Source organism: Shinella lacus, assembly GCF_010994755.1.
GTDB lineage: Bacteria > Pseudomonadota > Alphaproteobacteria > Rhizobiales > Rhizobiaceae > Shinella > Shinella lacus.
The window spans coordinates 57,672-113,953 of record NZ_WHSB02000011.1 but is presented as its reverse complement, the minus strand read 5'-3'; the positions used below and the strand labels follow the sequence as shown (position 1 = coordinate 113,953).

General features: G+C 64.3%; 51 protein-coding genes (2 of these 51 cut by a window edge). 27 read left to right on the top strand and 24 right to left on the bottom strand.

What is annotated here, in order from left to right; translation table 11 throughout:
* Nucleotides 1–824 carry the 5' portion of a Gfo/Idh/MocA family protein gene (locus tag GB927_RS24530; RefSeq protein ID WP_256119853.1) on the bottom strand. The gene continues 178 nt to the left of window position 1, outside the view, so the window shows 824 of its 1,002 coding nt (coding positions 1–824); the start codon lies at nucleotides 822–824; its stop codon lies beyond the left edge, outside the window.
* Nucleotides 821–1,867 (bottom strand): LacI family DNA-binding transcriptional regulator, encoded by a 1,047-nt coding sequence (locus GB927_RS24525; RefSeq protein WP_256119852.1) that lies wholly within the window; start codon nucleotides 1,865–1,867, stop codon nucleotides 821–823. Before GB927_RS24525 ends, GB927_RS24530 begins: the two co-directional genes overlap by 4 nt.
* 366 nt (nucleotides 1,868–2,233) lie before the next feature.
* Here GB927_RS24525 and GB927_RS24520 point away from each other — a divergent pair, with 366 nt between their 5' ends.
* The 3 genes from GB927_RS24520 to GB927_RS24510 all read left to right on the top strand — a co-directional run bounded on the left by GB927_RS24520 (nucleotide 2,234) and on the right by GB927_RS24510 (nucleotide 5,192).
* Nucleotides 2,234–3,400 (top strand): dihydrodipicolinate synthase family protein, encoded by a 1,167-nt coding sequence (locus tag GB927_RS24520; protein WP_256119851.1) that lies wholly within the window; start codon nucleotides 2,234–2,236, stop codon nucleotides 3,398–3,400.
* 94 nt (nucleotides 3,401–3,494) lie between these two features.
* Complete coding sequence (gene ung, locus GB927_RS24515) at nucleotides 3,495–4,184, top strand: uracil-DNA glycosylase (RefSeq protein ID WP_256119850.1); 690 nt, start codon at nucleotides 3,495–3,497, stop codon at nucleotides 4,182–4,184.
* Between the two features lie 33 nt (nucleotides 4,185–4,217).
* Entirely contained in the window at nucleotides 4,218–5,192 is a 975-nt protein-coding gene (locus tag GB927_RS24510) for a squalene cyclase (RefSeq protein WP_256119849.1), read from the top strand.
* Between the two features lie 21 nt (nucleotides 5,193–5,213).
* On the opposite strand, the gene GB927_RS24505 is transcribed toward GB927_RS24510, so the two are convergent.
* The 6 genes from GB927_RS24505 to GB927_RS24480 all read right to left on the bottom strand — a co-directional run bounded on the left by GB927_RS24505 (nucleotide 5,214) and on the right by GB927_RS24480 (nucleotide 11,023).
* Nucleotides 5,214–6,164 carry a nucleoside hydrolase gene (locus GB927_RS24505; RefSeq protein WP_256119848.1) on the bottom strand — a complete coding sequence of 317 codons (951 nt, stop codon included), beginning with the start codon at nucleotides 6,162–6,164 and terminating at the stop codon, nucleotides 5,214–5,216.
* Nucleotides 6,165–6,204: 40 nt separating this feature from the next.
* Nucleotides 6,205–7,440, bottom strand: coding sequence for an NAD(P)/FAD-dependent oxidoreductase (locus tag GB927_RS24500; protein ID WP_256119847.1), 1,236 nt, complete (start codon nucleotides 7,438–7,440; stop codon nucleotides 6,205–6,207).
* Between the two features lie 118 nt (nucleotides 7,441–7,558).
* Nucleotides 7,559–8,401 carry a metal ABC transporter permease gene (locus GB927_RS24495; protein WP_256119846.1) on the bottom strand — a complete coding sequence of 281 codons (843 nt, stop codon included), beginning with the start codon at nucleotides 8,399–8,401 and terminating at the stop codon, nucleotides 7,559–7,561.
* Nucleotides 8,398–9,270, bottom strand: coding sequence for a metal ABC transporter permease (locus GB927_RS24490; protein ID WP_369431715.1), 873 nt, complete (start codon nucleotides 9,268–9,270; stop codon nucleotides 8,398–8,400). The genes GB927_RS24495 and GB927_RS24490 overlap by 4 nt, the downstream gene beginning before the upstream one ends.
* Complete coding sequence (locus tag GB927_RS24485) at nucleotides 9,267–10,136, bottom strand: manganese/iron ABC transporter ATP-binding protein (RefSeq protein WP_305112426.1); 870 nt, start codon at nucleotides 10,134–10,136, stop codon at nucleotides 9,267–9,269. Before GB927_RS24485 ends, GB927_RS24490 begins: the two co-directional genes overlap by 4 nt.
* Entirely contained in the window at nucleotides 10,133–11,023 is an 891-nt protein-coding gene (locus tag GB927_RS24480; protein WP_256119845.1) for a metal ABC transporter substrate-binding protein, read from the bottom strand. Before GB927_RS24480 ends, GB927_RS24485 begins: the two co-directional genes overlap by 4 nt.
* A 210-nt stretch (nucleotides 11,024–11,233) precedes the next feature.
* Here GB927_RS24480 and GB927_RS24475 point away from each other — a divergent pair, with 210 nt between their 5' ends.
* A complete protein-coding gene (locus GB927_RS24475; RefSeq protein ID WP_256119844.1) occupies nucleotides 11,234–11,950 on the top strand; it encodes a hypothetical protein in 717 nt (238 codons plus the stop codon).
* A gap of 203 nt (nucleotides 11,951–12,153) precedes the next feature.
* Here GB927_RS24475 and lysS read toward each other — a convergent pair whose 3' ends face one another.
* From lysS to GB927_RS24445, 6 genes are all read right to left on the bottom strand, one after another.
* Nucleotides 12,154–13,647 (bottom strand): lysine--tRNA ligase, encoded by a 1,494-nt coding sequence (gene lysS, locus GB927_RS24470; protein WP_256119843.1) that lies wholly within the window; start codon nucleotides 13,645–13,647, stop codon nucleotides 12,154–12,156.
* Nucleotides 13,648–13,658: 11 nt separating this feature from the next.
* Nucleotides 13,659–15,128: a glutamate--tRNA ligase gene (gene gltX / locus GB927_RS24465; RefSeq protein ID WP_256119842.1), complete on the bottom strand. Its 1,470-nt coding sequence runs from the start codon at nucleotides 15,126–15,128 to the stop codon at nucleotides 13,659–13,661.
* Between the two features lie 131 nt (nucleotides 15,129–15,259).
* Nucleotides 15,260–17,032 carry an SLC13 family permease gene (locus GB927_RS24460; protein WP_256119841.1) on the bottom strand — a complete coding sequence of 591 codons (1,773 nt, stop codon included), beginning with the start codon at nucleotides 17,030–17,032 and terminating at the stop codon, nucleotides 15,260–15,262.
* 302 nt (nucleotides 17,033–17,334) lie between these two features.
* Nucleotides 17,335–18,087: a TerC family protein gene (locus GB927_RS24455; RefSeq protein WP_256119840.1), complete on the bottom strand. Its 753-nt coding sequence runs from the start codon at nucleotides 18,085–18,087 to the stop codon at nucleotides 17,335–17,337.
* Between the two features lie 98 nt (nucleotides 18,088–18,185).
* Nucleotides 18,186–19,040, bottom strand: a complete 855-nt coding sequence (locus GB927_RS24450; protein WP_256119926.1) for an AraC family transcriptional regulator — start codon at nucleotides 19,038–19,040, stop codon at nucleotides 18,186–18,188.
* Nucleotides 19,041–19,113: 73 nt separating this feature from the next.
* The gene (locus tag GB927_RS24445; RefSeq protein ID WP_256119839.1) at nucleotides 19,114–19,773 is read right to left on the bottom strand and encodes a TetR/AcrR family transcriptional regulator; all 660 of its coding nucleotides are present in this window, start codon (nucleotides 19,771–19,773) and stop codon (nucleotides 19,114–19,116) included.
* A 147-nt stretch (nucleotides 19,774–19,920) separates the two neighbouring features.
* Here GB927_RS24445 and GB927_RS24440 point away from each other — a divergent pair, with 147 nt between their 5' ends.
* Together GB927_RS24440 and GB927_RS24435 are read left to right on the top strand one after the other, a co-directional pair.
* Nucleotides 19,921–21,123, top strand: coding sequence for an HlyD family secretion protein (locus GB927_RS24440; RefSeq protein ID WP_256119838.1), 1,203 nt, complete (start codon nucleotides 19,921–19,923; stop codon nucleotides 21,121–21,123).
* A gap of 27 nt (nucleotides 21,124–21,150) precedes the next feature.
* The gene (locus tag GB927_RS24435) at nucleotides 21,151–22,746 is read left to right on the top strand and encodes a DHA2 family efflux MFS transporter permease subunit (protein WP_256119837.1); all 1,596 of its coding nucleotides are present in this window, start codon (nucleotides 21,151–21,153) and stop codon (nucleotides 22,744–22,746) included.
* A gap of 147 nt (nucleotides 22,747–22,893) precedes the next feature.
* On the opposite strand, the gene GB927_RS24430 is transcribed toward GB927_RS24435, so the two are convergent.
* Nucleotides 22,894–23,778: a PhzF family phenazine biosynthesis protein gene (locus tag GB927_RS24430; RefSeq protein WP_256119836.1), complete on the bottom strand. Its 885-nt coding sequence runs from the start codon at nucleotides 23,776–23,778 to the stop codon at nucleotides 22,894–22,896.
* A gap of 129 nt (nucleotides 23,779–23,907) precedes the next feature.
* On the opposite strand from GB927_RS24430, the gene GB927_RS24425 reads away from it, so the two are divergent.
* The 5 genes from GB927_RS24425 to GB927_RS24405 all read left to right on the top strand — a co-directional run bounded on the left by GB927_RS24425 (nucleotide 23,908) and on the right by GB927_RS24405 (nucleotide 30,798).
* Nucleotides 23,908–25,020 (top strand): metallophosphoesterase, encoded by a 1,113-nt coding sequence (locus tag GB927_RS24425; protein ID WP_439655527.1) that lies wholly within the window; start codon nucleotides 23,908–23,910, stop codon nucleotides 25,018–25,020.
* A gap of 89 nt (nucleotides 25,021–25,109) precedes the next feature.
* On the top strand, nucleotides 25,110–26,153 hold the full coding sequence (locus tag GB927_RS24420; protein WP_256119835.1) for a LacI family DNA-binding transcriptional regulator: 1,044 nt from the start codon (nucleotides 25,110–25,112) through the stop codon (nucleotides 26,151–26,153).
* Nucleotides 26,154–26,164: 11 nt separating this feature from the next.
* The gene (xylB, locus tag GB927_RS24415) at nucleotides 26,165–27,619 is read left to right on the top strand and encodes a xylulokinase (RefSeq protein WP_256119834.1); all 1,455 of its coding nucleotides are present in this window, start codon (nucleotides 26,165–26,167) and stop codon (nucleotides 27,617–27,619) included.
* A 28-nt stretch (nucleotides 27,620–27,647) separates the two neighbouring features.
* Nucleotides 27,648–28,958 (top strand): xylose isomerase, encoded by a 1,311-nt coding sequence (gene xylA, locus GB927_RS24410; RefSeq protein ID WP_256119833.1) that lies wholly within the window; start codon nucleotides 27,648–27,650, stop codon nucleotides 28,956–28,958.
* Between the two features lie 331 nt (nucleotides 28,959–29,289).
* The gene (locus GB927_RS24405; protein WP_256119832.1) at nucleotides 29,290–30,798 is read left to right on the top strand and encodes a methyl-accepting chemotaxis protein; all 1,509 of its coding nucleotides are present in this window, start codon (nucleotides 29,290–29,292) and stop codon (nucleotides 30,796–30,798) included.
* A gap of 49 nt (nucleotides 30,799–30,847) precedes the next feature.
* Here GB927_RS24405 and GB927_RS24400 read toward each other — a convergent pair whose 3' ends face one another.
* Complete coding sequence (locus GB927_RS24400) at nucleotides 30,848–31,879, bottom strand: LacI family DNA-binding transcriptional regulator (protein ID WP_256119831.1); 1,032 nt, start codon at nucleotides 31,877–31,879, stop codon at nucleotides 30,848–30,850.
* 167 nt (nucleotides 31,880–32,046) lie between these two features.
* Between GB927_RS24400 and GB927_RS24395 the strand changes: the two genes are divergently transcribed.
* The 5 genes from GB927_RS24395 to GB927_RS24375 all read left to right on the top strand — a co-directional run bounded on the left by GB927_RS24395 (nucleotide 32,047) and on the right by GB927_RS24375 (nucleotide 38,237).
* The gene (locus tag GB927_RS24395) at nucleotides 32,047–33,573 is read left to right on the top strand and encodes a sugar ABC transporter ATP-binding protein (protein WP_256119830.1); all 1,527 of its coding nucleotides are present in this window, start codon (nucleotides 32,047–32,049) and stop codon (nucleotides 33,571–33,573) included.
* 47 nt (nucleotides 33,574–33,620) lie between these two features.
* Entirely contained in the window at nucleotides 33,621–34,631 is a 1,011-nt protein-coding gene (locus tag GB927_RS24390) for an ABC transporter permease (RefSeq protein ID WP_256119829.1), read from the top strand.
* Between the two features lie 64 nt (nucleotides 34,632–34,695).
* Complete coding sequence (locus tag GB927_RS24385) at nucleotides 34,696–35,649, top strand: substrate-binding domain-containing protein (RefSeq protein WP_256119828.1); 954 nt, start codon at nucleotides 34,696–34,698, stop codon at nucleotides 35,647–35,649.
* Between the two features lie 338 nt (nucleotides 35,650–35,987).
* Entirely contained in the window at nucleotides 35,988–37,040 is a 1,053-nt protein-coding gene (locus tag GB927_RS24380; protein ID WP_256119827.1) for a sugar phosphate isomerase/epimerase family protein, read from the top strand.
* Nucleotides 37,041–37,052: 12 nt separating this feature from the next.
* The gene (locus tag GB927_RS24375; RefSeq protein ID WP_256119826.1) at nucleotides 37,053–38,237 is read left to right on the top strand and encodes a Gfo/Idh/MocA family protein; all 1,185 of its coding nucleotides are present in this window, start codon (nucleotides 37,053–37,055) and stop codon (nucleotides 38,235–38,237) included.
* A 45-nt stretch (nucleotides 38,238–38,282) separates the two neighbouring features.
* Here the strand turns inward: GB927_RS24375 and GB927_RS24370 are convergent, their stop codons facing one another.
* On the bottom strand, nucleotides 38,283–39,188 hold the full coding sequence (locus tag GB927_RS24370) for a cyclic di-GMP phosphodiesterase (protein WP_256119825.1): 906 nt from the start codon (nucleotides 39,186–39,188) through the stop codon (nucleotides 38,283–38,285).
* A 215-nt stretch (nucleotides 39,189–39,403) separates the two neighbouring features.
* Here GB927_RS24370 and GB927_RS24365 point away from each other — a divergent pair, with 215 nt between their 5' ends.
* Both GB927_RS24365 and GB927_RS24360 read left to right on the top strand, forming a co-directional pair.
* On the top strand, nucleotides 39,404–40,780 hold the full coding sequence (locus tag GB927_RS24365) for a GH1 family beta-glucosidase (RefSeq protein WP_256119824.1): 1,377 nt from the start codon (nucleotides 39,404–39,406) through the stop codon (nucleotides 40,778–40,780).
* Between the two features lie 85 nt (nucleotides 40,781–40,865).
* Nucleotides 40,866–43,061: a putative bifunctional diguanylate cyclase/phosphodiesterase gene (locus GB927_RS24360; RefSeq protein ID WP_256119823.1), complete on the top strand. Its 2,196-nt coding sequence runs from the start codon at nucleotides 40,866–40,868 to the stop codon at nucleotides 43,059–43,061.
* On the opposite strand, the gene trhO is transcribed toward GB927_RS24360, so the two are convergent.
* Entirely contained in the window at nucleotides 43,062–44,000 is a 939-nt protein-coding gene (trhO, locus tag GB927_RS24355) for an oxygen-dependent tRNA uridine(34) hydroxylase TrhO (RefSeq protein ID WP_256119822.1), read from the bottom strand.
* Nucleotides 44,001–44,056: 56 nt separating this feature from the next.
* Entirely contained in the window at nucleotides 44,057–44,542 is a 486-nt protein-coding gene (locus GB927_RS24350) for a CYTH domain-containing protein (RefSeq protein ID WP_256119821.1), read from the bottom strand.
* A gap of 154 nt (nucleotides 44,543–44,696) precedes the next feature.
* Between GB927_RS24350 and GB927_RS24345 the strand changes: the two genes are divergently transcribed.
* The 4 genes from GB927_RS24345 (at nucleotide 44,697) to GB927_RS24330 (ending at nucleotide 47,149) form a co-directional block, all read left to right on the top strand.
* Nucleotides 44,697–45,335 (top strand): 2-dehydro-3-deoxy-phosphogluconate aldolase, encoded by a 639-nt coding sequence (locus GB927_RS24345; RefSeq protein WP_256119820.1) that lies wholly within the window; start codon nucleotides 44,697–44,699, stop codon nucleotides 45,333–45,335.
* A 131-nt stretch (nucleotides 45,336–45,466) separates the two neighbouring features.
* Nucleotides 45,467–46,159: a tellurite resistance TerB family protein gene (locus GB927_RS24340; protein ID WP_256119819.1), complete on the top strand. Its 693-nt coding sequence runs from the start codon at nucleotides 45,467–45,469 to the stop codon at nucleotides 46,157–46,159.
* Between the two features lie 100 nt (nucleotides 46,160–46,259).
* Entirely contained in the window at nucleotides 46,260–46,940 is a 681-nt protein-coding gene (locus GB927_RS24335; RefSeq protein ID WP_256119818.1) for a GNAT family N-acetyltransferase, read from the top strand.
* Nucleotides 46,937–47,149 (top strand): hypothetical protein, encoded by a 213-nt coding sequence (locus GB927_RS24330; protein WP_256119817.1) that lies wholly within the window; start codon nucleotides 46,937–46,939, stop codon nucleotides 47,147–47,149. Before GB927_RS24335 ends, GB927_RS24330 begins: the two co-directional genes overlap by 4 nt.
* Here GB927_RS24330 and GB927_RS24325 read toward each other — a convergent pair.
* The 3 genes from GB927_RS24325 to GB927_RS24315 form a co-directional block, all read right to left on the bottom strand.
* Nucleotides 47,146–48,153, bottom strand: a complete 1,008-nt coding sequence (locus tag GB927_RS24325) for a nickel/cobalt transporter (protein ID WP_256119816.1) — start codon at nucleotides 48,151–48,153, stop codon at nucleotides 47,146–47,148. The two genes, GB927_RS24330 and GB927_RS24325, sit on opposite strands and share 4 nt — an antisense overlap.
* Nucleotides 48,147–48,788, bottom strand: a complete 642-nt coding sequence (locus GB927_RS24320) for a DUF1007 family protein (RefSeq protein ID WP_256119815.1) — start codon at nucleotides 48,786–48,788, stop codon at nucleotides 48,147–48,149. The genes GB927_RS24325 and GB927_RS24320 overlap by 7 nt, the downstream gene beginning before the upstream one ends.
* 75 nt (nucleotides 48,789–48,863) lie before the next feature.
* Nucleotides 48,864–49,769: a LysR family transcriptional regulator gene (locus GB927_RS24315; protein ID WP_256119814.1), complete on the bottom strand. Its 906-nt coding sequence runs from the start codon at nucleotides 49,767–49,769 to the stop codon at nucleotides 48,864–48,866.
* Between the two features lie 557 nt (nucleotides 49,770–50,326).
* Between GB927_RS24315 and odc2 the strand changes: the two genes are divergently transcribed.
* The 4 genes from odc2 to GB927_RS24295 all read left to right on the top strand — a co-directional run bounded on the left by odc2 (nucleotide 50,327) and on the right by GB927_RS24295 (nucleotide 54,098).
* Entirely contained in the window at nucleotides 50,327–51,460 is a 1,134-nt protein-coding gene (gene odc2, locus GB927_RS24310) for an ornithine/lysine decarboxylase (protein WP_256119813.1), read from the top strand.
* Nucleotides 51,461–51,553: 93 nt separating this feature from the next.
* Complete coding sequence (locus GB927_RS24305) at nucleotides 51,554–52,144, top strand: GNAT family N-acetyltransferase (protein WP_256119812.1); 591 nt, start codon at nucleotides 51,554–51,556, stop codon at nucleotides 52,142–52,144.
* 158 nt (nucleotides 52,145–52,302) lie between these two features.
* Entirely contained in the window at nucleotides 52,303–52,980 is a 678-nt protein-coding gene (locus GB927_RS24300; protein WP_256119811.1) for an OmpW/AlkL family protein, read from the top strand.
* A 101-nt stretch (nucleotides 52,981–53,081) separates the two neighbouring features.
* Entirely contained in the window at nucleotides 53,082–54,098 is a 1,017-nt protein-coding gene (locus GB927_RS24295; RefSeq protein ID WP_256119810.1) for a serine hydrolase domain-containing protein, read from the top strand.
* On the opposite strand, the gene GB927_RS24290 is transcribed toward GB927_RS24295, so the two are convergent.
* A complete protein-coding gene (locus GB927_RS24290; protein ID WP_256119809.1) occupies nucleotides 54,099–54,734 on the bottom strand; it encodes a LysE family translocator in 636 nt (211 codons plus the stop codon). It lies immediately after the preceding gene.
* A gap of 238 nt (nucleotides 54,735–54,972) precedes the next feature.
* On the opposite strand from GB927_RS24290, the gene GB927_RS24285 reads away from it, so the two are divergent.
* Nucleotides 54,973–55,419: a glyoxalase superfamily protein gene (locus GB927_RS24285; RefSeq protein WP_256119808.1), complete on the top strand. Its 447-nt coding sequence runs from the start codon at nucleotides 54,973–54,975 to the stop codon at nucleotides 55,417–55,419.
* 4 nt (nucleotides 55,420–55,423) lie between these two features.
* Here the strand turns inward: GB927_RS24285 and GB927_RS24280 are convergent, their stop codons facing one another.
* Nucleotides 55,424–56,282: the 3' portion of a porin family protein gene (locus GB927_RS24280; RefSeq protein ID WP_256119807.1), read on the bottom strand. It continues 308 nt past the right edge of the window; only the last 859 of its 1,167 coding nucleotides appear in the window; the start codon falls outside the window, past its right edge — the gene reads right to left on this strand; the stop codon is at nucleotides 55,424–55,426.

Sequence of the window (56,282 nt, the reverse complement as noted above, 5' to 3'; positions counted from 1 at the left end):
AATTCCTGCTCGCCGCTCGCGTCGCGCAGCGTCACGGTGCCGGCGGCGCGCTGCGTCATGACATTGCGGCCGATCAGCGAGCCGTCCGTGCCGTGCACTTCCAGGCCGGTTTCGGCGAATTTGGTGGTGAAGCCGTCATGGAACTGGGCGATCACGCCGTTCCGGAAGCGCAGCACGCCCATCACGGCATCCTCCAGCCCCGCCTTTCCCATGCCGCCGGCCTGTGCGAAGGCGATCGCCTCCGCCGGATCGTCATCGAGCACGAAGCGCAGCGTGTCTGTGTCGTGCACGGTGATATCGAGGATGACGCCGCCGCCGGCTTCCGGGCGATCGAGCCGCCAGCCCTGCAGGTGGGGCGGCAGATAAACGGCGTGGAAGACGCGTGCCGAGAGCGGCGTGCCGATGCGGCCGGCCTTGATCGCCTCGCGCATTGCCCCGTGCGTCGCGGCATTGCGCAGGTGGTGGTTGGTCGCCATCACGACGCCGGCGTCCCTAGCGGCTTGGACCATCGCCCGGGCATCATCAAGCGACATGGCGAGCGGCTTTTCGCAGAGAATGTGTTTGCCCGCCTTGGCTGCGGCCAGCGCCTGGTCACGGTGCAGTTCATTGGTCGTCGAGATGTAGACGGCGTCGATGTCGGGATCGTCGACGATTTCGGCGAGCGTCGTCACCGACTTCGCAATACCCTGCTCGGCGGCATAGGCCTTGCCGCGCTCGGCGTTCGTGCTCATCACGGAGACGATTTCGCCCCCCGTCGCGCGGATTGCGCCGATCACCCATTCCTTGGCGATCGTGCTCGCCCCGATCAAACCCCACCGTGTCATGCCGAAATCCTCCTCGTTTTATCCTTCAGCCCGGCGCCGCAGCTCTGGCGCACCACGAGGCGCACGGAGCTGACGATTGTCTCGGGCTCCACCCGGCCCGCATTGACCTGTTTCAAAAGCATCTGTGCCGCGCGCCGACCCATGCCCTGCGGATCGACGGAAACCGTCGTCAGCGCCGGCACGGCGGTCTCGGCCTCGATCACGTCGTCGAAGCCGACCACGCCGAAATCGCGGCCGGGCTCCTTGCCGGCAGTACGCAGGCCGTCGCAGACGCCGAAGGCGGCCGCGTCATTGAAGCAGAGTGCGGCCGTCGGCGGCTCGGGCAGCGAGAGTGCGCGCTCGATGGCGGCGACCCCGCCGGCACGCGATGCCGTCGAGCCGATGACGCAGCTGTCGGGCGCGCCGAGGCCGGCTTCCGCCAGTGCATCACGCCAGCCCTGCACACGCTCCGCAAAGACCGTGGTGTTGGCGATGCCGCCCAGGAAGGCGATGCGGCGATGGCCGAGGTCGATCAGGTGCCGGACGGCATCCTTCGCGCCGGCATAATTGTCGGAAAACAGCGTCGAGACCTTCGCGCCGACCACGTTGCGCACCACGGCGACGACCGGGATGCCGCTTGCTGCCAGCGGCTTCAGGTCGGACGCTTCCGTGCCGCGTGCGGGAGAGATGATCAGCCCGGCAATGCCATGTTCGCGCATCGAGGCGATGACCTCGCGCTGGCGATCGACGCTTTCGGCGGAATTCGACAGGAACTGCACGTAGCCGGCCGACTGCATGACCATGTCCATGCCCACCGCAAGCTCGGCGAAGAAGGAGTTGGTGAGGTCGTTGACGATGATGCCGATGATGCGCGAGGAGGCGGATTGACGAAGGTTCGCAGCGCCACGATTGTAGACATAACCGAGTTCGCGGATGGTGGCGTTGACCTTGGCGCGGGTCGTCTCGTTAACGAGCGGGCTCGACTGGAGGACGAGCGAGACGGTCGATTTCGACACGCCGGCGGCGCGCGCAATATCGACCACGGTCACCCGGCTCTTGTTCACGATCATCCTCCCAACGCGCGGCGTCTTTCGCCTGCTTGTTGATGTCAAATAATTGGATCGTTCCAAATTTGTCAAGAGGTTTTTGTGACGAATAGCGGTAGAAGCCTTTGCGGCCTCTCGACCACGCCTGTGCCCTCTCCACCCGTCATGGTCGGGCTTGACCCGACCATCCATGCTGCACGCGCAACGCCCGGGCTTGTGGATCCTAGGCTCAAGGCCGAGGATGACGACCGAGGGTGGGGCGATGGCTTCCCGCATAACTTCGGTTGCTGCGCGCATGTCGATCGGGGCGGCGTGTTTTCAAAAATCACCTTGAAACTTGGAACGATCTAAATTATTGCCCTGGAAAACCCCTGGGAGGATTTCATGTCAATCAGCCTTACCCTGCCGCAGCCGGATGGTGGCCTTGCCCGTTACGATCTCGTCGGCACGCCGCTTGTCCGGCCGTCCGCGGTGCCACGCTTCAACCGCATCGCCTATGCGGCGGCGCATGTGGTCTCCGATCCGCGCCGCGACACACGGCCGTGGGAGGCGCCGGCGGTGGACTGGGACGCGACCCTGGCCTTCCGGCATCATCTCTGGTCGCTCGGCTTCCGCATCGCCGAGGCGATGGATACGGCGCAGCGCGGCATGGGGCTCGACTGGGCGGGCGCGCAGGAACTGATCAGCCGTTCGCTCGCCGAGGCGCGCACGGTGCCGGGCGCCGATCTCGCCTGCGGTGCCGGCACGGACCATCTCAACCCGGCCGATGCCCGCTCGCTGGACGATGTTATCCGGGCCTATGAGGAGCAGGTCGGCTTCGTCGAAAAACATGGCGGCCGGGCGATCATGATGGCGAGCCGCGCGCTTGCCCGCCTTGCCAAATCGCCGGACGATTACCGCAAGGTCTACGGCCACATCCTCGGCCAGGCGAAGGACAAGGTCGTGCTGCACTGGCTCGGCGACATGTTCGATCCGCAGTTGAAGGGCTATTGGGGCTCGGACAGCTTCGAGCCGGCGCTGGATGCCGTGCTCTCGATCATCGAGGAGAACCGCGACAAGGTCGAGGGCATCAAGATTTCGCTGCTCGAAAACGCCAAGGAAGTCGCGATGCGCGATCGTCTGCCGGAGGGCGTGTTGTGCTTTACCGGTGATGATTTCAATTATGCCGAACTGATCGAGGGCGATGGCCGCAAATACAGCCATGCGCTGCTCGGCATTTTCGATGCGGTGGCGCCGCAGGCCTCCAAGGCGCTCGCTTCGCTTGCCGCCGGCGATGTCGAGACGTTCCGCGCCGTCATCGAGCCGACGGTGCCGCTGTCACGCAAGATTTTCGAGGCGCCGACGCAATATTACAAGGCGGGCGTCGTGTTCCTTGCCTGGCTGAACGGTCACCAGGACCATTTCACCATGCCGGCCGGCATGCAGTCCGCTCGCGGTGTCACGCATTATGCAGACGTCTTCCGCCTTGCCGACCAGGCGAATGTGCTCGACAAGCCGGAACTGGCGGCCGCGCGCATGAAAAGCCTGATGACGGTGCTGGGCGTCGCCTGAGATTAGCTGTGGATGACCGGCCCTTTGGCCGGTGCTCCCGGCCATCCGGCGTTAAACTCCGCTTCCTTTCGCAAGTGCTGGACGGGAGCGGACGATGACGGATGTGAAGATCGGCGAGAGCTGGAAGACGCCGCTTTCGGCGGAATTCTCCAGCCCCTACATGGCCGACCTCAAGAAATTCCTGCTGGAGCAGAAGCAGGAGGGGCGGCGCATCTTCCCGAGGGGTGTCGAGTATTTTCGCGCACTCGACCTGACGCCGCTCGACGAGGTGCGCGTCGTCATTCTCGGGCAGGACCCCTATCACGGCGAGGGGCAGGCGCATGGCCTGTGCTTTTCCGTGCAGCCGGGCGTGCGCATCCCGCCGTCGCTGGTCAATATCTACAAGGAAATGCAGACGGACCTTGGCATCGCGCCGGTGCGCCATGGTTTTCTGGAACATTGGGCCAAGCAGGGCGTATTGCTGCTCAACAGCGTCCTGACGGTGGAGATGGGCCGTGCGGCCTCGCATCAGGGGCGCGGCTGGGAGCGGTTTACCGATGCCGTCATCCGTGCCGTCAACGAGCAGGAAAAGCCCGTCGTCTTCATTCTCTGGGGCTCCTATGCCCAGAAGAAGGCGGCCTTCGTCGATCGCAGCCGCCATCTCGTGCTGCGCTCCGCCCATCCGTCGCCGCTCTCGGCGCATAACGGGTTCCTGGGTTCCAAGCCGTTTTCGCAGGCGAATGCGTTTCTGGAAGAACACGGCCGAGAGCCGATCGACTGGCAGCTTCCAGCGACGCCGGAATAGAAATTGCCATGCGGGGCTGCTAGACTTCGCCCCATGGCTCCCTCCGGTTCGGTCATCGACTGGCTTCTCGCTTCGGATCCCGCGATCCGCTGGCAGGTGCTACGCGATCTCCTGGATGCGCCGGAAGCGGCATGGCAGGCCGAGCGCGCCAAGGTGGAAACCGAGGGCTGGGGCGCAGAACTTCTCTCCCATCAGGATGCGGACGGGCAATGGGCCGGCGGCGCCTTCATGCCGGCTGATTATTCGGAAGAGAAATGGCGCGAACTCGGCCAGGCCTGGACCGCCACCTGCTTTTCGCTCCAGCAGCTTCACGATTTTGGCCTTGATCCCACATCGGACCGCGCGCGGCGTACGGTCGACCTCATCGGCCGGAATTCCCGCTGGGATCATGACGGCCAGCCTTACTGGGACGGTGAGGTGGAGGAGTGCATCAACGGGCGCACGGTGATCGCCGGGGCCTATTTCGGCGTCGATGTCTCGCCGATCGTCACGCGCCTGCTTAGCGAACGGCAGGCGGACGGCGGCTGGAACTGCGAGCGCTGCAACGGCTCGCACCGCTCGTCCTTCCATTCGACGATCAATGTGCTGGAAGGCCTTCTCGCCTATGAGCAGGCGGTGGGCGCCACGGCTGAAACGCGGGCGGCACGGGCGGCGGGTGAGGACTATCTGCTGGAACGCGGCCTGTTTCGCCGCCTGAGCACCGGCGCGCCGGCCGACGAACGCTACCTGAAATTCCTGCACCCGAACCGCTGGCGCTACGACTTTTTGCGCGGCCTCGAATATTTTCGCGCAGCGTCTCTCGCGACCGGCGCGGCGCCCGATCCCCGCCTCGGCGAGGCCATCGACCATCTGCGCGCCCGCCAATCGCAGGATGGCACCTGGCCGCTCGACTGGCAGCTCAAGGGGCCGGTCTGGTTCGAGATGGAGGCGGTGGGAGAACCCTCGCGCTGGGTCACGCTTCGGGCCTTGCGCGTCCTCAAATGGTGGGATGAATACGCCGGCCGGTGACGGGTACCGGCCGGCGGTTTTTCAGCGAACGAGCGTCTCGTCGAGCAGCGCCATCACCTTTTCCGCATCGATGCCGATGCAGGCGTGCTGGCTGGGCAGGTCGTCCCAGTTGCCGGGCGGGAAGCTGCGGGCGTCGGGCTTCTGGATCGTCTGGCCATCGGCGATGCCGCCGGCGACGACGCGGATCGCGCCCGAGCGGGTGGTGAAGAGGTCGGGTGCGATGAGGTAGATGCAGGCGCAGCTGTCATGCACCACCATGCCCTCGTCCTTCACATGCTGGCCATAGAAGTCGATGTAGAACTGCGAGATGTCGGAAAGCAGTTTCAGGTGCTTGCCGTTCTGCGCGGTCAGTTCGGCGAGGCGCTTGCGCGTCATCACGGTCTTCATCGTCACGTCGAGGCCGACGACGACCACTTTCCACGGCGCCATCATCACCGCATCGGCGGCTTCCGGGTCGCCGTGGATGTTCGCCTCGGCGGCGGGTGTGATGTTGCCGGGCACATCGAAGGCGCCGCCCATGATGATGACCTGTTTGACGAGGCCTGCAATCGCCGGGTCTTCCTTCAGCGCATAGGCGAGGTTCGACATGCGGCCGACGGCGATCAGCGTCACCTCGCCGGGATTTGCCCGGACGGTCTCGATGATGAAGCGGGACGCCGAACGCGGGTCGAGCGGCAGGTCGATCGTTTCCGGCACGTCGATATTGCCGAGCCCGTCATGGCCGTGGATCATCACCGGCCAGTCGATCGGGTTGCGCATCGGGTTGTAGGTCTTGCCGTCACCCTTGGCCACCGGTGCCTCGATGCCCCATTCGCGCTTCAGGAACAGCGCATTGCGTGTCGTCGTCTCAATTGCGGCATTGCCGAAGACGGTGGTGATGCCGATCAGGTCGATCTCGGGGTGATTGTGCAGGAACAGCAACGCCATCGCGTCATCGACGCCGGGATCCGTATCGAAAATAACCTTATGCATGGTCGGTCTCTTGTTTGTTGTTGTTATGGAGATCGCGCGCCTACTGGAAACGGGCGATGGAGAAGGGGGTGAGCGCCGCGTCGCCTTCGCCGGCGAGCAGGCGCGCGACATGGCGGCCGGTCGTTGCCGAAAGCGTCAGGCCGAGATGGCCGTGGCCGAAGGCAAAGGCGATGCGCGGGTCGCCGGGATGCAGGCTGATCACGGGCAGCGTGTCCGGCGTCGAGGGACGGCGGCCCATCCATTCCGTGCCGCCCTCTTCCTGGAGATCCGGCACGTAGCGGCGCATTTTCTTGCGCATGGCGGCGGTGCGCTTGTAGTTGGCGGGGGCCTCCGGCGAGGCGAGTTCCACCGCGCCGCCGATGCGCAGCGCATTCTCGAAGGGGGTGGCGACGAAGCCGTGCTCGGAGAAGAAGACCGGCATTTCCAGCGTGGTCGAAGGGTTCATGAAGGTGGTGTTGTAGCCGCGCTCGGTTTCGAGCAGCACCGTCAGGCCGAGATCGGCGACGAAGCGGCGCGACCAGACGCCGGCGGTGATGGCGAGGCGATCGAAGGTGAACTCCCGTCCGCCTTCCGTGCGCACGATGACGCCATTTTCCGCGCGCGCAACCGAGGACACCGTGGCATCGAGCAGCGTCGCCCGCTCGCGCAGCACCGCCTGGAGGCGGCGCAGGAAGGTCAGCGGATAGTCGAAGGTCTTGTAGCCATCGCTGAAGATTGCGCCGGCGAAGGCGCCCTGCAAGGCGGGCACGCGGCGGCGGGCTTCTTCAGTCGTCAGCTTCTCGACGTTGCAGCCGATCAGCCGGGCATTTTCCGCCTCATGGGCAAAGGTCTTGTCGCGGGCAGCAGTGCTGTCGAAGACGGTGAGAGCGCCGGTGTCGCGCAGATGGCCGCTGATGCCGGCCATGGTGCCGAGGCGCACATGGTCCGCTTCCGCGGTCTTCATGAGGGAGAGCATGGCGGCGCGGCTGGCGGCGACCTTGTCCGCGCTTGCCGAGAGCAGGAAGCGGATGAGCCAGGGGGCGAGTGCCGGCAGGTCCTGCCAGCGCACGGTGAGTGGCCCCTGCGGATCGAGCAGCCATTTCGGCACGGACAGCAGCATGCCGGGCCGGGCGAGCGGATCGATCTCCGGTACGGCCAGGATGCCGGCATTGCCGACGGAAGCCGGCAGGCCGCCGGCGTCCCGCTCCAGGATGGTGACGCTGTGGCCCTGCTCCAGCAGATTGAGCGCTGTGGCGCAGCCCATGAGGCCGCTGCCGACGATACCGATATGCGCCATGCCGTCCCGTTGCTTGTTCTATCTTTCGTTGCGACCGGCCGCGAAGCACCGCCTGTCGATCGCGCGGGACGATAAACGCAAACCGGACGTCTGTCGACAGACCCGCGCCCGCGCCGGATCAGGCCTCCTGCGCGGGCTTTCGGCTTTGCAGCACATTCCACAGGAAGGCGAAGACGAAGAGGATGGTCATCAAAAGCACGATGGTCGGGGCCGGTGCGCTGTCGATGATGAAGCTCAGCCAGATGCCGAAGAAGGTGGCGCCAAGCGCAACGCTGACCGCGACCATCAGCATGCTTGGGAAGCGCCGGGTGACGAGGGCGGCGATGGCGCCGGGGGCCACCAGCATGGCGATCGCCAGGATGATGCCGACCGCTTTCAGCGCGCCGACGACGACGAGCGACAGCACGGCGAGCAGGCCGTAGTGCAGCAGGTTGACGGGCAGGCCGATGGCGGACGCGTGCTGCCGGTCGAAGGCATGCACCAGCAGGTCCTTGCGGAAGAGCAGGATGAAAGCCGTGGATGCGACGGCGATCGCTGCCGTCTCGACGAGATCGGACACGGCGATGCCGAGCATGTCGCCGAACAGGATATGGTCGAGATGGATATCCGGCTGGATCTTGACGTAGAGCACCAGGCCGAGCGCGAACATGCCGGAGAAGACGATGCCGAGGATCGTGTCTTCCTTCACCCGGCTGTTGTCCTTGAGGTAGCCGGCAGCGAGCGCGCAGAACAGGCCGGCGACGAAGGCGCCGGCCGCAAAGGGCAGGCCGACGACATAGGCGATGACGACGCCCGGCAGCACCGCATGGGAGACCGCGTCGCCCATCAGCGACCAGCCCTTCAGCACGAGGTAGCAGGAGAGCAGCGCCATCGGCACGGCGATCATCAGCGTCACCAGGAAGGCGTTCTGCATGAAGGCGAGCTGGAAGGGCATGATCGCGAGTTCGAGCGTCTCGTTCATGGCTGTGCGCCTTCTGCGGGTTCAAGCGCCAGCCGGCCCTTGCGGCGTGCGGCGAGGAGGCCGTGTTTGGGGGCGAAGAGGAAGGCGAGCAGGAAGATCACCGTCTGCAGCACGACGATGATGCCGCCCGTTGCGCCATCGAGGAAGTAGGAGATATAGGCGCCGACGAAGCTGGTGCCGCCGCCAAGGGCGGCTGCGATGACGATCAGGCGCTGGAAGCGGTCGGTCAGCAGATAGGCGGTGGCGCCCGGCGTCACCACCATGGCGATGACGAGGAAGGCGCCGACCGTCTGCATGGCGGCGACCGTGGAGGCGCTGAGCAGGGTGAAGAACAGGATTTTCAGGCCCGTCGGGTTGAGGCCGATCGAGCGGGCATGGCTCTCGTCGAAGAAGGTGACCATCAGATCCTTCCACTTCAAGAGCAGGATGAGCAGCGTGACGGCGCCGATGATGGCGAGCTGGATCGTATCCTCCGGGCTGACGGCGAGGATATTGCCGAGCACGATGGTCTGGATGTTCACCGGCGTCGGCGAGAGCGAGACCATGAAGAGGCCGAGGCCGAAGAAGGAGGAGAAGATCATGCCAATGATCGCGTCTTCCTTCAGCTTGGTCTTGCGGTTGAGGAAGAGCATGGCGGCGGCGGCGAGCCCGCCGGAAAGGAAGGCGCCGGCCGCGAAGGGCAGGCCCAGCATATAGGCGCCGGCAACGCCGGGCACGATCGAGTGCGAGAGGGCATCGCCGATCAGCGACCAGCCCTTCAGCATCAGATAGGCGGAGAGAAAGCCGCAAATACAGCCGACCAGCGCGCTGACCCACATGGCGTTGACCATGTAGCCATAGCCGAAGGGTTCGAGCAAAAAGTCGATCACGGCGTCTTCTCCGTGTCGCGCTCGCTGTAGATGACGAAGGGGCGTTCGTCGTCGGTAATGACCTTGACCGAACGCTTGTCCTCGTCGTCGTGCAGATCATGCCCACCGAGGATGAAGTGGCGCAACACGCCGCCGAAGGCGCGTTCCAGGTTGGCTTCGGTGAAGGTCTCCTTCGTCGGGCCGGAGGCGATGACCGTGCCCTTGACGAAGACGGTGCGGTCGCAGAAATCCGGCACGCTGCCGAGGTTGTGGGTGGAGACCAGCATGACGCGGCCTTCGTCGCGCAGCTTGCCGAGCAGTTCGACGATCTGTTCTTCCGTGTTCACGTCGACGCCGGTGAAGGGCTCGTCGAGCAGGATCACCTGGCCTTCCTGCGCGAGGGCCCGGGCGAGGAAGACGCGTTTGCGCTGGCCGCCGGAGAGTTCGCCGATCTGGCGCTTGCGGAACGCGGCCATGTTGACGCGCGTCAGCGCCTCGTCGACCAGGTCGTGGTCGTGCTTGGTGGGGATGCGCAGCCAGTTCATGTGGCCGTAGCGGCCCATCATCACCACGTCCTCGACCAGTACCGGGAAGGTCCAGTCGACCTCCTCGGCCTGCGGCACATAGGCGACGAGGTTCTTCTTAAGCGCTTCCTTCACGGAAAGGCCGAGGATCGTCACCTTGCCGGCGGCGACCGGCACGAAGCCCATGATCGCCTTGAAGAGCGTGGATTTGCCCGCACCATTGACGCCGACAAGCGCCGTGATCGTGCCCTTCGGCACGGAGAAGCTCGCATGGCGCAGCGCCGTCATGCCGTTGCGATAGGTGACGGTGACGTCCTCGGCGACGATACCGTCCACCCTCTTCGGCTTGCTGCCCATCATCATTGCGAAAGGCCTTTCACGATGGTTTCGGAGGTCACGCGCAGCAGGTCGAGATAGGTCGGCACGGGGCCGTCCGCCTCGCTCAGCGAGTCGACATAGAGGATGCCGCCATAGGTGGCGCCGGTCTCGGCGGCGACCTGCTTGGCGGGGTCGGCCGACACTGTGCTTTCGGAGAAGACGACGTGGATATCGTGCTCGCGTACCGCGTCGATCACCGCCTTAACCTGCTTCGGCGTGCCCTGCTGGTCGGCATTGATCGGCCAGAGGAAGAGCTCCTTCAGGCCGAAATCGCGGGTGAGGTAGCTGAAGGCGCCTTCGCTGGTGACGAGCCAGCGCTTGTCTTCCGGCAGCGCATCGATCTTCGCCTTCATCTCCGCGCCGAGCGCCGTGATCTTCTCGCTATAGGCCTTCGCATTGGCGTCGTAGGTCGCGGCATTGGCGGGGTCGAGGGCGACCAGCGCTTTGCGGATATTCTCGACATAGATCAGCGCATTGCTGGGCGACATCCAGGCATGCGGGTTCGGCTTGCCCTCATAGGGGCCTTCCACGATGCTCATCGGCTCGATGCCCTCGCTGACCGTGACGTTCGGCACGTCGCCGAGATTGGCAAGGAATTTCTGGAACCAGAGTTCGAGGTTGAGGCCGTTCCACAGCACCAGCTTGGCATCTTGCGCCTTCAGGATGTCGCGCGGCGTGGATTGGTAATTGTGGATCTCCGCGCCCGGCTTGGTGATCGATTCCACCACGGCGGCGTCGCCCGCCACGTTCGAGGCGATGTCGGCGATGATGGTGAAGGTCGTCACGACCTTCGGCTTTTCCTGGGCGATGGCGGGTGCGGCTGAGAGAAGCGGCAGGCTGAGAAGAAGGGCATGAAACGAACGGCGGAGCATAGGCTCTCCTGATCTGCTTTTGCGAATGAGTTGCATTAAACTATAGGGCGCTTTTGACGCCTGTCAACGCAATTGCAAATCATTCGCAAAAACGTGCCGAAATCGCACGCATCGCGTTTAAACTTCCGAAACGCCCCGTGGGTAGAGTGCACGGAGTTCGCGCGCTCTCGGCGCGTCCGTGTTCTGCGTTCAAAGAGAAGTTTGTCGCCCGTGAAGCTCCTTCCGACCTCGTTCCGCTTGTCGCGGAAGCTTCTGATCATCGTCGCCGGTGTCGTCGTGCTGACGGGCGCGTCGGGTGCTGCCGCGATTTTCGTCGGGCGCGATGCGCTGCTCGGCCCGCCGGCAGAGCAGGTTTCCGGCGTCGCCTGCACGACCATCACCACCGTGCGGCTCGACCGCAACGGGCAGCACTGGCTGCGCAAATATGTGCGCTCCGACGCCAAGGACGGGGCGGTTCGCATCAAGACGGCGTTGCGCGTCGCCGGTGCCGTGTCCAATCACGAGGAGGCCGACCTCTACCAGGTCATCCTGCTCGATGCGGCAGGTCCCGTGAACCGCGCCGACATGCGCGGCCGCGCCATCGGCGCCGAGGTGCTTTTTGCCCGCGACCCGTCTTCAATCCCCGGCATGACGGCGCCGTTCGTCGCGCGCTACACGGACGGCACGCCCGCCGGCAACGGCGAATTCTACGGCGAGCGCAAGGAGCTGTCGCTGGACGAGATCAAGACCATCGTCACGGCGATGGACGAGCGGGCCGACTGCGTCGATCCGAATGCGGTGGCGGAAGAGGGCGGTGGCCACGGCGAGGCGAAAGCCGAAGGCGGCCACGAGGCGCCGGCCGAAGGCCATGCTGCGGAAGGCGAGGGCGGTGGCGAGCATGCTGCCGCTGAAGAAGGCTCGCATGAGGTCGCCGCGAGCGAACACTGACGCCCGGGTTCTCGGAGCCCGTAGCGACACCCCCTCTGCCCTGCCGGGCATCTCCCACTCAAGGGGGAGATCGGCAAGAAGCAAGAATTCCACTTATTTCACAGCATCAGAGATGGGCAAAAGGCTGCTCCATCCAATCTCCCCCCTTGAGGGGGAGATGCCCGGCAGGGCAGAGGGGGGTGCCTCGCCCTCAGGGAATGGCTTCAGTCAGCCTTCGCCCGGCGGGCCGGGAAGAGGATGACGTCGCGGATCGACGGGGCGTTGGTTAAGAGCATGATCAGGCGGTCGACGCCGATGCCGAGGCCGCCGGCGGGCGGCATGCCTTGGTCGATGGCGTCGAGGAACTCGTCGTCGAGCTGCTTCGACTTTTCGCCGCGCGCATGCGCCTGTTCGAGCTGTTCGACCATGCGGGCGCGCTGCTCTTCCGGGTCGTTCAGCTCGGAGAAGGCGTTGCCGAGTTCCCAGGTGTTGCAATAGGTCTCGAAACGCTCGACGAGACGCGGCTCACCCGGCACTTCCTTGGCGAAGGGCGAGATGTCCTTCGGGAAATGGGTGACGTGCGAGGGCTGGATCAGCGTCGGCTCGACCTTCTCCTCGAAGATGAAGGCGAGGCATTCGCCCCAGGTCCAGTCCTTCTCCACTTCGAAGCCGGCAGCCTTGGCGGCAGCGCGCGCTTCCTCGTCCGTCTTGATGGCGAGGAAGTCGATGCCGGTCGCTTCCTTGACGGAATCGGGCATCGGCACGCGCTTGAACGGACCCTTGAAGGAGAGTTCCTTGTCGCCATAGGCGAATTCCGTCGAGCCGTGGATCTTGACCGCCAGCTCGGCGAAGAGGCGCTCCACGAGGTCCATGATGTCCTCGTAGTCGGCATAGGCCCAGTAGCATTCCATCATCGTGAATTCGGGATTGTGCCGCGTCGACACGCCCTCATTGCGGAAGTTTCGGTTGATCTCGAACACCTTGTCGGTCAGGCCCGAGACCAGCGTGCGCTTCAGGAACAGTTCCGGCGCGATGCGCAGGAACATGTCGAGCTTCAGCGTGTTGTGGTGCGTCTTGAAGGGCTCGGCCGTCGCACCGCCATAGACGGAGTGCAGCATCGGCGTCTCGACTTCCATGAAGCCGTCGTTTTCCATGAAGCGGCGGATGCCCGAGACGATCTTCGAACGCTGCTGGAAACGCAGCTTCGATTCCTCGTTGGTCATGATGTCGAGGTGGCGCTTGCGATAGCGGATTTCGACATCCGCCACGCCATGCCACTTTTCCGGCATCGGCAGCAGGGTCTTCGTCAGCATGACGATCTGCTGTGCGTTGATCGTCAGCTCGCCGCGCTTGGTGCGGCGCACGACGCCGGTCACGCCGATGATGTCGCCGATGTCGATCATCGGCAGCAGGGCGCGCGCCTCTTCCGGCGTGGTGTCCTTGTGGCTGAAGATCTGAATCTTGCCCGAGGCGTCATGGATATCCATGAACATGCCGGAATTGCGCGAGGAATAGACGCGGCCGGCAACCGTCACGACGTCGCCGCTCTCGGTGTCGAGTTCCAGCGTTTCGTACTTTGCCGCAAGCTCGGCATTGGTCATCGTCCGATGGAAATGCGCCGGATAGACGTCGCCGATGGTCTGGCGCAATTGGTCGAGCTTCTGGCGGCGGACTTCCGTCGGATCCGAGGAAAGGGTGGTTTCTGTCTTCTCGTTCATTCTTCTTGTCCTTACTTTCCGCTACCGACCATCGACGCGACGACCTGCGACGCAATCTTCAGGCGCTGGCGCACGACCGAGCGGCCGAGGATCGCCATCGAGTCGAACAGCGGCAGCGAGCGCGACGAGCCGGAGACGGCGACGAAGAGCGGGGCCACGACGACCTTCAGCTTCTTTCCGAGCCGGTCGGCACTGGCACGCAGTTCCGCCTCGATGCTCTCGACGGTCCATTCCGGCATCTTTTCGAGGTCCGGCTGGACCTGGTTCAGCACGTCCAGGATTTCTTCCGGCGTGGATTTCACCTTGGCGAAGGCGTCAGGCGTCAAGCCGAGATCCGACTTCAGCAGGAAGCCGGTGAGATCCGGCAGTTCGCCGAGCTTGGAGATGCGCGACTGCGAGAGCTTGAGGCCCTGGCGGATGCGGTCGTTTTCCATCGCCCAATTCAGCACGCGCGCCGTGAATTCCTCTTCCGTGAGCTGCTCGCGCAGCCAGCGGCCGTTCAGCCAGTCGAGCTTCTGGATGTCGAAGATCGCGCCGGCCTTGGAGAGGTTTTCCGGATCGAATTTTTCGGCAAGCTGCTCCATGGTCAGGAGCTCTTCGCCCTCGGCGATCTGGATGAAGAACAGGCCCAAAAAGTTCATCAGCGCTTCCGGCAGGTAGCCGAGCGCGGAATAGTAGGAGATCGAGGTCGGGTTCTTGCGCTTGGACAGCTTCGACTTGTCGTGATTGCGCATCAGCGACAGGTGCATGAAGACCGGCGGTTCGAGGCCGAGATATTGATAGATGAGGATGTGCTTCGGCACGGAGGCGAGCCACTCCTCGCCGCGCGCGACATGGGTGATCTTCATCAGGTGGTCGTCGACCACATTCGCCATGTGGTAGGTCGGCATGCCGTCGGCCTTCAGCAGGACCTGCATGTCGACGGCATCCCACGGGATTTCGACCGGGCCATAGACGCCGTCGACGAACTTGCAGGAACCCTCGGTCGGGATCTTCATGCGCACGACATGCGGCTCGCCGGCATCGACGCGGCGCATGACTTCTTCCGCGGAAATATGCAGGCAGAGGCCGTCATATTTCGGTGGCTTGCCGGCAGCGCGCTGGGCTTCACGCATTTCGGCCAGCCGCTCGGGCGTGCAGAAACACTTGAAGCCGTGGCCGCTCTCAACGATCTTGTCGACGTAAGGACGGTACATGTCCTTGCGGTCGGACTGGCGGTAGGGACCGTAGGGGCCGCCGATATCCGGGCCTTCCGACCATTCCAGCCCGCACCATTTCAGCGCGTCCAGCACCTTCTGCTCGAATTCCGGCGTCGAGCGCGTGGCGTCCGTATCCTCGATGCGCAGGATGAAGGTACCGTTGTGCTTCTTCGCGAAGAGATAGTTGAAGAGCGCGATATAGGCAGTGCCGACATGCGGCTCGCCGGTCGGGGAGGGTGCGATGCGTACGCGAACGCCGGAGGCGGTTCCGGAAGTGCTCATGATATGGCCCGTCTTGACTTATGGGAGGGAGAGCCCGGTTTTGTGCCGTTTTAAACGGCGGAAAGAGGCTTTCCGTTGGGCTGGGTTGAGACCATATTCAGCCCGGCGCGTCAAGAAAAACTCCGACGGGACTACTTGACCGGCCAGACGGCGAGCAGCGTCGGCACGCTGACGATGACGATGAGGAAGGAAAGCGGCAGGCCGACGCGTGGATAATCGGCGAACTTGTAGCCGCCCGGCCCCATGACCAGCGTGTTGCACTGGTGGCCGACGGGGGTGAGGAAGTCGCAGCCCGCGCCGATCGCCACCGCCATCAGGAAGGCCTCGGGCCGATACCCGAGCGCACCGGCGAAACTGGCGGCGATCGGCGCCATGACCAGCACGGTCGCGGCATTGTTGAGGAAGGGCGTCACCGCCATGGCCGTGAGCAGGATCAGCGTCAGCGCGCCGAAGGGCGGCAGGTGCACGGCAACATCGCCGAGCCAGCCGGCGATGAGTTCGCTGGCGCCTGTCGTGCGCAGGCTGTCGGAGACGGGGATGAGGGCGGCGAGCATGACGAGAATCGGCCCGTCGAGTGCGGTATAGGCCTCGCGCAGCGGCACAGCCTTGAACAGCACCATGGCAACGGCAGCGGCGAAGAAGCCGGTGGCGACCGGGACGAGGCCGAGCGCGGTGGAGGCCATGGCGGCGACCAGGATCAGCACGGGGATGATCGCCCGGCGGGGTGCGCCCAACAGGATTTCGCGCTGGGCAAGCGGAAGCAGGCCGAGTTCCGGCAGCAGTGTCGGAAGCGTGCGGTTGTTGCCCTGGAGCACGATCATGTCGCCGGGGCGAAGCCGCACTTCGGAGAGTTTTTCGCGCAGGCGCTGGCCCTGCCGGCTGACCGCGAGCAGGTTGATACCGTAGGAATGGAACAGCGCGATGCTGCGCGCCGAAATGTCGATGAGGCGGCTGTCATTGCCGACGACGGCCTCGATGGCGCTGATCTCGCCCTCTTCGCCCCGTCCGGCGCGGATCGGTTTGCCGGAGAGCGTCAGACCCGTGGCGGAAACCACCTTGTCAAGCGCGCCGGCCGTGCCTTCCATCAAGATCGTGTCGCCGACGGCAAGCCGCACGTCCGGCAATGGCGCCAGGTGGACATGGCCGCGGATGATCGCGGTGGCAATCACTTCGCCGTCACCGTTCTTCAATATTTCATTCAGAGACTTGCCGACCGAGGGCGAGCCTTCTTCCACCGTGGCGTCGGAGGAATAGGCGGCCGCCTCCAGAGATTCTTCGATGCTGGCGCTGGTGTTTTCCCGCTCCGGCACGATGCGGTTGAAGAACAGCATGAAGAGCACGCCGCAGACCGTCAACGTCGCGCCGACGGGCGTGAAATCGAACATGGTAAAGCTCTCGCCGGTGATTTCCTGGCGCAGACGCGAGACGACGATGTTCGGCGAAGTACCGATCTGGGTCATCAGGCCGCCGAGCAACGCGGCAAAGGCCATGGGCATCAGGAACTTCGAGGCCGGTGTGCGGGATTTCTTGGCGAACTGGAAGGCGAGCGGCATCATGATGGCGAGCGCGCCGATATTCTTGATGAAGGCCGACAGCACCGCGACCGAGACGAGGAGCAGCGCAAGCTGGGCGCGCCGTTCGGTGAGGTTCGGAAAGAAGCGCTTGACCGCGACATTGACGATACCGGAGCGCGCGACGGCAGCACTCACCATCAGCGCGCTGCCGACGATGATAACGATATCGTCGCTGAAGCCGGAAAAAGCCTTGTCGAAGGGCACGATGCCGAGCGCCAAAGCAAGCAGCAGCGAACAGCAGGCGACGAGATCGTAACGAAACCGCCCCCAAATGAACGCCGCCATCATCAGGCCGATGACGACGAAGGCGAAGGTCTGCTCAATTGTCATACTGTTAATGGCCCGTGCGGCAGGACGATGCTCGACATGAATTCGGTCAGGGCCTTTTCGGTTCCACCATTAAACGACGAAAACCATTCATCAATTTTAGTGGAACAATGCCGCCGATCAAACGCTTTTCCAGGAGAAGGCGGGCCGTGTCAACCGGACGCGGCGGGGATGGAGAACACGGGGATTTTTCCGGTTTCTTCCCGTGGCCAACGAAACGGCAGACGAGCTCCCAACCCGTCCGTCCCGTCTTCGATACAATTCAACAAAGAACCGGCGGGATGATTGTCCCGCCGGTTTTGTCTTCAGTGGGTGGTGGTGCCCTGTTTCTTCTGGCGCGCGCGCCGCGAAACCATGTTCAGGATCTCGACGAGGGCCGAGAAGGTCATGGCGGCGTAGACGTAGCCCTTCGGTACGTGGAAGCCCATGCCTTCGGCAATCAGCGTCGTGCCGATCATCAGGAGGAAAGCGAGCGCCAGCATGACGATAGTCGGGTTCTTCTCGATGAAGTTGGCGAGCGGGTTGGCGGCCAGCAGCATGACCGCGACGGCGACGACGACGGCAACCACCATGATCGGCAGATGCGGCGTCATGCCGACGGCGGTGATGATGCTGTCGACCGAGAAAACGAGGTCGAGCAGCAGAATCTGGCCGATCGCCGCTGAAAACGACGAGGTGACCGTGCCGCCAACCATGTCTTCCTTGTGGTCGACGGGGTCGACATTGTGGTGGATCTCCTTCGTCGCCTTCCAGACGAGGAAGAGGCCACCGGCAATCAGGATCATGTCCTTCCACGAGAATCCGTGGCCGAAGGCCTCGAAGACCGGGGTGGTGAGCTGGACGATCCAGGCGATGGTGCCGAGCAGCCCGAGACGCATGATCAGTGCGAGCCCGATGCCGATGCGCCGCGCCTGAACCCGATGTTCAGGCGGCAGCTTGTTCGTCAGGATCGAGATGAAGATAAGGTTGTCGATGCCGAGAACGACTTCCATCACAATCAGCGTGATGAGCGCAATCCAGGCGGCCGGGTCTTGCATGAGTGCAAGAATACTGTCCATCCGGTCTTCCTCTCCATGAATACGTTTTGAGAATGGCCTCCCGTATTTATGCAGATTTCAACCGCTGGCAAGCAGGCCGGCCGCGCTCTGTGCGGATTTCACGGATTCGTCATCCGATCGGCGAGCGGAAGCCAGATTTCCACCCGTCCGAGCCCGGTTTCCGGGTCGAAATCCTCGCCGTAGAATTCGAGCACGTCCGGAAACGCGCCCACCGTGCGGCCGGAAGCCGGCAGCCAGGTGCGGAAGGCGGCGTCGACCGTCGCCGGAATGCCGTTGACATGGCCCTGGTGCAGGAAGATCGCCCAGGCCTGCGCCGGTAGCGTGACCGTCTCGAATTCCGCCGGCAGGTCGTCGCCCGTAGAGACGCGCGCACCAGCGAGGTAGCGGAAGCCGGCCTTGCCATCTCCCAGCATGGTGCAGAGCCCATACGCGGTCTTGTCGACCTGGCCGGGTATGTGGCCGAAATAGTCGTTGAACTTCTGCCAGAGGGCCGGAATGCCGGCGGCCTTGCCGGGCGCGAAATCGGCGGCGAGGCCGGTGATGGTGAAGGCATCCAGCGTTTCGATGCGCGGGGTGGGAAGGTCGGTCTTTTCGATGGCGGACATGCGGATGGGCTCCTGAAGCGTGAGGCCGGCGAGGTCGCCCTTCGCACGCAGGGCTTCCGGCGTCAGGCCGAATTCCTCGCGAAAGGCGCGGGTGAATGCCTCATGGGAGCCGTAGCCGGCATCGAGCGCCACCGCCAGGATATCCTCCGCACCCGCGGCAAGCTGCCGGGCCGCCTCCGAAAGGCGGCGGGCGCGCAGATAGCGGTTGAGGTTCTGGCCGGTCATCTCGCCGAAGCGCCGCGACAGGTGGTGGCGCGACATGCCGGCCATCGCGGCGATTTCGGAGAGCGCGATGGCGCGGCCGAAATGGCTTTCGATGAACCAGATGGCCTTGGCAACGGGATGCATGGACGTGTCGCTCCTCATGGACAGCCATCTTATGGCGTCCCCCGGGGCTCGTCACTTGATCGCGGTTGCGCTTTTAGGCCTTCGCGCCGTAGGCGGCGAGGAAAACCCGGATGGCCGAGGCGACGTTCTTCTCGATTGTGGCCCGCGGCGGCACGTCTTCCATGGAGCCGAAGATGCGCGGCTTGAAGAGGCCGACGGTGGTGAGCTCGATGAACTGCTTGGCGGCCTGCGCGGTGTCGTCCGATACGACGATGCCGGCGGCGACCTGCCGGTCGAGATAATCCTGCAGCACGGAGACCGGATTGATCGCCGAGGCGGAAAAGAAGCGGCTACAGAGTTTCGGCAGGCGATGGTTGGCCGCGATCACCATGCGCATGGCGCGGATCGTCTGGTCCGCCGTCATATGGGTGGCGAAGAGCATGCCGAAATCGTGCAGCGCCTTGTCGAGCGGCTGGTCGCTGTCCAGCGCATGGCGCACGGTTTCCGTGAGCTTGCGGCGCTCGCGCTCGATCATGTCGCCGAACAGGTCTTCCTTGTTCTCGAAATAGACGTAGATCGTGCCCTTCGAGACGCCGGCCGCGCGCGTGATGTCGTTCATGCTGGCGGCTTCGAAACCCTGTTCCATGAACACGCGTTTCGCCCCGTCGAGGATCTGCTCGCGCTTGGCGGGGTCCTCGCCGGCGACGCGGCGGCCCGTCTGCGGGGCGGCCAGTTTTTCTTCCGTCGTCTGCATCTCCGTTTTCCGTGCTCGCAACCTGGTGTAAACTATTTCGAACCGCGTGGTTCGATTTCCTCTTGATATGCGCGAGAAAGAAGACTATGTCAAATCGAACCGAACGGTTCAGTTCGGAATTTTTATCCCAGAGATGGTGGCACGTCCATGTCGACTACCCATGGCGCCGGCACGGCGAAGGTTCGTCCGGTCAATGATGATTTCCAGGCCGAAACCGCAGAGGCGCGGCCGGTGACGACGGCCGAAGCGGCGCCTGCCGCCACCGTTGCCCAGCCCGAGAAGAAAAAGAGTAGCCGCCGTTTCGTGCTGCCGCTCCTCGGCCTCGTGCTCGTCGCCGCCGGTAGCTGGTACGGTCACGAATGGTGGACGAACGGCCGCTTCATGATCTCGACGGACGACGCCTATATCGAGGGCGACATCGCCTCCATTTCCCCGAAGGTCTCCGGTTATGTCGAGGTCGTGAACGTCGTCGCCAACCAGGCCGTCAAGGCCGGCGACCCGCTGGTGACGCTCGACAACGGCGACTATCGCCTTGCCAAGGAGCAGGCCGAAGCCCAGATCGCGACGCAGAAGCTGGCGCTCGACCGCATCGACGCGCAGATCGAGGGCGCCAAGGCGAGCCTTGCCCAGGCGGAGGCCCAGAAGACGGCCTACCAGGCAGCGCTCAGCGGTGCCGAAGTCGCCGAAAATCGCGCCAAGGAGCTGAACGCAAAGGCGGTCGGCACCACCGCCTCGCTCGACAGCGCCACCGTCGCGCTCGACCAGGCGAAGGCCAATCTCGTCGGCGCGGATGCCAATATCGTTGCCGCGAAAGCGAGCATCGCCGTGCTCCAGGCGCAGCGCAACGAATCCGAAAGCGAAGTCCGCTCGCTGGAACTCGCCCGCGACAAGGCGGAGCGCGACCTCGGCTTCACCGTGCTCAAGGCGCCCTATGACGGCGTCGTCGGCAATATCGCGGTTCAGGTGGGCGATCTCGTTTCGGCCGGCCAGCGGCTTGCAGCACTCGTTCCGGTGCGCGACCTCTATGTCGAGGCGAATTTCAAGGAAACGCAGATCGCCCATCTCGTGCCGGGCTCCAAGGTGCACCTGCATGTCGACGCCTATGAGGACGACGACATTCTCGGCACCGTGGATTCGATTGCACCGGCCTCCGGCTCCGTCTTCTCGCTGCTGCCGGCGGAAAACGCCACGGGCAACTTCACCAAGGTCACGCAGCGCGTGCCCGTCCGCATCGCCATCCCCAAGGAGGCGCTGGACACGGGCAAGCTCAGGGCGGGCCTGAGCGTGGTCGTCGACGTCGACAGCCGCACGGCGCCGACTTCGACGGCGGTCGCCGCGAAGGCCGAATAGGCTTCATCCAGCAAAGGAGCGCGGGCCATGGCCGCGACCGCTCAACCGACAGCCGGTGCGATTGCGGCGGCGCCCGCCCAATCCGACAAGGTTCCCGTCCGCCGCGTCATCGCGTTCTTCGCGATGGTCTTCGGCATGTTCATGTCGATCCTCGACATCCAGATCGTCTCCGCCTCGCTTGCCGAAATCCAGGCGGGCCTGAGCGCGGGCACGGATGAGATCGGCTGGGTGCAGACCTCCTACCTGATCGCGGAGGTCATCATGATCCCGCTGTCGGGCACGCTCGCGCGCATCGTCTCGACCCGCGTGCTGTTTGCCGTGTCTGCCGCAGGCTTCACCGCCGCAAGCGCGCTCGCCGCCACCGCGACGAACATCGACCAGATGATCGTCTACCGCGCCATCCAGGGTTTCATCGGCGGCGGCATGATCCCCTCGGTCTTCGCGGCCGCCTTCACGATCTTCCCGCCGTCCAAGCGCTCCGTCGTCTCGCCGATGATCGGCCTCGTCGCAACGCTCGCGCCGACGATCGGCCCGACGGTCGGCGGTTATCTCAGCCACGCCTTTTCCTGGCACTGGCTGTTCCTCGTCAACATCGTTCCCGGCATCATCGTGACGATCGTGACCTGGAATTTCATCGATTTCGACAAGCCGCAGCTTTCGCTGATGAAGAAGTTCGACTGGTTCGGCCTTGCCGCCATGGCCGTCTTCCTCGGCGCGCTGGAATATGTGCTCGAAGAGGGCAATGCCAACGACTGGTTCAACGACGAGCACATCGTGCTGGGCGCCGTCGCCTCGGTGATCGGGGGGCTGATCTTCTTCTATCGGGTCTTCTCGGTCGAGTTCCCGGTGGTGGACCTGCGTGCCTTTTCCAACCGAAATTTCGCCTTCGGCTCGCTCTTTTCCTTCGTCATGGGCATCGGCCTTTACGGGCTCACCTATATCTATCCGCTCTATCTCGGGCGCATCCGCGGCTATGATTCGCTGATGATCGGCGAGACCATGTTCGTCAGCGGCCTCACCATGTTCTTCACCGCGCCCATTGCCGGGGCGCTGTCGAGCCGCATGGACCCGCGGTTCATGATGATGATCGGTTTCGCGAGCTTCTCCTACGGCACCTGGATCATGAGCAGCCTCACGGTGGACTGGGATTTCTACGAGTTGCTCGTGCCGCAGATCCTGCGTGGTTTCGGCCTGATGATCTGCATGGTGCCGATCAACAATGTGGCGCTCGGCACGCTGTCGCCGGACAAGGTTCGCGGCGCCTCCGGCGTGTTCAACCTGACGCGCAACCTCGGCGGTGCCGTGGGGCTCGCGATCATCAACACGATCCTCACCCAGCGCCAGCAGGAGCATTATGCCCGGCTCTCCGAGCATGTGCAGTGGGGCAATCCGGAAGCCATGGACCAGATGCGCAACATGGCGGCGACCTATACGTCACACGGCCTCGATGGCGCGACCATCGCCATCCAGAAGATGGCCGGCCTCGTGCAGCGGCAGGCAACAATCCTGTCCTTCGCGGATGTCTTCGTCCTGCTGACGGTGCTGTTCGGCTCCCTCGTGTTTTGCGCCTTCATCATCAAGAAACCCCAGGCCGTCGGCGGCGGCGGTGGTGGCGGGCACTGAGCCTCGGACCAATCGACATTCAGCCCATGCCGGCCTGCAAACAGCGATTTTCCGCGCTTCCGGTGCTCACGTACTGAAAGTACGCTGCGCTCCGGGTCACGGAAACTCACCATTTTCGGCACGGCCTGGGCTGAATGTCGATTGGTCCTAAACGCTCAGCGTCCCGCTCATCACCGGCACACAGGCGCCGCCGATGCGGACGGTGTGTCGGTCGACGACCTCGACGGACAGCAGGCTCGGCCGCTGCATGTCGATGCCCTGCGCCACCTGGAAACGCCGCGGCATGCCGCCCTCCAGGCTGGCGATCAGCGCGCAGGCTGCCGCCGTGGCACTTCCCGTTGCGGGGTCCTCCGGCAGGCCGTCGAAGGGCGCGAACATGCGGGCGGTGAAATCCACCGTGCCGTCGTCTTCCCGCCGTTCCCGGCAGTAAAGATAGATGGCATCGGCACCATCCGCCGGCAGGATGGCGGAAAAGGCCGAGAGGTCCGGCTTGGCGCGCTGCAGGGCCTCGCGCGTGGCGATTTCGACGACGATGAACGGCAGGCCGACCGAGGCGATGCAGGGCTGGTGCAGGCCGAGCGCGATATCCGCCTCCGAGAGCGACAGGCAGGCGGCAACGCTTTCGGGCGCGATGCTGCGCCCAACGGACAGCGGCTGCGGCGCGGTCAATTGAACCTGGTCGACCTCGCCGTCTTCGCGCAGGATCTGCGCCCGCACGAGCCCCGCCGCCTCCTCGAAGACGAATTCCTCCACCGGTCCGGCCTCTTCCATTGCCGCCAGCACATAGGCGGTGCCGACATTGGGATGGCCGGCGAAGGGCACCTCGACGGTCGGCGTGAAGATGCGCACATGCGCCGTATGCCGGCCGTCTTTCGGGCGCAGCACGAAGCTCGTCTCGGAATAGTTGAACTCCCGGGCGACCATCTGCATCTCTTCGCCGGTCAGGCCATCGGCATCGAGCACGACGGCGAGCGGATTGCCGCCGAACCGGGTCCGGGTGAACACATCGACCGTGTGAAAACGCAGCTTCATCATCCGCCTCCCTGAAAGCTTGGTGGTAACAAGTCGGAAGGCATCGCTCAAGGCTACATCGTTCGGCCTCTGTACGCCGGCGCCATCCTGCCTCAAAATGCGGGGGATCAGTTTGCGCCGGAGATCCGCATGCCCTTCCAGCCCACCCGCCGCCATCTCCTGACCGGGGCCGCCGGCCTCGGCCTGTCCTTCGCCTTGCCCCGCATGCCTCTTCTTGCGCAAACCCCGCGGCCGGCGACGGATGCGACCTTTCTCTTCTCCTGCGATGTGCATGCCTGCCTCGTCTCGGCCGACAGCCTCAGCCCCAATTGTGCGGATGAGGGCAAGACGGATGCGGCGCTGCTCCGGCATGTCGCGGCGGTGAACGCCGTCGGCGGTCTCGTCTGGCCGGCGGAGATCGACGGCAAGCCGTCCGGTCTTGCGAGCGCCGGCACGCGCATCGCCACGCCGCTCGGCCTCGTGCTCGGCGGCGACATGACGGATGACGGCGGCGGGCAGGTGAAGGTGCCGGGCGAGGGGCGCCAGCTCCAGCAATTCGCCAGCCGCTACCAGCAGGGCACCGGCCCGGACCGGGTGCACTATCCCGTCTATAACGGCCTCGGCAATCACGATCTCGACCAGGATGGCGCGCCGCCGCATCTTGACTGGTATCGCCGCGAACTGCGCGACTATGTCGAGCTGAACCATCGCTCGACCGTGTTCTACAAGGCGCCGGTGCCCGTGACGAACTACGATATCGATTCCGACAACTATTCCTGGGATTGGGGCGGGCTGCATCTTGTGCAGCTCCAGCGTTTCGGCGGGGACGACACGAAGGGCGCGATCAGCGGCCTGCCCTGGCTCCAGCAGGACCTCTCCACCTATGCCGCGGATGGCCGGCCGGTCGTGCTCTTCCAGCATTACGGCTGGGATCAGTTTTCCACCGAGCATTGGGACCCGGCGGCAAAGACCTTCGATCCGCATGGCGCCGGCCCGGCGCACTGGTGGAGCGACGAGGAGCGCGCCGGTCTCATCGCCACGCTGAAAAACCACAATGTCGTCGGCATCTTCCACGGTCATGAACATCCGACGCCGATGATCTACAACCGCGAGGGCTATGACATCTTCAAGCCCATCGCGACCTTCCTCGGCGGCTTCGCGCTCGTCCGCATCACCGACACCGTCATGGATGTCGCGCTCGCCCATGCGGGACAGAGTCCGGGCGATGTCGTCTTCACCCACGCGTTCAGCAAGCGCCTCTAAAGTGAAAAATGCGCTCGAATCCACCGCGTGAAAATTTCTGATTTACGTACATCAAAAATTCCTCTAAAGGGTCTCGGCACGGAGGAGAGATGAGACCCACGGTTCACGATATTGCCGATACGGCGGGCGTCAGCCTTGCGACGGTTGACCGCGTTCTGAACGACCGGCCGGGTGTGCGCGGGGTGACGAAGGCCAAGGTCGAGGCGGCGATTGCGACGCTCGGCTATGTGCGCGACGTGGCGGCGGCGAACCTGGCGAAGAGCCGCGTCTACCCGCTCGTCTTCATCCTACCTGCCGGCGACAACCCCTTCATGCGCGGGCTAGAGGCGGAGGTTCGGCGCGCCGGCTTTCATTCGGCGGCCGAGCGCACGCGGCTTTCCGTCGTGCCGGTGCCGGCCTTCGATGCCGCGGCGCTGGTCGCCGCGATCGATGGGGCAGTCGCCGATCAGGTCTCCGGCATCGCCGCCGTTGCGGTCGATGCGCCGGAGGTTGCAGCGGCGATCGGCCGGGCGCATGCGGCCGGCGTTCCTGTCGTCACGCTCGTCTCCGATCTTGCAAATTCCGGCCGCGATCATTTCGTCGGCGTCGATAACGTCGCCGCCGGCCGCACCGCCGGCAGCCTGATGGGCCGTTTTCTCGGCAACCGTCCAGGCCCCGTCGCCGTACTCGCCGGCTCTATGCGCGTGCGCGACCACCGCGAACGCCTCGATGGCTTCCTTGCCACGATCGCGGAGATGCCGGTCGGCCGCGCGGTGCTGCCGGTGCTGGAAGGGCAGGACGATCCCAAACTGTCACTGTCGCTGGTATCCGGCTGCCTCGCGTCCACGCCGGATCTGGCCGGCATCTACAGCCTCGGCGCCGGCAACCAGGGCCTCGTCGCGGCCCTCGCCGACAGGACGGATCTCTGCGTCATCGCCCACGAGCTGACGGCGCACACCCGCGCAGCCCTCGAAACCGGCATCATCGACGCCGTGCTCAACCAGGATGCCGGCCACGAGGTGCGCAGCGCCATCCGCGTGTTGCGGGCCAAGGCGGACGGCCTGCCGGTGATTGCCGCGCAGGAGCGCATCCGCCTCGACATCTTCATCAAGGACAACCTCCCGGCCGGCCCGGACGAGGACGATAACAACTAGGGAGCAACACCATGTATCTCGGGATCGACCTCGGTACATCCGGCGTCAAGGCCATGCTGATCGACGCCGACCAGGCCGTCATCGGCTCCGCCTCCAGCAAGGAGGTCACGACCACCCGCCCGCATGCCGGCTGGTCGGAACAGGACCCGGCCGACTGGATTCGCGCGACGGAGGAGGCGATCGCCGGCCTGCGCGCCGCCCACCCCGCAGAACTGGCGGCCGTGCGCGGCATCGGCCTTTCCGGCCACATGCACGGCGCGACCCTGCTCGACGGCGAGGACAAGGTGCTGCGCCCCTGCATCATGTGGAACGACACGCGCAGCCACCGCGAGGCGGCGGCGCTCGATGCCGATCCGCGCTTCCGCAAGATCACCGGCAACATCGTCTTCCCCGGTTTCACCGCGCCGAAACTTGCCTGGGTGAAGGCGAACGAACCGGATCTCTTCGCCAAAATCCGCTGGGTCCTGCTGCCGAAGGACTTTTTGCGCGTCTGGCTCACCGGCGAGCACATGTCGGAAATGTCGGATTCCGCCGGCACCGCCTGGCTCGATACGGGTGCCCGCAAATGGTCCGGTGACTTGCTCGCCGCGACCGGGCTTGAAGAGCGCCAGATGCCGACGCTCGTCGAAGGCACCGACGCCGCCGGCACCTTGCGGCCGGAATTGGCCGCGAAATGGGGGCTTGGCGAGGGCATTATCGTTGCCGGCGGGGCGGGGGACAATGCCGCCTCTGCCTGTGGCATGGGCACGGTCCGCGAGGGCGCGGCCTTCGTCTCGCTCGGCACTTCCGGCGTGCTTTTCGCAGCCAATGCGACATACCTGCCGAACCCCGAAAGCGCCGTGCACGCCTTCTGCCACGCGCTGCCGAACACCTGGCACCAGATGGGCGTCATCCTCTCGGCCACCGACGCGCTGAACTGGCATTCGCGCGTCACCGGCGCGTCCGCCGCCGACCTTACCGGGGAACTCGGCGAGACGCTCAAGGCGCCATCCGGCGTCACCTTCCTGCCCTATCTTTCGGGCGAGCGCACGCCGCACAATGACGCGGCGATCCGCGGCGCCTTCCTCGGCCTTGGCCATGAAAGCGGCCGCGCGGTGCTGACGCAGGCGGTGCTGGAAGGCGTGTCCTTCGCCATCCGCGACATCCTGGAAGCGCTGAAATCCGCCGGCACGCAGCTTTCCCGCGTCACCGCCATCGGTGGCGGGTCGCGCTCGCGCTACTGGCTGAAATCCATTGCCACGGCGCTCGACCTGCCCGTCGACCTGCCGGCGGACGGCGATTTCGGTGCCGCTTTCGGCGCCGCACGCCTCGGTCTCATCGCCGCGACGGGTGCCGACCCGGTCGCGGTGTGCAGTGCACCGGCGACAGCCGAGACCATCGAACCCGAGGCGGCGCTCACGGCCGCCTATGAGGATGCCTATCAGCGCTACCGCCGCCTCTACCCGGCAATCCGCGCCGCTTACTGACCGAACAAACACATCAGAGGAGACACCCATGGCCACCGGCTTCTTCGGCGATATCGCCAAGATCAAGTATGAAGGTCCCGAAAGCACCAACCCGCTCGCCTTCCGTCACTACAATCCCGATGAAATCGTTGCGGGCAAGCGCATGGAAGACCACCTGCGCTTCGCCGTCGCCTATTGGCATACCTTCGTCTGGCCGGGCGGCGATCCCTTCGGCGGGCAGACCTTCCAGCGCCCGTGGTTCGAGGATTCGATCCAGGCGGCGAAGCTGAAGGCCGACGTCGCCTTCGAATTCTTCCAGCTGCTCGGCGTGCCCTTCTACTGCTTCCACGACGCCGACGTGCGGCCGGAAGGCAAGGATTTCGTCGAGAACACCAAGAACCTCAACGAGATCGTCGACTATTTCGAGAAGAAGCAGGCCGAGACCGGCGTCAAGCTGCTCTGGGGCACCGCCAACCTCTTCTCCAACCGCCGCTACATGGGCGGTGCGGCGACCAATCCGGATCCGGATATCTTCGCCTTCGCCGCTGCGACGGTAAAGACCTGCATCGACGCCACCCATCGCCTCGGCGGCGACAATTACGTGCTGTGGGGCGGCCGCGAAGGTTACGAGACCCTGCTCAACACCAATATCGGCCAGGAGCTCGACCAGCTCGGCCGCTTCGTCAACATGGTCGTCGAATACAAGCACAAGATCGGCTTCAAGGGCGCGATCCTCATCGAGCCGAAGCCGCAGGAGCCGACCAAGCACCAGTACGACTACGACGTCGCCACCGTCTACGGCTTCCTCAAGAAGTATGGCCTGGAAAACGAGGTGAAGCTCAACATCGAGCAGGGCCACGCCATCCTCGCCGGCCATTCCTTCGAGCATGAACTGGCGCTCGCCAATGCGCTCGGCGTCTTCGGTTCCATCGACATGAACCGCAACGACTACCAGTCAGGCTGGGACACCGACCAGTTCCCCAACAACGTGCCGGAAATGGCGCTGGCCTACTACCAGGTCCTCGCCGGCGGCGGTTTCACGTCGGGCGGCACCAACTTCGACGCTAAACTGCGCCGCCAGTCGATCGACCCGGCGGACCTGTTGATCGGCCATATCGGCGGCATGGATTGCTGCGCACGCGGCCTGCGGGCGGCGGCGAAGATGATCGAGGACAAGGCGCTCTCCGCGCCGCTCGCCGATCGTTATGCCGGCTGGCAGAAGCCCGAGGCGCAAAAGATCCTGTCCGGCGGTTCCTCGCTGGAAGCGCTGGAAGCCTATGTGCTCAAGGACGGCATCAACCCGGAGCCGCGCTCCGGCAAGCAGGAGCTTCTGGAAAACGTGGTCAACCGCTACGTCTGACCGAACACTTCCCGACGATAACAAGAGGGCGCCTACCGGCGCCCTTTTTGTTTGCGAAGTCATGCCTCACGTAAGGTAAGATATACTTTTGCCGGCGTAAAATGAGTTTACTACGACCTTCGTATATATTGGTGTGTTTGATAACAATAAGCGAGCAATCCATATAAATTTGCGATTCAATTGCGCTTTGTCAATTCTGTTTTAAGTAATCCATCGACGACTATAGTGTTTGTTTACTGTCTCCTGCAAAAAATCGCGACAGGCTGGATGCGAGAATCCCGATTCGGGACTTGGCGCCAGTCGCCATTCCAACAGCTTGAGGATTTGTCCGATGTCAGCGCAGGATGCCAAGACCCAGCAACTGAATGAACGCCTGCAGTTCGTCGCGCTCGACGGTGGCCAGCGCGATGCCCTGAAGCGGGCGCTGCCGACGATTTCCGCCTCGCTCGACGGCGCGCTCGACATCTTCTACCGCAAGGCCCGCGCCATGCCGGAAACGGCCCGCTTCTTTTCCAGCGAGGCGCATATCCAGAGCGCCAAGGGCCGGCAGGCCAAGCATTGGGAGCTGATCGGCTCGGCGCGCTTCGATGCACAATATGTCGATGCCGTCACGATGATCGGCCGCACGCATGCCCGTCTTGGCCTGGAGCCGCGCTGGTATATCGGCGGTTATGCGCTGATCCTCGAAGCGATCGTCGAGAGCGTCGTCGCCAGGCATCTCGATGGTTTCCTCTACCGCAAGAAGGCGGCGGCGCTCGGCGAGGAGATTTCGGCCATCGTCAAGGCGGCGCTGGTCGATATGGACTATGCGATCTCGGTCTATCTGGAGGCCCTTCAGGAGGAGCGCGAGAAGGTGGAGGCCGAGCGGCAGGTGCTGAATGCCGAGCAGGAGGAGGCGCTCGGCGCGCTCGACACCTCGCTCAACCGTCTTGCCGGCGGCGACCTGACCGCTGCCATCACCAGGCCGCTCGCCCCGCAGTTCGAGGGCCTGCGCTCCAATTTCAATGCCGCGATCGACAAGCTCGACGACACACTCGGCGCCATCGTGACGGCGGCGGAGGATGCGGCCGGCAATTCCGGCGAGCTGGTCAACGCCACGGACGACATGGCGAAACGCACCGAGCAGCAGGCGGCCTCGCTGGAGGAAACCGCGGCTGCGGTCGAGCAGATCACCACCATTTCCCGCGAGGCGGCGCACCGGGCGGAGGAAGCGCGCCGCGTCGTCGGCAGCGCGACGGAAGAGGCGAAACGCTCCGGCGCGGTGGTCGAGCAGGCGGTTTCGGCGATGAGCGCGATCGAGGATTCGTCGCGCAAGATCACCCAGATCATCGGCGTCATCGACCAGATTTCCTTCCAGACCAACCTGCTCGCGCTGAATGCGGGCGTCGAGGCGGCGCGGGCGGGCGAGGCGGGCAAGGGGTTTGCGGTGGTGGCGCAGGAGGTGCGCGAACTCGCGCAGAAATCCGCGGATGCGGCCCGGGAGATCAAGGCGCTGATCGACAAGTCCTTCGAGGACGTGCTGCTCGGCGTGTCGCTGGTCAACAAGACCGGCGAGGCGCTGCACCATATCGGCGAGCAGGTGGTGCATATCAACGGGCATATCGACGCGATCGCCAGCTCGGCCCGCGAGCAATCCGCTGGCATCTCCGAAATCAACAAGGCGGTCGGCAGCATGGACCAGATGACCCAGCAGAACGCCGCAATGGTGGAAGAAACCAATGCGGCCACGCACAATCTCATGCAGATCAGCACGACGCTGAAGGGGTTGGTCGACCGGTTCACGGTGTCGGCGGGGCGGGGGGAGCGGGCGGCCAAGGCGGGCCAGCGCCGCTACCGCTAAGGCTCCCGCCTTGAGGGGGAGATGTCCGGCAGGACAGAGGGGGATAGGCCTACCGCTTCTGAAACCGCCGCGAAGGTGCCGTGACCGAGTTCCGCACGATCAGGTCCGGCCGCAACAGGATCTCGGTTTCCGGCGGTTCGCTGCCGGAAAGCAGTTCAAGCAGCAGCGCCATGGCGCTCTTGCCGATGGCGGTGCGGGGTTGGCGGATGGTGGTGAGGGAGGGCGTCATGAAGGTTGCCTGCGGCACGTCGTCGAAGCCGGTGACGGAAAAGTCGCCGGGAATGTCGTAGCCGCGGGCGCCAAGGCCGATCATCACGCCGATCGCCGTCTGGTCGTTGACGCACATGAAGGCGGTGGGCAGCGTGTCGCGCATGAAGAGCTGTTCGAGTGCGAGGCGCCCGCTTTCGATCGTGCCGTCGCCTTCCAGGATGGTGCGCTCGCCGGGTGGCACGCCGGCGGCATCGAGCCCGGCATCGTAGCCCTGGCGGCGGCGGCTATAGGCGAGGCGCGTGCGCGAATCGCCGATGAAGGCGATCTTGCGGTGGCCTTCGGCGACCAGCAGATCGACCGCCTTGCGCGCGCCCTCGATATCGTCGACGCCGACATAGGGAATGCCGCCATTGTAGACCGGCTCGAAGACGCCGACGCTCGGCGGCAGGCGGGCCGTCATGGACTGGTGGCCGAAGGGCAGGATGCCGGTGAACAGGATCAGCCCGGCCGCCTGGTTGGAATTCAGGAATTTCAGATATTCGAGCCCGCGCTGCGGGTCGTTGTGGGTATGGCCGATTAGGATGCCGTAGCCGTGCGAGCGTGCCTCGTTTTCCAGGCCCACCAGAATGTTGGAGAAATTCGGGTCGCCGATATCGGGCGCCACGACGAGAATCATGTTCGACCGGCCGAGGCGCAGGCTGCGCGCCATGGCGTTCGTCGTATAGCCGGTGATGGCGATGGCCTGGTTGACCTTCAGCCGCGTCGAATTCGCCACCTTTTCCGGCGTGTGGATCGCCCGGGAAACGGTCGCGATCGAGACTTGCGCGATCCGCGCGACATCTTCGATCGTGGCGGGGCTGGAAGATGACACTCTATTTTCTCACTCGGCTCGCGTTGCGGCGACACTACACAGACTTGTCTGACGGTCAAACGGCGCTTGGTGAAAATTGCGGATATCCAGTGATGTAAACCTTTACATAGATCATGTAAAGGTTTACATCATGGCTCAAGCGGTCGAGGAGCCGCAGGGAGGAAATCATGAATCCGGACGCTGCCGACGGGGCTCCCGTCGTTCTTTCCGCGCGCCGCATCAGCAAGTCTTTCAGCGGCGTGCAGGTGCTTTTCAGCGTCAATTTCGAGCTTCGCGCCGGCGAAATCCATGCTCTGATGGGCGAGAACGGCGCGGGAAAATCGACGCTCGTCAAGATCCTGTCCGGCTTCGAACAGCCGACCTCCGGCGAAATCCTCCTCGATGGCCAGCCGGTGAAACTGCCGCCGAACGGGCAGGCGGAATCGCTCGGCATCGTCATCATCCATCAGGAATTCAACCTCGCCGAACACCTGACCGTGACCGAGAGCCTGTTCCTTGGCCGCGAGGTGACGCGCTACGGCATGCTCGACCGAAAGTTCATGCGCGGCGAGACGCGCCGCGTGCTCGACCAGCTCGGTTCGCATGTCGACGAGAATGCGATGATCAGTTCGCTGTCGATCGCCGACAAGCAGATGGTGGAAATCGCCAAGGCGATCAGCCGCGATGCGCGCATCATCTTCATGGACGAGCCGACCGCCGTGCTCTCCCGCGAGGAGACCAATTACCTGTTCCGCCAGGTGCGCAAGCTGCGGGAAAAGGGCACATCCTTCGTCTTCGTCTCGCACAAGCTCGACGAGGTGATGGAACTCACCGATCGCGTCACGGTGCTGCGCGACGGGCAATGGATCAAGACGGCGCCGACCAGCATTCTCGACGGCGAGTCGATTGCGCAGTTGATGGTCGGCCGCGAGCTTTCCAGCCTGTACCCGTCCAAGCAGGAGCCGAGCATCGACGAGGAGGTGACACTCTCCGTCGAGGGGCTCACGACGCATTACGTCAAGGATGCAAGCTTCGAGGTGCGCAAGGGCGAGATCCTCGGCTTTTCCGGCCTGATCGGCTCCGGCCGCACGGAGCTGATGGAGGCGGTGGCGGGGCTCCGCTCGCGCCTTTCCGGAGAAGTTTTGGTGCGCGGCGAGAGCGTGCCCGGCGGGGACGTGCATGCCGCCAACCGCGTCGGCATCGCCTATATGACCAAGGACCGCAAGCACAAGGGCCTGCTTCTCAACTCCCGCATGACCGCGAACCTGACGCTGCAATCGCTCGATCGGCATGGCCGCTATGGCTATCTCAATCCGAAAAGCGAGGCGGAGGCGCTGGAGCGCGCGCGCCGGCGCTTCGATATTCGCGTACGCGACGGCCGGGTCGTTGCCGGGCGCATGTCGGGCGGCAACCAGCAGAAGCTGCTGCTCGCCAAGGTCATGGAGACCGAACCGGACATCATCATCATCGACGAGCCGACACGCGGCATCGATGTCGGCACCAAGCAGCAGATCTATCATTTCATTTCCGCACTTGCCCGCGACGGCAAGTCGATCATCGTCGTCTCTTCCGAGATGCCGGAGATCATCGGGCTCTGCACGCGCGTCGCCGTGATGCGGGAAGGGCGGATCGTCGGCATTCTCGAAGGCGAGGAAATCTCCGAACAGGAGATCATGCGCTATTCGGCAGGGTTGAAGAAGAAGGCCGCCGCCTGAGCTATCGGCCGGGTGGCATCAAACAACAAATTACGTCGGGGACGAACATGACGGCAGGCGAAGACGCGGTCGAAACGAAGAGCAGGGGCCGCAGCTGGCGGGATATCGATCTGAGGGCCGTCGCGCCCTTTGCAGCGCTGGCGCTGCTTCTGATCGTCGGCGCGCTGGTCAATCCCAACTTCATCGGCATCAACAACCTGGCGAACGTCGCGACGCGCAGCGCCTTCATCGCGATCATCGCGGTGGGCGCCACCTTCGTCATCTCGTCGGGCGACCTCGACCTTTCGGTTGGCTCCATGGTGGCCTTCGTCGCCTCGATCATGATCATCTTCATGAATTCCGGCGCGATCGCCGATCCGGGCCTCATGCTGGCGGCCGCGGTCGTGCTGACCATGGTCATCGGCGGGGCCTGCGGTCTGGCGAACGGCCTCATCACCACCGTCGGCCGGATCGAGCCCTTCATCGCCACGCTCGGCACGATGGGCATCTATCGCGGCCTGACCACCTGGCTGTCGCAGGGCGGCGCGATCACGCTGCGCGAGCCGGAATTGCAGGCGCTCTATCGCCCGGCCTATTTCGGCTACATCCTCGGCGTGCCGGTGCCGATCGTCGTCATCCTCGCCGTCACGGCCGTCGCGGCCTTCATTCTCTACCGCACGCGTTACGGCCGCCATGTGGTGGCGGTGGGTTCGAACAGCGACGTCGCGCGCTATTCCGGCATTCCGGTCAACCGCGTGCGCACCATCGCTTTCGTCATCCAGGGCCTCTGCGTCGCCATTGCCGTGCTGCTCTATGTGCCGCGCCTCGGCTCCACCTCGGCCACCACCGGCATCCTGTGGGAGTTGCAGGCGATCACCGCGGTCGTCGTCGGCGGCACGGCGCTGAAGGGCGGGGCGGGGCGCGTCTGGGGCACGATCTGCGGCGCCTTCATTCTCGAACTGGTCGGCAACATTATGCTGCTCTCCAACTTCATCAGCGAATATCTGATCGGGGCCATCCAGGGCGCGATCATCATCATTGCGATGCTCGTCCAGCGCTCGCTGGTGCGGAAGTCGTAAACCTCTAGCCGGGTCCACAGGTCGCCCGGCCGCGAAGTAAAGACCTGCATTTGGGAGGAAACTCATGCGCAAGAAACTATTGGGCCTGACGGTTGCCGCGATGGCGCTGGTGGCCGGGGTCGTCCACGCACAGGAAGAAAAGAAGGTAACGATCGGCGTTTCGATCCCGGCCGCCGACCACGGCTGGACGTCCGGCGTCGTCTTCCATGCCGAACGCGTCGCCAAGCTCCTCATGGAGCGTAATCCGGGCCTCAACGTCATCGTCAAGACCTCCCCGGACCCGGCAAGCCAGGCGAATGCCGTGCAGGACCTCGAAACGCAGGGCATCGACGCGCTCGTCATCCTGCCGACCGATCCGGATCCGCTGGTCAACGCCATCAAGGAAGTCAAGGGCAAGGGCACGTTTGTCGCCCTCGTCGACCGTGCGCCGAGCACCAACGACAATTCCGTGCGTGACCTCTACGTCGCCGGCAACAACTTCGCGCTCGGCCAGACGGCCGGCGAATATATCAAGACCACGACGCCGGAAGCTGAAGTCGTCGTCATCCGCGGCCTGCCGATCCCGATCGACCAGGAACGCCAGGACGGCTTCGACAAGGGCGTCGAAGGCTCCGGCGTCAAGATTCTCGACCGCCAGTACGGCAACTGGAACCGCGACGATGCCTTCAAAGTCATGCAGGACTACCTGACCAAATACCAGAAGATCGACGTCGTATGGTGCCAGGACGACGACATGGCCGTCGGCGTGCTCCAGGCCATCGAACAGGCCGGCCGCACAGACATCCAGTATGTCATCGCCGGTGCCGGTTCGAAGGAAATGATCAAGAAGGTCATGGACGGCGACAAGATGATCCCGGTCGACGTGCTCTATCCGCCGGCAATGGTGGGCACGGCGCTCGAGATGACCGTCGCCAACTTCTACGGCCAGGTTCCGGTGCGCGGCGTCTACACGATCGACGCGACGCTGGTGACCAAGGAGAACGCGAAGGACTTCTACTTCCCGGATTCCCCGTTCTGATCTGACAGCAATCGAGCCGCCCGGGACATGATGACCCGGGCGGTTTATTTTGCTGGTTTGCAAGCCCACGCTCCATTCTCGACGTCATCCTCGGGCTTGACCCGAGGATCCACTCTTCAGCAGAGGCCCATGGATCCTCGGGTCAAGCCCGAGGATGACGGAGGAGAGGTAGGGTGTTGCCAGCCCTAATGTCACAAGCGCTTTTTGCCGCGCGACGGTGATTTCAGCATTGCCCGACCCGCCAAAGGCCGATAGCTTTCCGCACGTTGCGGTACGTACCGCAAAAATATCTTCGACTGGCCGCCCGGTGCGGTCAGGTCCATGGGAGGAAGTCACCGATGAAGACGATCAAGGGCCCGGCCCTGTTTCTCGCGCAGTTTGCCGGCGATGCCGCGCCGTTCAATTCCTGGGACTCGATCACCAAATGGGCTGCCGATATCGGCTACAAGGGCGTGCAAGTCCCGACCTGGGATGCGCGCCTCATCGACCTGAAGAAGGCCGCGGAATCCAAGACCTATTGCGACGAATTCGCCGGCAAGGCGCGCGAAAACGGCGTTGAGGTCACCGAGCTTTCCACCCATCTCCAGGGCCAGCTCGTCGCCGTGCATCCCGCCTATGACGAAGCCTTCGACGGTTTTGCGGCGCCGGAAGTGCGCGGCAATCCGAAGGCGCGCCAGGCCTGGGCGGTGGAGCAGGTGAAGATGGCGCTGACCGCCTCCAAGCATCTCGGCCTCGATGCCATGGCAAGCTTTTCCGGCGCGCTCGCCTGGCCCTTCGTCTATCCCTGGCCGCAGCGGCCGGCCGGCCTCGTCGAGACCGCCTTCGACGAGCTTGCGAAACGCTGGAAGCCGATCCTCGACCATGCCGAGGACAACGGCGTCGACGTCTGCTACGAGATCCATCCGGGCGAGGACCTGCACGACGGCATCACCTACGAGATGTTTTTGGAGCGCACCGGCAACCATGCCCGCGCCTGCATGCTCTACGACCCGTCGCACTACGTGCTGCAGTGCCTCGACTATCTCGACAATATCGACATCTACAAGGACCGCATCCGCATGTTCCATGTGAAGGATGCCGAGTTCAACCCGACCGGCCGGCAGGGCGTCTATGGCGGTTTCCAGGGCTGGGTCAACCGCGCCGGCCGCTTCCGTTCGCTGGGTGATGGCCAGGTGGATTTCGGCGCGGTCTTCTCCAAGATGGCGGCCAATGATTTTGCCGGCTGGGCCGTGGTCGAATGGGAATGCGCGCTGAAGCACCCGGAGGACGGCGCGCGCGAGGGGGCGGAATTCGTCAAGGCGCATATCATCCGCGTCACGGAGAAGGCGTTTGACGATTTCGCCGATTCCGGCACCGATGAGGCCGCCAACCGCCGTATGCTCGGACTTTAAGGAGGAATACCCATGGCAATCGAAGGAAGCGCAAGCGAAGCGCGGGAGAGCCGCATTCGGCTCGGCATGGTCGGCGGCGGCTCCGGCGCCTTCATCGGCGCGGTGCACCGCTTTGCCGCGCGGCTCGACGATCACTACGAACTGGTTGCCGGTGCATTGTCGTCCTCGGCGGAAAAAGCCGCGCAGTCGGCGCGTGAACTCGGGCTCGATCCGTCGCGCAGCTATGGCAGCTTCAAGGAAATGGCGATCCGCGAGGCGAAGCTGAAGAACGGCATCGAGGCGGTGGCGATCGTCACGCCGAACCATGTGCACTACGAGGCGGCCAAGGAATTCCTGAAGCGCGGCATCCACGTCATCTGCGACAAGCCGCTGACCTCGACGCTGTCGGACGCCCGCAAGCTGAAGAAGCTGGCGGAGGAGAGCGGCGCGCTCTTCGTTCTGACGCACAATTACACCGGCTATCCGATGGTCCGCCAGGCGCGCGAGATGATCGCGAATGGCGAACTCGGCACGATCCGCCTCGTGCAGATGGAATATCCGCAGGACTGGCTGACGGAAGACATCGAATCGGGTGGCCAGAAGCAGGCGGCCTGGCGCACGGACCCGACGAAATCGGGTGCTGGCGGCTCCACCGGCGATATCGGCACCCATGCCTACAATCTCGGCTGCTTCGTCTCGGGCCTCGACCTTGCCGAGCTTTCCGCCGATCTCGACAGCTTCGTGCCGGGCCGTCGGCTCGATGACAACGCCCATGTCATGATGCGTTTCAAGGAAAAGGACGGTGTCGCCGCCAAGGGCATGCTCTGGTGCAGCCAGGTCGCGCCCGGCCACGAGAACGGCCTGAAGGTGCGCGTCTACGGCACCAAGGGCGGCATCGAATGGGTGCAGGCCGATCCGAATTACCTGTGGTACACGCCCTTCGGCGAGCCGAAGCGCCTGATCACCCGCAACGGTGCGGGCGCCGGTGCTGCGGCCGCGCGCATGAGCCGCGTGCCCTCCGGCCATCCGGAAGGCTATCTCGAAGGCTTCGCCAACATTTATTCGGAAGCCGCGCGCGCCATCCACGCCAAGCGCAACGGCACAACGCTCGATCCCGCCGTCGTCTATCCGACGGTGGACGATGGCCTCAAGGGCATGGTCTTCGTCGATGCCTGCGTGCAGTCCTCGAAGAAGAACGGTGCCTGGGTGAAGGTCTAGGCAAAGCCGCCGGCTGCCGCGCCATCGCGGCGGCCGGTGTTCCCGTCAGGGAAAAATGCTGCCGAGGCGGAGCACCAGTTTCTTGTCGAACAGGTGGCCGCGGTCGTACATCCAGTTCAGCGCGTCGCGTGTCGTCCACGGCCGCTTGTAGGGGCGCGTGCTGGTCAGCGCCTCGAAGACGTCGCAGACGGTGGCGAGGCGGATTTCCGGGCTGAGCTGTTCGGCCTTGAGGCCGAGCGGGTAGCCGCTGCCGTCGAGCATCTCGTGGTGGTAGCGGCAAATGTCGAGCACGGTATCGGAGACGTTGCCCTGTTTCTTCAAGAGGCGGTAGCCGATCTCCGGATGGCCGCGCACCAGGCGTCTTTCGTCCGTATCGAGCCCGCCTTTCTTGTTGAGGATGGCGTTCGGCACCATCAGCTTGCCGACATCGTGCAGCAGGCCGGCGACGCCCAGCTCCCGCACCGCGCCGTCCTCATAATGCATCAGGCGGGCGAGCCGCATCATCAGCGCGCTTACGGCCAGCGAATGCACATAGGTGCCTTCGTCCTTGGTCTTCAGCCGGGTGACCTTCAAAAAGATATCCGGCGCTGCGTCGATGCGGTCGGAAATATCGTCGGCGACCGGCCCGAGCGCCTCGATTTCAAGCTGGCCGGCTTGGGCGGCGGCAAAACTCTCGCGCAGCGACCGGGCGGATTGCGCCACCGTCTCGGTGGTGAGCTTGCGCTCCTCGGCCTGCTTTTGCGCGGGCGAGGGGGCGGTGGCCGTGTCGATGTCGACGGTGCTCTTTTGCGGATTGACCAAAGCATAGGCGGCGGAGGTGGCGAGGATGGCGCGCACGGTCTCATCGGACTGCACGAGGAACCGCCGGTCCGAAAACTCGGCGTTTGGGCATTCCACCGATTCCACGAACATGCCCTTGCGGACAAGATGCTTTGGAATTCGCCGTACCACGTAAGTGTCTCCGTCCCAAGCCATGGGCACTTTAAAGGGCAAGGTCCTAACCTTCGTTTAAGGAATGGCTGATTAATACGCGCCCGGGTGAGGTGGATTGACGGCTGCCAATCTGGTCGTGCAGGCCATGAAGACCATTGATTTTTGTTGAAAACGGCAATACTGCAACGTTGCAGTAGGCTCGCGGGCGTCCCTCCCGCCGCATTTCAGAGACGATGACGATGGATCCCAAGGCGCTTGCCGGACGTTTTCCCGGCGATTTCGTGTTCGGCGTGGCGACGGCCGCCTTCCAGATCGAGGGGGCGACGAAGACCGATGGCCGCAAGCCGTCGATCTGGGATGCCTTTTCCAACATGCCCGGCCGGGTCTTCGGGCGGCACAATGGCGACTTGGCCTGCGACCATTACAATCGGCTGGAGGAAGACCTCGACCTCATCCAGTCGCTCGGCGTCGAGGCCTATCGTTTCTCCATCGCCTGGCCACGCATCATTCCGGAAGGCACCGGGCCGGTAAACGAGAAGGGGCTGGATTTCTACGACCGCCTCGTCGACGGCCTGAAGGCGCGCGGCATAAAGGCTTTTGCGACGCTCTACCACTGGGACCTGCCGCTGATGCTGGCCGGCGACGGCGGCTGGACGGCGCGGCAGACGGCCTATGCCTTCCAGCGCTACGCAAAAACGGTCATCGCGCGGCTCGGCGACCGGCTGGATTCGGTGGCGACCTTCAACGAGCCCTGGTGCTCCGTCTGGCTCAGCCATCTCTACGGCATCCATGCGCCCGGCGAGCGCAACATGGATGCGGCGCTGCACGCCCTTCATTTCACCAACCTCGCGCACGGTCTCGGCGTCGCGGCCATCCGCTCCGAGCGGCCGACGCTTCCCGTCGGCCTCGTGCTGAACGCCCATTCCATCCATGCCGGCAGCGACGATGCTGCGGATCAGGCGGCCGCCGCCCGCGCCTTCGACTTCCACAATGGCGTCTTCTTCGGTCCGGTCTTCAAGGGCGAATATCCGGCATCCTTCCTCTCCGCGCTCGGCCACCGCATGCCGGCAATCGAGCCGGGCGACATGGAAACGATCAGCCAGAAGCTCGATTGGTGGGGTCTCAACTATTATACGCCCATGCGGGTTTCCAACGATCCGGCCGAGGGTGCGGAGTTCCCGGCGACGGTGCCGGCCCCGCCGGTCGCCGACGTCAAGACCGATATCGGCTGGGAGGTTTTTGCACCCGCGCTCGGCGATCTCATCCGCAAGCTCAATGCGGATTATGCGCTGCCCGATTGCTACATCACGGAAAACGGCGCCTGCTACAATATGGGCATCGAGGATGGTGCGGTGGACGACCAGCCGCGTCTTGACTACATCGCCGACCATCTCGGCATCACGGCGGACCTGATCGGCGAGGGCTATCCCATGCGCGGTTATTTCGCCTGGAGCCTGATGGACAATTTCGAGTGGGCGGAGGGCTACCGCATGCGCTTCGGCATCGTGCATGTGGACTATGAGACGCAGCAGCGCACCGTGAAGAAGAGCGGCCACTGGTACGCCGCGCTTGCCGGCCAGTTCCCGAAGGGCAACCATCGCACGACCTGAGGCTGTTATCCCTCGCATTGTCGCCTGTACTGTAAAGGATTCATAACGGTTCTGCCGCATCATCGCAGCTTGGTCGGAGAAGACGATGCTGCGACTTGCGCGCCACCTTTCTGGCATGATCGGCGCCCGACGGCTTGCGGTCGTTCTGGGCGTGCTCGCGTCGTTTGCCGTCGTCGTCAGCCTCGCCACCATTCTCGTCATGATGGCGCTCGGTTTCCTCGCGACCCGCGCGAACGAGCTCGACCAGGAGCGCACGCGTCAGACGGTGTATGGCGCGCTCTCCTCCATGCGCAGTTCCATGGTCACCACCGTGCGCGACTATTCGGTTTGGGACGATGCGGTAACGGCCGTTTACGGCAACGCCGACATGCCCTGGCTCACCACCAATATTGGGCTCGCGACAGAAGGCGGACCGCTTTTCGATACGGTTTTTATCGTCGATGAGAAGGGCGGCACCATCCTCGCCTACCGCGACGGCGCGCCCTTCGCGGCGGATGCACGCGCCTATGGCGGGGCGGCCTTCGTGGAGATGCAGCGAAAGATCCTGCATGCCGGCCTGGAGCCGGGTGAGGAACTGGGCGCCTTTCTGCAGACGCCGGACGGACCGGCGGTCGCGGCGGTCTCGGCCATCCGCCCGGTCTCCGATGCGGTGAAGGCGCCGGCGGATGCGCTGCGCACGCTCTTCATCATCCGGCATCTCACGCCGGCGCGCATCGCGCGCATTGCCGAAAACTTCCTGATCTCCGGCCTGATGCTGGAGGAGGGGTCTCCCGAGGGGCACAATGGCGTGGTCCTGACCGATCCCGACGGCAAGACGCTGGGCTTCCTCTCCTGGACGCCGAGTTCGCCCGGTGACCAGAGCTATGCGCAGGTGCGCCCGCTCGTCGTGCTGGCGCTCGCCGGCGTGATCTTCTTCTTCGCGCTGCTCGTGCTGACGGGGGCCGCCTTCGCGATCCGCCTCAAGGCCGATGAGAACACCGCACGCACCCAGGCCCTGACCGACCGGCTGAGCGGGCTCCGGAACCGCACCGGCCTCTATCTCGGCCTCGACGAACTGAATGCGCGTGCGATCGTCGAGGCGCGCGACGTGGTGATGCTCTATCTTGACCTCGACGGCTTCAAGGACGTCAACGATTTTTACGGCCATGCGGTCGGCGACCGGCTGATCCGAGGCGTTTCGGCCGGGCTGTCCCGCCTCGTTCCGGCAAAGGCCATGCTTGCCCGCATCGGCGGCGACGAGTTCGCCATCGTCTTCCTCGACAGTGCCGATGGCGGAGAGGCCGAGCGCCTCACCCGCTCCATCCTCGATTTCTTCTCCGAGCCCTTCGCGATCGGCGAGCGTGTCGCCGTCGTCGGCGCCAGCATCGGCCTTGCCGTCTCGCGCAAGGGCGTGGTCCTGGGCGAGGAACTGCTGCGCCGCGCCGACGTCGCCATGTACCGGGCAAAACATGCCGGTCGCGGGCGCGCCATGCACTACGAAACGCTGATGGACGACGACCGCGACGAGCGACGCGAGATGGAGGATGCGCTGCGCGCCGCCGTGGTGCGCGGTGAGATCGATGTGGTGTTCCAGCCGATCGTCAAGGCGCGCGGGCGCGAGATCTGCGGCGTCGAGGCGCTCGCCCGCTGGTATCGCGGCGGTACGGTGTCGGTGCCGCCGGATGTCTTCATTCCGCTGGCGGAAGCGACCGGTGTCATCGATGTGCTCGGGCCGCTGGTGCTGCGCCGCGCCTGCGAGGCGGCGCGCAACTGGCCGGAGATCGGCGTCTCGATCAACGTCTCGCCGGCGCAGTTCCGCAATCCCTATTTCCCGGACCAGGCGCTCGGCATCATCGAGGCCGCCGGCATCGAGCCGTCGCGCGTCACGCTGGAGATCACCGAGGGCTATTTTATCCAGAATCCCGGCCGCGCCAAGCTCGTCATGGACCGGCTGAAGGCCGGCGGCGTGCGCATCGCGCTCGACGATTTCGGCGCCGGCTTTTCCAGCATCGGCTACCTCATCCGCTTCGGCTTCGATCGCCTGAAGATCGACCGCTCGCTGACCATCGCCGGTGAACAATCGGCCAAGGGCGGCGCGATGCTACAGGCGACGGTGGCGCTTGCCGCTTCCTTCGACATGCCGGTGACGGCGGAGGGCGTGGAGACCGCAGAACAGGCCGCATTCCTGCATCTCTGCGGCTGCGACCAGCTCCAGGGCTACTTTTTCGCCCGTCCGATGAGCGAGAAGGCGATCGGCGAATTGCTGGCGCCCCCGACCGACGTGCAGGCTGTCGCGGGCTAGTTACTTGCCGAGGTGGCGTTCGCCGCGCTTCCTGGCGAGGTCCATCTGCTTCTGGCGTTGGCGGAAGCGCAGGCGGTCTTCGTCGCTGCGGCTGGCGTGGCAATGCGGGCAGGAAACGCCGGGCTCGTAGAGCGCCGAGGTGGTGTCTTCGGCGGTCAGCGGATGGCGGCAGGCGCGGCAGAGCTTGTGCTCGCCTTCCTCAAGCCCATGCAGCACGGAGACGCGCTCGTCGAAGACGAAGCAGGCGCCTTCCCACAGGCTCTCTTCCGCCGGCACCTCTTCGAGATATTTCAGGATGCCGCCCTTGAGGTGAAAGACCTCGTCGAAACCCTGCTCCTTCATGAAGGCCGTGGCCTTCTCGCAGCGGATGCCGCCGGTGCAGTACATGGCGATCTTCGGCTTGTTGTGCAGGCCGGTATTGCTGCGCACCCAGTCGGGAAATTCGCGGAACGTCTTGGTGTTCGGGTCGACCGCGCCCTTGAACATGCCGATCGCCGTCTCGTAGTCGTTGCGCGTGTCGATGACGATGGTGTCCGGATCGGAGATCAGCGCGTTCCAGTCCGCGGGCGCCACATAGGTGCCGACGGAGCGCGTGGGGTCGATATCCTCGACGCCCATTGTGACGATCTCCTTCTTGAGCCGCACCTTCATGCGCAGGAACGGCATGTCGGCGGCAAAACTTTCCTTGTGCTCCAGCCCGGAAAATTCCGGCTGGCTACGCAGGAAGTCAAGCACCGTGCGGATGCCGGCATGGGGACCGGCGATCGTGCCGTTGATGCCTTCATGGGCGAGAAGCAGCGTGCCGCGCACGCCGTTTTCCTCGCAGAGCGCCTGCAAGGGGTCGCGCAGATCCGCAAAGCGCGGAACCGAGACGAAATGATAGAGCGCGGCAACCAGGAAGCCGCTGTCCGGAGCGGGTGAGGAGATCTCGTTTGTCATCGCCGCCACATACAGCTTCGGCGCATTCCAGGCAATGCGGCGCTCTGTTGCAGCTCTCAGGCGAGCTGGCGCAGGCTCGCACCGTTGCTGGCGCCGAGCGCCATGGACTGGTTGGAATACTGGCTTTCACCGGTGACCTCGCGGCCCACCCAGTTCGGCAGGTCCGGGTCGTCGTGGATCGAGGCGAGCTCGACCTCGGCGATCACCAGGCCATGATGGGCGCCGCCATAGACGTCGACTTCCCAGACATAACCGGCGTGCGGCACCTTGTAGCGCACCTTCTCGATAACGTTGCCGATCGCATGGCGCAGCATGTCCTCTGCCTCGTCGCGGTCGATGTCATATTCGTACTCGTCACGGACGAGCACGGCGTGGCCGATCTTGAGGGTCATGCGGGCTTTGCCGTCGCCGAAGATGCGGACGCGGAGCGACCGGTCCTCCTGGGCAACGATATAGGCCTGCCGTATGGCGATGCCTTCATCTGCAAAGGTGCGCCAACGCTGACCGGACACCAGGAACTTCCGCTCGATCTCTTTTGCCATAGGCACGCTTTCGCTGTTTGAGACAGGCTTAAGGCGACGGGCAGACTACACGATAAGTGTGTCATGACAAGTCCATGAATCTTGCTTTAAGCTCGACATGACGTCGCAGACGCGCTATTCGGGTCCCAATTCAATCGTTTTAAAAGGTCATGCCATGAGCGAGAAAAACGCCAAGCTCCTTTCCGTCCTGAAGCTACAGCCGGTGGTGCCGGTGCTGGTCATCGACGACGTCAAGACGGCCGTTCCGCTGGCGCGGGCGCTGGTCGCGGGCGGGCTGAAGGCCATCGAGATCACGCTGCGCACACCGGCCGCCCTGGAGGCGATCCGCGCCGTTGCCAACGAGGTCGAGGGTGCCGTCGCCGGTGCCGGAACCATCCTCAACGCCGCGCAGTTCGAGGCGGCCGTGGAAGCCGGCTCGCAGTTCGTCGTCAGCCCCGGCACGACGCAGGAGCTGATCGACGCGGCTCACGATTCCGACATCCCGCTGCTGCCGGGTGCGGCGACCGCCAGCGAAGTCATGGGCCTTCGCGAAGAGGGCTACCAGGTGCTGAAGTTCTTCCCGGCCGAACAGGCGGGGGGTGCCGCCTATCTCAAGTCGCTCGCCTCGCCGCTGGCCGGCACGCTGTTCTGCCCGACGGGCGGCATCTCGCTGTCGAACGCCCGCGACTACCTCTCGCTGCCGAACGTCATCTGCGTGGGCGGCTCCTGGGTCGCGCCGAAGGACCTCGTCGCCAAGGGCGACTGGGCCGGCATCACCAAGCTTGCCGCGGAAGCCGCAGCGCTCAAGGGCTGAGGCCCAAGTTCAACGGATTTGCAAGCGGGCGGCCTTTGGTCGCCCGTTATGCGTTTGTAATCCTCCGCGCGCATTCCTATCTTGCCTTGCAGTCGGCCCTGACAAGAGAACAAGCGAAACGGAGACGCCCTATGTTTGACGCCAAGAAGTTGCTTGACCAGTTCCTCGGTTCCCAGGTGCCCGGCGCCGGCGGATCCGTGCGCGATCGCGCCGGCCAGGTCACCCAGCTCGCCAAGGACAATCCGCTCGCCTCGATCGCCATTGCCGGCGTTCTTCTCGGTACGGGCACCGGCCGCCAGGTGGCGGGCTCCGCGCTGAAGCTCGGCAGCCTCGCCGCCATCGCCGGCCTCGGCTACCAGGCGTACAAGAACTACAAGGCCGGCCAGAACCCGGTCGAGACGACGCAGGGCACGACGCCTGAACTGCTGCCCCCGCCGAGCGATTCCGGCTTCCACCCCGAGGCCGTCAGCACCGATTTCGCCCTCATCCTCGTTCGCGCCATGATCGCCGCCTCGCGTGCCGACGGCCATATCGACGAGGCCGAGCGCGCCCGCATCATGGACAAGCTGAAGGTTTCCGGCCTCGGTGCCGATGCCGCGCAGTTCCTGGAAGAGGAGCTTGCCAACCCGGTCGATCTCGACGCGATCATCTCCGCCGCCACGACCGAAGAGCAGCGCGTCGAACTCTACACCGCCTCGCGCCTCGCCATCGAGCCGAAGTCGCGCGCCGAGCGCGGCTATCTCGACCTGCTGGCCGGCCGCCTCAACCTGCCGGATGCGCTGGTCGATCATATCGAGGCGACGGTTTCCGCCGCCACCGTCTAAGTTTGTGAGGGGAGCGGCCGAACGCCGCTCCCTGCTTTCGACATTGCGTGCGCCCGCGCGCTGCTCTATCCCTTCGGCAAAGACCGAAGGAGGATTTCTCATGCGCGACCTCAAGGATTGGAAAGGCTGCCCGCCGCCGGCCCCCGTGGCCCTCGAGGGCCGCACCGTGCGCCTCGAGCCCTATGATCGCGCAAAACACCTCCAGGCGCTGTGGGATGCCTTCGGCGGCATGGCGATCAATCCGTTGCTGAAATATTTCGCACAGGACGATTTCACCGGCATCGAGGGTTTCGACGCCTGGTCCGAGGCCGTGCTCAAGTCCGGCTGGGTGCGTGAGGTCATCATCGACAAGGCGAGTGACACGGTCGTCGGCATGGCGCATTACATGCGGCCCGATCCGGCAAACGGCGTCGTCGAGATCGGCGGCATCGCGCATGGCGGCGCCATGTCCCGCTCGCCGCTGTCCACCGAGGCGCAGTACCTGCTCGCCAAGCACGTCTTCGAGGATCTCGGCTACCGCCGCTACGAATGGAAGTGTGACAACCGCAACGAGCCGAGCAAGCGCACCGCCGCCCGCCTCGGCTTCACCTTCGAAGGCGTGTTCCGCCAGCACATGCTGTCCAAGCGCGAGAACCGCGATACCGCCTGGTTCTCGATCATCGACGGCGAATGGCCCGTCGTCGCCAAGGCCTTCGATGCCTGGCTGTCGCCGGATAATTTCGATGCGGACGGCCAGCAGAAGCGCAAGCTGGAAGACATCCGCGCCGGGTTGTCGGCATGAGCGGGGAGCGCAAGGCAAAATCGCCGGTGTTGGCGGCGCTCGCCATCCTGCTGGGAACGGGCGTGGCCTTCTATTTCCTGCCGCGCATCATGATCGCACTCGGCGGCGTCTCGCCCTGGCTCGCGGGCATCTTCGGCACGCTGCTCGTGCTCGGCTTCTTCCTGCTGTTCTGGCTGCGTGCGCGCTACCAGCGCAACCACGAAAACTAGGCTTGGAGCGAGGCTCCGAGCAGCAGCAGTCCCAGAACCATGACCAGAGCCGCGCCGCCGATCTCAATGGCGTTGCCGACGCGCACGGCGGCGGAACCGTTGCCGGCGAACCGCACGGCCGCACCCTTGGCGGTGACCGCGAGCGTGGCGAGCGTCGAGACGGTGATGGCCGTGCCGATCGACATGGCGAAGACCGCGAGCAGGCCGCCGAGATAGAGGCCGTTCAACAGAGCAAAGCTCAGCACGATGAGCGCGCCGGAGCAGGGGCGCAGCCCCACGGCGACGATGGCCGACCAGGCTTCCCTGAGCGCAAAGCGCTCACCCTTCAACAGCGACGGGTCCGGCGCATGGGCATGGCCGCAGGTCGAGCAGATCTCGCCGGCATGATGGTGATGGTGATCATGGCCGTGATGATGATGGTCATGCACCTCGACGGCCTGTGCGCCGAGCGCGGAGGCGCGGCGCTGGGCCGGGCGCAGCTTGCGGAACAGCAGCCAGGCGCCGAAGAGGGCGATCAGCGCGTAGCTGCCGGTTTCGAGCGCGCGGGTGGCGTCGGTCATCGAAACGGTCGTGCCGCGCAGGAACAGGAAGGCCGCACCGACGAGCAGGATGGCGACCACGCCCTGCAGGATCGAGGAGAGAAAGGAGAGCAGCACGCCGCGCTTTAGCTCCACCTCGTTTGCCAGCATGTAGGAGGAGATGACCGCCTTGCCATGGCCGGGGCCGGCGGCATGGAAGACGCCATAAGCGAAGGAGAGCCCGACGAGCGTCGAGGCTGCCCAGGGGGTTTCGCGCATGTCCTTCAGCGCGCCGGTCATCAGCCGGTAGAAACCCTGCTGCTGCGCGTTGATCCAGCCAAACAGGCTGCCGAAGGTGCCGGTCGTGTTGAAGCCCGGCTCCGCGGAGCCGATGCCGAGCGGGGATGCGGCGTGCGCGAGGCTCGCGGTCGCGGCGATGGCGAGCGTCAGGGTAAGAAGCGTGAGGGCGCGTCCGCGGGTCAGCATGTCATCTCCAGACGGGTGGCGAAGAGTTTCGACATGTCGGTGCCGGCGGGGTCGTTGAAGAAGGCTTCCGTCAGGCTGTCCTGGTTCTGGGCGAGCACTTCATCCGCATCCGGCCGCACGACGGCGCGCTTGCAGGCGGAAAACTTGTCGCCGACGGCCACGAGATCGTCATCCGAGGCAAAATCCATCGCGGCATACATGGTGGGGTCGTAGACGCCGAAGGTGAGCTTGCCCTTGAGCGGCATCGTCTCGCCCGGCTTGACCGTGAAGAACATCAGCAGCTGGCCGTCCTTGTAGTCGACATTGATCGCGTCCGGCTTGCCGACCTTGATGGTTTTCCCGTCCTCGGTGATCGTCGTGTAGTAGCTGAACTCTTCCAGCGATTCGAGGACGGTCTTACCGACGTCCGCCAGTTCGTCCGGGTCGAGCGCCGCATTGCTGTTCTTGTCGAAGTCCATCACGACGCTCGCCGAAAACATCTCGTCGAAGCGCCAGACATTGCGCAGCTCGCTGACCGTGCCGTCCTCGCCCGCCACCACTTCCAGCCGGGCTTCCGCGAAAATGTGCGGATGGGCGAGCGCCGCCGCCGGGGCGGCAAGCGCTGCGCCGGCAAGGAGGAGGGGGAGGAATCGCATGGGTGTCAGTCCTCTCGCGGGCGTTCAGAATCGTCCGGTTGAATGTAACGCAAATGGGTCGGAATTGGGACTTTATCAGGCCTCGATGCCGGGATTGCGACGGAACCAGGCGTGCAGGAAATCCACGAAGGTGCGCACCTTCGCCGGCAGGTAGCGGCGATGCGGATAGATCGCGTAGATGCCGCGGTCGGTGGGTAGGTAATCTTCGAGGATCGAGACGATCTTGCCGGTTTCCAGGCAATGGCGGGCGATGAACGCCGGCACCTGCGCGACGCCGAGCCCGCTTGCCGCCGCACGCACCGCCGCCGTCGGGCTGTTCACCTCGATATTCCCGCCGACCGGCACGGAAAAGCCGGCCCCCTTTTCGTCGATGAAGCGCCAGTTGCTGTGCGACTTGCCGTTGGTGTCGATGATGCAGGGCAGGCGCGCGAGGTCGCTTGGATGGTTGATCGGGCCGGCCTGGGCGAGGAATTCTTCGCTCACGCAGATCTTCAGGAAGAAATCGCCGAGTTTTCGCGCGATGAGGGCGGAATCCTCCAGCCGCGTGATGCGGATGGCCACGTCGAAACCTTCCTCCACGAGATCGACGAAGCGATCGTCGGAGACGATTTCGAGCGACAGTTCCGGATGCTCCTTGCCGAAATCGATGATCGACTGGCCGATATCGGCATCGACGAAGGTGCGGGGCGCGGAAACCTTCAGCTTGCCGCGCAGATCCGTGTTCTTCTCGCGCACGAGATCGGCGAGGTTGTCGATCTCCTTCAGGATATCGGAAGCGGTGCGGTAATAGGTGTGGCCGGCCTCGGTCATGGAGAACTGGCGGGTGGTGCGGTTGAGCAAGAGCGTGCCCAATTCGTCCTCCAGTTCGCGCACATATTTCGAGAGCAGCGCCTTGGACCGGCCGGTCTTGCGCGAGGCTGCGGAAAAGCCTTCGGCGTCGACGACGTCGATGAAGGCCCGGATTCGGGTCAGAGTGTCCATGTGTCCCCACGCGGCTGCGGCCGAAACGGTGGCCGGTGCGTAATCACCATTCTGTGAAAACCAGTCCGGCGAATGTCGTGGCTGTCAAAATATTTTCAATAGCGACTTTCAAAAAACCTCTTGATTACGACAGCGATTCTTCTTATCTCCCCTTTGCCCAAAGTCGCACGTGCCTGTGGGTGTCCGCCGACCCTCGATTTGGTGAGGAACTCGGTAAGGTACCTGGAATTAACCCCTCCAGTCGTTTCTCCGGCCAACCGGAAGAGCGAGGACATCTTGAAGCAACGACGGTGCGGGCCTTTCTGGTGTCTGCCGGCTTTCCAACAGCCGGGGTTACTGAAGAGGCACACCTTCATTGCCGGACGTGCGGTCGGGTTTTCCCGCCAATCCAAGGCAGACAAAGCCGAATTGAAGCCTAGGCGGGCTTCGGTTCACCGATCGCGCATGATGCGCACGTTTGGTTCCGGGGTCTCCACCGGCTGGTTCCAAAGCGTGCTTGCATTCTGCCCTTTGTCCTCCGGGCTTCCCGGAGCAACCTGGATATGGGGAATACCGAAATGGCAACTGCACGTATTATCGACTTCCTGAACACCCGACGTCCCGACGGCCCGTGCCTCGTGGTCGACCTCGATGTCGTGCGTGACAATTTCAAGGCTTTCCGCCACGCGCTGCCCGACAGCTCGATCTATTATGCCGTCAAGGCAAACCCGGCGCCGGAAGTCCTGCGCCTGCTCGCCTCCATGGGCTCCAACTTCGATTGCGCGTCCGTCGCCGAAATCGAAATGGCGCTCGATGCCGGTGCCACCCCGAGCCGCATCTCCTTCGGCAACACGATCAAGAAGGAACGCGACGTCGCCAAGGCGCATGCGCTCGGCGTTTCGCTCTTCGCCGTCGACAGCCATGAGGAAGTCGAGAAGATCGGCCGTGCCGCTCCCGGTGCGCGCGTGTTCTGCCGCGTGCTCACGGATGGTGAAGGTGCCGAATGGCCGCTGTCGCGCAAGTTCGGCTGCGTGCCGCAGATGGCCGTCGACGTGCTCGTCTACGCCCACCAGAACGGTCTCGTCTCCTATGGCGTGTCGTTCCATGTCGGCTCACAGATGACCAAGGTCGATGCCTGGGATTCGGCTCTTGCCGATGCCAAGCGCGTCTTCGTGCAGCTTGCCAAGCAGGGCATCGAACTCAAGATGGTCAACATGGGCGGCGGCTTCCCGACGAAGTACCTGCGCGACGTTCCGTCTGCCGAAGCCTATGGCAAGGCGATCTTCGGTGCGCTGAAGAAGCACTTCGGCAACCAGATCCCGGAAACCATCATCGAGCCGGGCCGCGGCATGGTCGGCAATGCGGGTGTGATCAAGGCGGAAGTCGTTCTCGTCTCGAAGAAGTCGGACAACGACAACCACCGCTGGGTCTTCCTCGACATCGGCAAGTTCGGCGGCCTCGCCGAAACCATGGACGAGGCGATCCGCTACCCGATCCGCACCGCGCGCGATCAGGACGAGATGGAGCCCTGCGTGCTCGCCGGCCCGACCTGCGATTCGGCCGACGTGATGTACGAGAAGAACATGTATCCGCTGCCGATCACCCTTTCGATCGGCGACGAGGTTCTGATCGAGGGCACCGGCGCCTATACGACGACCTATTCGGCCGTCGCCTTCAACGGCTTCGAGCCGCTCAAGGCCTACGTCATCTAAATCTACCGGCGCTCCCGTTTCGAGCGGGAGCGCCAAATTCACAATTCCTTCCAGATACCGTTTGAATCGGTTTTGAGTTCGGGAGGCCCAACGATGGCCACTGTTCTTGATTCTGTCCGCGCGTTCTTCGCGCATGCCGCTTTCACTATCGACCGGGAAAATGCCGGCGACGTCGTCGCGCGCGAGCGTTTGCTTGACCGCGTCATGGGCGAGGGGCGTTTCCGTAAATCCTCGGAAAAGATCCGCCGCGGCCGCGTGGCTGCGGAAGGCTTGGCACTCGTTGCCCGCGACCCGGATGGCCACGTCATCGGCACCGTCCGCCTGTGGAATGTCGAGGCGGGCGTCGATTCCGACGGCAATGCCGTGCCGGCGCTGCTGCTCGGCCCGCTCGCCGTCGATTGCGAGCATGAGGGCAAGGGCATCGGCGGCGCGCTGATGCGGGCTGCCATCACCGAGGCGCGTGGCCGCGGCCATGGCGCGGTGCTGCTCGTCGGCGATCCGGAATACTACGAGCGCTTCGGCTTCTTTGCCGACAAGGCGCAGCACCTCGTCATGCCCGGCCCGTTCGAGCGCCGGCGCTTCCTGGCGCTGGAGCTGAAGGACGGCTGGCTCGACGGCGTTGCCGGCATGCTCGTTGCGAGCGGCCGCCGCCTGGCCGGCACGGAGATGCGCAAGGCGGCCTGAGTTCAGGCCGGATTTGACGCTTGTCATTGTTTTAATTGTGAAATTGTCAAGATCGGTGCGAATTTCGCACCGATCTCGTCGCCGTTTGATCCATCTCAAGGGCGGGCCTCTTCCGCCGGCTCCATAGTCGCTCCGCAAAGACGATCAGGAGAGACGATATGATTGGGAAATGGATGGGGCTTGCCGCCGGGCTGGTGCTAGTGGGCAACGGGGCCTTTGCGGCGGACCTCGAAGAGCGCATGGCGCCGCCGGAGGCGACGATCGACCTCGCGGCGCACAGCCCCTGGCAGATCCGCGTGCGCGGCCTCGGCATCATCACGAACGATTCGGGCGCCGTGAACGGGATTGCCGGTTCCGACCTCTCCTATTCGGATACGGTCATTCCGGAGCTCGATATCTCCTATTTTTTCACAGACAACATCGCAGCAGAACTCATTCTTGGTACGACCTATGCGCATGTCGATGCGGCCGGCTCGATCGCCGGGCTCGGCAGGGTGGGCAAGGCCTGGCTGCTGCCGCCGACGCTGACGCTGCAATACCATTTCACCGATTTCGGCGCCTTCAAGCCCTATGTCGGCGCGGGCGTGAACTATACATTCTTCTACAACCAGTCCGGCTCGGGCGATTTTTCCAAGCTCGATATCGAGAACAAGGTCGGCGCCGCCCTGCAGGTCGGTTTCGATTACATGCTGGACGATCATTGGGGCATGAACTTCGACGTGAAGAAGATCTTTCTCGAACCGAAATGGAAGGTCGACCTCAATGGCACCCCGCTGACGGGCAAGGTGAAGCTCAATCCCTGGCTGGTCGGCGCCGGCGTAACCTACCGCTTCTGAGGATCGAGCCGTTCATGGCCGGTGCACACGGGTTTTCAACACTACGTGAAGCCCGGCCATCGGCCATGAAATCGCGCCGCCCGTCGCCTATCTGCCTTCCCATGAGGAAGCAGCTTTTCATTATCGGTCTTGCCTTGGCATTGCCGCTCGCCGGCGCCCGCGCGCAGGAACCCGTTATCGCCCAGCCGGTGCAGACGATCGCCGAGACGCTGTCTGCGGCCGCCTCGCTGTCACAGCTGAAGGCGGTCGTCGTCGCGCGTGACGGCAAGATCGTCGCCGAGCGCGGTTATGGCGGCCATACGCCGGCCGAGAGCGCGAACATCAAATCGGCGTCGAAGTCGATCATCTCGGCGCTTGTCGGCATTGCCATTTCCAAGGGCCTGCTCGAAGGCGTCGACCAGCCGATCGCGCCCATCCTCGCCAGCGACCTGCCGGCGGAGCGCGATCCGCGGCTCGACCGCATCACCATCGGCAACCTGCTCTCCATGCAGGCGGGGCTGGAGCGCACCTCCGGCGGCAATTACGGCCGCTGGGTCGCGAGCCGCAACTGGGTGCGCGCCGCACTCGCCATGCCCTTCGCCGATGAGCCGGGCGGGGCGATGCTCTATTCCACCGGCTCGACGCATCTTCTCTCGGCGATCCTGACGAAGGTCGGCGGCAAGTCGACGCTGGCGCTTGCCCGCGACTGGCTCGGTCCGCTTGAGGGGTTCCGCATCGGCGCCTGGGATCGTGATCCGCAGGGTATTTATCTCGGTGGCAACCAGATGGCGATGAGCGCGCGCTCGCTGCTGGCCTTCGGCGAACTCTACCGCAATGGCGGGCGCACCGCGGATGGCACACAGCTTGTGCCGGAGGATTGGGTCCGCCAATCCTGGCAGTCGCGCACGAACTCGCGCTTTTCCAACGACGGCTATGGCTATGGCTGGTTCGAGCGGGTCATCGGCGGCAAGACGGTGCGTTATGCCTGGGGCTTCGGCGGCCAGATGCTCTACATCGTGCCGGACCTCGGCCTGACGGTTGCCATGACCTCCGACGAGGGCGACCCGTCCGCCCGTTCCGGCTACCGCGACGACCTGCATGATCTCCTGGCCAAGATCATCGGCACCGCCGAGAGCTGATCAGCTCGCGGCGCGACGATAGAAGGCGAGCGAGCCGGCAAGCGCCAGCAGCGCACCGCCGCAGATGCGGTCGAGCCAGGCGGCACCGGATGTCTTGAGCAGGCGCACGGCTTGCGAGCCCAGCGCCGCATAACCGAACATCACGACGAAATCGATGGCCGCGAAGACCAGCGCGAGCAGGGCATATTGCTGCGTCTGCGGGGCTGACGGGTCGATGAACTGCGGCAGGAAGGCCGAGAAGAACAGGTAACCCTTGGGATTGGTGACGGCGACCAGCAGGCTCTTCGAGAAGATCGCCCGCGCTGTCGTGCGGCCGGCGGCCTGTGTGTCGTCGAGGGCACGGCGGAGGGTGCCGGTGGAGCGCAGCATCTGGATGCCGAGGAAGGCGAGATAGGCCGCACCCAGCCATTTGACGACAGTGAACCAGAATTCGGACGCGGCGAGAAGCGCGCCGAGGCCGAGTGCGACGGCGCCGATCAGCACGAAATCTGACAGCACGGCGCCGACCATGCCGGGCAGTGCACGGCTGATCCCGTAGCGCGAACCGTTGGTGAGCGCGAGCAGGACGGTGGGACCAGGTGTGGCGATGCCGATGAAGGCGACGGCGGCGAAGGCAAGCAGGGTGACGAGGGTCATGGTGGTTCCTCCCGCTGCGATTGCTCCCATGCCTCAGCCGGCGATGCAAGAGCCCGCCATTTGACAGGCGGCGCGCGAAGCCTTATGTGCGGGGCAGGGTGAGAGCCCCTGCCGTCCGCGAGCGTTAGCTTTGGTGAAGTCTCTCTGAATGACGATCGGTCTTCCAGCATCATGCATGCAAACCGGTGGCAATGCGGGCTCCCTCCGAAATGACGCATGCAGACACTGGAGATCCGACATGCGTCCAACATCGACGCCCCTACCATCCCTCGATGCCCTGAAAGACCAGGCGAAGCGGCTGCGTGCGCGTTTCGCCGAAGACGACCAGGCGATTTCCCATTCCCGCGCACTGGAACTCATCGCCGCGCAATACGGTTTTCGCGACTGGAACACGCTGCATGCCGTCGTCGGCAACCGGCCGCCGTTCAATCCGTGGATGCTCGGCTCGCGCGTGCGCGGGCACTATCTCGGCCAGCCCTTCGACGCCGAAATCCTCGGCGTGCAGGCCCTGACCAGCCAGCCCGGCCGCTACCGCATGACGCTGCATTTCGACGAGCCGGTGGACGTGGTGACCTTCGACAGCTTCTCCGCCTTCCGCCAGCGGGTGAACTGCACCGTCGACGAGACGGGGCGCACGACCGAGAAAACCTCGAACGGCCGGCCCCAGGTCGAGCTGGAGTGGTGAAGGTTCAGAACGAGCCTGAAAACCGTGCCGCAAGGCCGTCGACCTCGAAGTCGGCGGCCTTGTCGTTTTCGCGGCGCACGAGGTGGCTGTATTCCAGCGAGGCGGTGGCGCTCTTGGAAAATGCATAGCTCAGCGTCGCCGAGATCGATTTCGTGCGCGTGCGATAGTCGTAATAGAGCCAGTCGCTATAGGCCTGCTCATAGGCGAGCGCGAGTTTCAGCTTTTCCGTCAGCGCCTTTTCCAGCGAGAGGCCGACCGTGCGCACGTCTTCGCCGAGAGAATCGTCGATATCGCCAAGCTGGATGTCGCGCGTGAGCTTCGCCTTCAGCACGGCCTGATGCGGGAGCTGCCAGGTCAGCTCGCCTTTCAGGAAGGGCCGCGCGCGTTCCACCGTCTTGCCGAGATAGGGGCTTTGCACGCCCACCACGCCGGCCTCGGCCATCAGAGTCAGGCTCTTGCCGAAGACGCGGCCATAGGCGAGCGAACCGCGCAGCATTTCGGCCGGGAAACGCTCGAAGGCGCGGCGTTCTGAGCTGGTGATCTGGCTTGCGCGATATTGCAGCGTGGCGCCCACCTCGCCGCCGAAGAGCGGGCGGATATGGCCGCCGGTTACGTCGAACAGGGTATAGCCCGCTTCGAGCTGGGTCGGCTTCAGGCCGCGTAGCGTGAAATGCGCCTTGCCGCGGTCGAGCTTGGAGACGGTCGCAGTCAGGTGGTTGCGGCCGCCCCAGCGGTCGACCGTGATTCCGGCGCTGGCGGTGGCGACGACGTCCGCCTTGCGGTAGCCGATCAGCGCGCCGGGCAGATCGAGAAAAATGTCGCCGGTGCGCCGATGCTCGACGCCACCCTTCAATGTGAGTTTT

What these genes read in the sequence shown, in the direction of transcription:
- GB927_RS24520 (WP_256119851.1), top strand. Translation starts at nt 2,234, where the DNA reads ATGTCAATCAGCCTTACCCTGCCGCAGCCGGATGGTGGCCTTGCCCGT.
- ung (WP_256119850.1), top strand. Translation starts at nt 3,495, where the DNA reads ATGACGGATGTGAAGATCGGCGAGAGCTGGAAGACGCCGCTTTCGGCG.
- GB927_RS24510 (WP_256119849.1), top strand. Translation starts at nt 4,218, where the DNA reads ATGGCTCCCTCCGGTTCGGTCATCGACTGGCTTCTCGCTTCGGATCCC.
- GB927_RS24505 (WP_256119848.1), bottom strand. Translation starts at nt 6,164, where the DNA reads ATGCATAAGGTTATTTTCGATACGGATCCCGGCGTCGATGACGCGATG.
- GB927_RS24500 (WP_256119847.1), bottom strand. Translation starts at nt 7,440, where the DNA reads ATGGCGCATATCGGTATCGTCGGCAGCGGCCTCATGGGCTGCGCCACA.
- GB927_RS24495 (WP_256119846.1), bottom strand. Translation starts at nt 8,401, where the DNA reads ATGAACGAGACGCTCGAACTCGCGATCATGCCCTTCCAGCTCGCCTTC.
- GB927_RS24485 (WP_305112426.1), bottom strand. Translation starts at nt 10,136, where the DNA reads ATGATGATGGGCAGCAAGCCGAAGAGGGTGGACGGTATCGTCGCCGAG.
- GB927_RS24480 (WP_256119845.1), bottom strand. Translation starts at nt 11,023, where the DNA reads ATGCTCCGCCGTTCGTTTCATGCCCTTCTTCTCAGCCTGCCGCTTCTC.
- lysS (WP_256119843.1), bottom strand. Translation starts at nt 13,647, where the DNA reads ATGAACGAGAAGACAGAAACCACCCTTTCCTCGGATCCGACGGAAGTC.
- gltX (WP_256119842.1), bottom strand. Translation starts at nt 15,128, where the DNA reads ATGAGCACTTCCGGAACCGCCTCCGGCGTTCGCGTACGCATCGCACCC.
- GB927_RS24460 (WP_256119841.1), bottom strand. Translation starts at nt 17,032, where the DNA reads ATGACAATTGAGCAGACCTTCGCCTTCGTCGTCATCGGCCTGATGATG.
- GB927_RS24455 (WP_256119840.1), bottom strand. Translation starts at nt 18,087, where the DNA reads ATGGACAGTATTCTTGCACTCATGCAAGACCCGGCCGCCTGGATTGCG.
- GB927_RS24450 (WP_256119926.1), bottom strand. Translation starts at nt 19,040, where the DNA reads ATGCATCCCGTTGCCAAGGCCATCTGGTTCATCGAAAGCCATTTCGGC.
- GB927_RS24445 (WP_256119839.1), bottom strand. Translation starts at nt 19,773, where the DNA reads ATGCAGACGACGGAAGAAAAACTGGCCGCCCCGCAGACGGGCCGCCGC.
- GB927_RS24440 (WP_256119838.1), top strand. Translation starts at nt 19,921, where the DNA reads ATGTCGACTACCCATGGCGCCGGCACGGCGAAGGTTCGTCCGGTCAAT.
- GB927_RS24435 (WP_256119837.1), top strand. Translation starts at nt 21,151, where the DNA reads ATGGCCGCGACCGCTCAACCGACAGCCGGTGCGATTGCGGCGGCGCCC.
- GB927_RS24430 (WP_256119836.1), bottom strand. Translation starts at nt 23,778, where the DNA reads ATGAAGCTGCGTTTTCACACGGTCGATGTGTTCACCCGGACCCGGTTC.
- GB927_RS24425 (WP_439655527.1), top strand. Translation starts at nt 23,908, where the DNA reads ATGCCCTTCCAGCCCACCCGCCGCCATCTCCTGACCGGGGCCGCCGGC.
- GB927_RS24420 (WP_256119835.1), top strand. Translation starts at nt 25,110, where the DNA reads ATGAGACCCACGGTTCACGATATTGCCGATACGGCGGGCGTCAGCCTT.
- xylB (WP_256119834.1), top strand. Translation starts at nt 26,165, where the DNA reads ATGTATCTCGGGATCGACCTCGGTACATCCGGCGTCAAGGCCATGCTG.
- xylA (WP_256119833.1), top strand. Translation starts at nt 27,648, where the DNA reads ATGGCCACCGGCTTCTTCGGCGATATCGCCAAGATCAAGTATGAAGGT.
- GB927_RS24405 (WP_256119832.1), top strand. Translation starts at nt 29,290, where the DNA reads ATGTCAGCGCAGGATGCCAAGACCCAGCAACTGAATGAACGCCTGCAG.
- GB927_RS24395 (WP_256119830.1), top strand. Translation starts at nt 32,047, where the DNA reads ATGAATCCGGACGCTGCCGACGGGGCTCCCGTCGTTCTTTCCGCGCGC.
- GB927_RS24390 (WP_256119829.1), top strand. Translation starts at nt 33,621, where the DNA reads ATGACGGCAGGCGAAGACGCGGTCGAAACGAAGAGCAGGGGCCGCAGC.
- GB927_RS24385 (WP_256119828.1), top strand. Translation starts at nt 34,696, where the DNA reads ATGCGCAAGAAACTATTGGGCCTGACGGTTGCCGCGATGGCGCTGGTG.
- GB927_RS24380 (WP_256119827.1), top strand. Translation starts at nt 35,988, where the DNA reads ATGAAGACGATCAAGGGCCCGGCCCTGTTTCTCGCGCAGTTTGCCGGC.
- GB927_RS24375 (WP_256119826.1), top strand. Translation starts at nt 37,053, where the DNA reads ATGGCAATCGAAGGAAGCGCAAGCGAAGCGCGGGAGAGCCGCATTCGG.
- GB927_RS24365 (WP_256119824.1), top strand. Translation starts at nt 39,404, where the DNA reads ATGACGATGGATCCCAAGGCGCTTGCCGGACGTTTTCCCGGCGATTTC.
- GB927_RS24360 (WP_256119823.1), top strand. Translation starts at nt 40,866, where the DNA reads ATGCTGCGACTTGCGCGCCACCTTTCTGGCATGATCGGCGCCCGACGG.
- trhO (WP_256119822.1), bottom strand. Translation starts at nt 44,000, where the DNA reads ATGACAAACGAGATCTCCTCACCCGCTCCGGACAGCGGCTTCCTGGTT.
- GB927_RS24350 (WP_256119821.1), bottom strand. Translation starts at nt 44,542, where the DNA reads ATGGCAAAAGAGATCGAGCGGAAGTTCCTGGTGTCCGGTCAGCGTTGG.
- GB927_RS24345 (WP_256119820.1), top strand. Translation starts at nt 44,697, where the DNA reads ATGAGCGAGAAAAACGCCAAGCTCCTTTCCGTCCTGAAGCTACAGCCG.
- GB927_RS24340 (WP_256119819.1), top strand. Translation starts at nt 45,467, where the DNA reads ATGTTTGACGCCAAGAAGTTGCTTGACCAGTTCCTCGGTTCCCAGGTG.
- GB927_RS24335 (WP_256119818.1), top strand. Translation starts at nt 46,260, where the DNA reads ATGCGCGACCTCAAGGATTGGAAAGGCTGCCCGCCGCCGGCCCCCGTG.
- GB927_RS24330 (WP_256119817.1), top strand. Translation starts at nt 46,937, where the DNA reads ATGAGCGGGGAGCGCAAGGCAAAATCGCCGGTGTTGGCGGCGCTCGCC.
- GB927_RS24325 (WP_256119816.1), bottom strand. Translation starts at nt 48,153, where the DNA reads ATGCTGACCCGCGGACGCGCCCTCACGCTTCTTACCCTGACGCTCGCC.
- GB927_RS24320 (WP_256119815.1), bottom strand. Translation starts at nt 48,788, where the DNA reads ATGCGATTCCTCCCCCTCCTCCTTGCCGGCGCAGCGCTTGCCGCCCCG.
- GB927_RS24315 (WP_256119814.1), bottom strand. Translation starts at nt 49,769, where the DNA reads ATGGACACTCTGACCCGAATCCGGGCCTTCATCGACGTCGTCGACGCC.
- odc2 (WP_256119813.1), top strand. Translation starts at nt 50,327, where the DNA reads ATGGCAACTGCACGTATTATCGACTTCCTGAACACCCGACGTCCCGAC.
- GB927_RS24305 (WP_256119812.1), top strand. Translation starts at nt 51,554, where the DNA reads ATGGCCACTGTTCTTGATTCTGTCCGCGCGTTCTTCGCGCATGCCGCT.
- GB927_RS24300 (WP_256119811.1), top strand. Translation starts at nt 52,303, where the DNA reads ATGATTGGGAAATGGATGGGGCTTGCCGCCGGGCTGGTGCTAGTGGGC.
- GB927_RS24295 (WP_256119810.1), top strand. Translation starts at nt 53,082, where the DNA reads ATGAGGAAGCAGCTTTTCATTATCGGTCTTGCCTTGGCATTGCCGCTC.
- GB927_RS24290 (WP_256119809.1), bottom strand. Translation starts at nt 54,734, where the DNA reads ATGACCCTCGTCACCCTGCTTGCCTTCGCCGCCGTCGCCTTCATCGGC.
- GB927_RS24285 (WP_256119808.1), top strand. Translation starts at nt 54,973, where the DNA reads ATGCGTCCAACATCGACGCCCCTACCATCCCTCGATGCCCTGAAAGAC.